Annotated in this window: 50 protein-coding genes, 2 pseudogenes and 1 riboswitch (1 of these 53 only partly in view); of the genes and pseudogenes, 38 read left to right on the forward strand and 14 right to left on the reverse strand. The window is 72.6% G+C overall.

Features of this window, described 5'->3' with window-relative positions; all coding sequences use genetic code 11:
- From carB to IE94_RS0117680, 9 genes are all read left to right on the forward strand, one after another.
- Positions 1-3235, forward strand: partial view of a carbamoyl-phosphate synthase large subunit gene (gene carB, locus IE94_RS0117640; protein WP_030185083.1) — the 3' portion only. It extends 74 nt beyond the left edge of the window; the window shows 3235 of its 3309 coding nt (coding positions 75-3309); the start codon falls outside the window, past its left edge; it ends in the stop codon at positions 3233-3235.
- 61 nt (positions 3236-3296) lie between these two features.
- Positions 3297-4403 carry a quinone-dependent dihydroorotate dehydrogenase gene (locus IE94_RS0117645; RefSeq protein ID WP_030185085.1) on the forward strand — a complete coding sequence of 369 codons (1107 nt, stop codon included), beginning with the start codon at positions 3297-3299 and terminating at the stop codon, positions 4401-4403.
- Complete coding sequence (gene pyrF, locus IE94_RS0117650; RefSeq protein ID WP_030185086.1) at positions 4400-5245, forward strand: orotidine-5'-phosphate decarboxylase; 846 nt, start codon at positions 4400-4402, stop codon at positions 5243-5245. Before IE94_RS0117645 ends, pyrF begins: the two co-directional genes overlap by 4 nt.
- 223 nt (positions 5246-5468) lie before the next feature.
- A complete protein-coding gene (locus IE94_RS0117655; protein WP_003977346.1) occupies positions 5469-5792 on the forward strand; it encodes an integration host factor in 324 nt (107 codons plus the stop codon).
- A gap of 37 nt (positions 5793-5829) precedes the next feature.
- A complete protein-coding gene (gmk, locus tag IE94_RS0117660) occupies positions 5830-6423 on the forward strand; it encodes a guanylate kinase (protein ID WP_030185088.1) in 594 nt (197 codons plus the stop codon).
- A gap of 62 nt (positions 6424-6485) precedes the next feature.
- Complete coding sequence (gene rpoZ, locus IE94_RS0117665; RefSeq protein WP_003977348.1) at positions 6486-6758, forward strand: DNA-directed RNA polymerase subunit omega; 273 nt, start codon at positions 6486-6488, stop codon at positions 6756-6758.
- 136 nt (positions 6759-6894) lie between these two features.
- Positions 6895-8097 carry a bifunctional phosphopantothenoylcysteine decarboxylase/phosphopantothenate--cysteine ligase CoaBC gene (coaBC, locus tag IE94_RS0117670; RefSeq protein WP_030185091.1) on the forward strand — a complete coding sequence of 401 codons (1203 nt, stop codon included), beginning with the start codon at positions 6895-6897 and terminating at the stop codon, positions 8095-8097.
- A 239-nt stretch (positions 8098-8336) separates the two neighbouring features.
- Positions 8337-9545: a methionine adenosyltransferase gene (gene metK, locus IE94_RS0117675; RefSeq protein ID WP_030185095.1), complete on the forward strand. Its 1209-nt coding sequence runs from the start codon at positions 8337-8339 to the stop codon at positions 9543-9545.
- Positions 9546-9669: 124 nt separating this feature from the next.
- On the forward strand, positions 9670-11820 hold the full coding sequence (locus IE94_RS0117680) for a primosomal protein N' (protein WP_030185098.1): 2151 nt from the start codon (positions 9670-9672) through the stop codon (positions 11818-11820).
- A gap of 205 nt (positions 11821-12025) precedes the next feature.
- Here IE94_RS0117680 and IE94_RS0117685 read toward each other — a convergent pair whose 3' ends face one another.
- Positions 12026-12577 carry a hypothetical protein gene (locus tag IE94_RS0117685; RefSeq protein WP_030185101.1) on the reverse strand — a complete coding sequence of 184 codons (552 nt, stop codon included), beginning with the start codon at positions 12575-12577 and terminating at the stop codon, positions 12026-12028.
- A gap of 304 nt (positions 12578-12881) precedes the next feature.
- On the opposite strand from IE94_RS0117685, the gene fmt reads away from it, so the two are divergent.
- The 11 genes from fmt (at position 12882) to IE94_RS39290 (ending at position 25320) form a co-directional block, all read left to right on the forward strand.
- A complete protein-coding gene (fmt, locus tag IE94_RS0117690) occupies positions 12882-13814 on the forward strand; it encodes a methionyl-tRNA formyltransferase (RefSeq protein WP_030185103.1) in 933 nt (310 codons plus the stop codon).
- A 132-nt stretch (positions 13815-13946) separates the two neighbouring features.
- Positions 13947-15374 (forward strand): RsmB/NOP family class I SAM-dependent RNA methyltransferase, encoded by a 1428-nt coding sequence (locus IE94_RS0117695; RefSeq protein ID WP_030185105.1) that lies wholly within the window; start codon positions 13947-13949, stop codon positions 15372-15374.
- Between the two features lie 320 nt (positions 15375-15694).
- Entirely contained in the window at positions 15695-16381 is a 687-nt protein-coding gene (gene rpe, locus IE94_RS0117700) for a ribulose-phosphate 3-epimerase (RefSeq protein WP_030185108.1), read from the forward strand.
- Between the two features lie 77 nt (positions 16382-16458).
- On the forward strand, positions 16459-17502 hold the full coding sequence (locus IE94_RS0117705) for a sugar-binding transcriptional regulator (protein ID WP_030185111.1): 1044 nt from the start codon (positions 16459-16461) through the stop codon (positions 17500-17502).
- Positions 17503-17582: 80 nt separating this feature from the next.
- On the forward strand, positions 17583-17936 hold the full coding sequence (locus tag IE94_RS0117710) for a barstar family protein (protein WP_030185113.1): 354 nt from the start codon (positions 17583-17585) through the stop codon (positions 17934-17936).
- 108 nt (positions 17937-18044) lie between these two features.
- Entirely contained in the window at positions 18045-19487 is a 1443-nt protein-coding gene (locus tag IE94_RS0117715) for a GuaB1 family IMP dehydrogenase-related protein (protein WP_030185114.1), read from the forward strand.
- A 201-nt stretch (positions 19488-19688) separates the two neighbouring features.
- A complete protein-coding gene (locus IE94_RS0117725; protein WP_003977367.1) occupies positions 19689-20141 on the forward strand; it encodes an Lrp/AsnC family transcriptional regulator in 453 nt (150 codons plus the stop codon).
- A gap of 139 nt (positions 20142-20280) precedes the next feature.
- Positions 20281-21534 carry an MFS transporter gene (locus IE94_RS0117730; RefSeq protein ID WP_030185116.1) on the forward strand — a complete coding sequence of 418 codons (1254 nt, stop codon included), beginning with the start codon at positions 20281-20283 and terminating at the stop codon, positions 21532-21534.
- Positions 21535-21789: 255 nt separating this feature from the next.
- Positions 21790-22578, forward strand: coding sequence for a carbon-nitrogen hydrolase family protein (locus IE94_RS0117735; protein WP_030185119.1), 789 nt, complete (start codon positions 21790-21792; stop codon positions 22576-22578).
- Positions 22579-22670: 92 nt separating this feature from the next.
- Positions 22671-24368, forward strand: a complete 1698-nt coding sequence (locus tag IE94_RS0117740; RefSeq protein WP_030185120.1) for a flavin monoamine oxidase family protein — start codon at positions 22671-22673, stop codon at positions 24366-24368.
- 53 nt (positions 24369-24421) lie between these two features.
- A protein-coding gene (locus tag IE94_RS39290) for an IS5 family transposase (RefSeq protein ID WP_425337971.1) occupies positions 24422-25320 on the forward strand; the annotation gives its coding sequence in 2 pieces (ribosomal slippage) (positions 24422-24767 and positions 24767-25320; 900 coding nt in all).
- 56 nt (positions 25321-25376) lie between these two features.
- Here IE94_RS39290 and IE94_RS0117750 read toward each other — a convergent pair.
- Together IE94_RS0117750 and IE94_RS0117755 are read right to left on the reverse strand one after the other, a co-directional pair.
- Positions 25377-26309 (reverse strand): LLM class F420-dependent oxidoreductase, encoded by a 933-nt coding sequence (locus IE94_RS0117750; RefSeq protein ID WP_030185124.1) that lies wholly within the window; start codon positions 26307-26309, stop codon positions 25377-25379.
- A 120-nt stretch (positions 26310-26429) separates the two neighbouring features.
- The gene (locus tag IE94_RS0117755; RefSeq protein WP_030185126.1) at positions 26430-27125 is read right to left on the reverse strand and encodes a DUF5995 family protein; all 696 of its coding nucleotides are present in this window, start codon (positions 27123-27125) and stop codon (positions 26430-26432) included.
- Positions 27126-27344: 219 nt separating this feature from the next.
- Between IE94_RS0117755 and IE94_RS35760 the strand changes: the two are divergent.
- A pseudogene (locus tag IE94_RS35760) lies at positions 27345-28428 on the forward strand (glycoside hydrolase family 6 protein).
- Here the strand turns inward: IE94_RS35760 and IE94_RS0117765 are convergent.
- Positions 28410-29846, reverse strand: a complete 1437-nt coding sequence (locus tag IE94_RS0117765) for a uracil-xanthine permease family protein (protein ID WP_030185129.1) — start codon at positions 29844-29846, stop codon at positions 28410-28412. The pseudogene IE94_RS35760 and the gene IE94_RS0117765 sit on opposite strands and share 19 nt — an antisense overlap.
- Before the next feature lie 175 nt (positions 29847-30021).
- On the opposite strand from IE94_RS0117765, the gene IE94_RS0117770 reads away from it, so the two are divergent.
- Entirely contained in the window at positions 30022-30489 is a 468-nt protein-coding gene (locus tag IE94_RS0117770; protein WP_030185131.1) for an acyl-CoA thioesterase, read from the forward strand.
- On the opposite strand, the gene IE94_RS0117775 is transcribed toward IE94_RS0117770, so the two are convergent.
- Entirely contained in the window at positions 30449-31660 is a 1212-nt protein-coding gene (locus IE94_RS0117775) for an MFS transporter (protein WP_030185134.1), read from the reverse strand. The genes IE94_RS0117770 and IE94_RS0117775 overlap by 41 nt on opposite strands.
- A 131-nt stretch (positions 31661-31791) precedes the next feature.
- Here IE94_RS0117775 and IE94_RS0117780 point away from each other — a divergent pair, with 131 nt between their 5' ends.
- Entirely contained in the window at positions 31792-32991 is a 1200-nt protein-coding gene (locus IE94_RS0117780) for an ROK family transcriptional regulator (RefSeq protein ID WP_030185135.1), read from the forward strand.
- 398 nt (positions 32992-33389) lie between these two features.
- On the opposite strand, the gene IE94_RS35765 is transcribed toward IE94_RS0117780, so the two are convergent.
- From IE94_RS35765 to IE94_RS0117795, 3 genes are all read right to left on the reverse strand, one after another.
- Complete coding sequence (locus IE94_RS35765) at positions 33390-33824, reverse strand: hypothetical protein (RefSeq protein WP_245235272.1); 435 nt, start codon at positions 33822-33824, stop codon at positions 33390-33392.
- Positions 33821-34585 carry an SDR family oxidoreductase gene (locus tag IE94_RS0117790; RefSeq protein WP_030185139.1) on the reverse strand — a complete coding sequence of 255 codons (765 nt, stop codon included), beginning with the start codon at positions 34583-34585 and terminating at the stop codon, positions 33821-33823. Before IE94_RS0117790 ends, IE94_RS35765 begins: the two co-directional genes overlap by 4 nt.
- A 164-nt stretch (positions 34586-34749) precedes the next feature.
- A complete protein-coding gene (locus IE94_RS0117795) occupies positions 34750-37125 on the reverse strand; it encodes a chitinase C-terminal domain-containing protein (RefSeq protein WP_030185142.1) in 2376 nt (791 codons plus the stop codon).
- 215 nt (positions 37126-37340) lie between these two features.
- Positions 37341-37471, forward strand: a riboswitch (FMN riboswitch).
- A 148-nt stretch (positions 37472-37619) separates the two neighbouring features.
- Here IE94_RS0117795 and IE94_RS0117800 point away from each other — a divergent pair.
- The 9 genes from IE94_RS0117800 to IE94_RS0117840 all read left to right on the forward strand — a co-directional run bounded on the left by IE94_RS0117800 (position 37620) and on the right by IE94_RS0117840 (position 44981).
- A complete protein-coding gene (locus IE94_RS0117800; protein ID WP_030185144.1) occupies positions 37620-38222 on the forward strand; it encodes a riboflavin synthase in 603 nt (200 codons plus the stop codon).
- Positions 38219-38863, forward strand: coding sequence for a nicotinamide mononucleotide transporter family protein (locus tag IE94_RS0117805; RefSeq protein WP_030185146.1), 645 nt, complete (start codon positions 38219-38221; stop codon positions 38861-38863). The genes IE94_RS0117800 and IE94_RS0117805 overlap by 4 nt, the downstream gene beginning before the upstream one ends.
- On the forward strand, positions 38860-40149 hold the full coding sequence (locus IE94_RS0117810; RefSeq protein ID WP_030185149.1) for a bifunctional 3,4-dihydroxy-2-butanone-4-phosphate synthase/GTP cyclohydrolase II: 1290 nt from the start codon (positions 38860-38862) through the stop codon (positions 40147-40149). Before IE94_RS0117805 ends, IE94_RS0117810 begins: the two co-directional genes overlap by 4 nt.
- A 21-nt stretch (positions 40150-40170) precedes the next feature.
- Positions 40171-40656, forward strand: coding sequence for a 6,7-dimethyl-8-ribityllumazine synthase (gene ribH / locus IE94_RS0117815; protein ID WP_030185152.1), 486 nt, complete (start codon positions 40171-40173; stop codon positions 40654-40656).
- A gap of 33 nt (positions 40657-40689) precedes the next feature.
- Entirely contained in the window at positions 40690-40962 is a 273-nt protein-coding gene (locus IE94_RS0117820) for a phosphoribosyl-ATP diphosphatase (RefSeq protein WP_030185156.1), read from the forward strand.
- A gap of 45 nt (positions 40963-41007) precedes the next feature.
- Positions 41008-41865, forward strand: a complete 858-nt coding sequence (gene hisG, locus IE94_RS0117825; protein WP_030185158.1) for an ATP phosphoribosyltransferase — start codon at positions 41008-41010, stop codon at positions 41863-41865.
- Between the two features lie 37 nt (positions 41866-41902).
- Entirely contained in the window at positions 41903-42373 is a 471-nt protein-coding gene (locus IE94_RS0117830; protein ID WP_030185161.1) for a PH domain-containing protein, read from the forward strand.
- A gap of 203 nt (positions 42374-42576) precedes the next feature.
- The gene (locus tag IE94_RS0117835) at positions 42577-43908 is read left to right on the forward strand and encodes a hemolysin family protein (RefSeq protein ID WP_030185162.1); all 1332 of its coding nucleotides are present in this window, start codon (positions 42577-42579) and stop codon (positions 43906-43908) included.
- Positions 43905-44981, forward strand: coding sequence for a hemolysin family protein (locus IE94_RS0117840; RefSeq protein WP_030185164.1), 1077 nt, complete (start codon positions 43905-43907; stop codon positions 44979-44981). Before IE94_RS0117835 ends, IE94_RS0117840 begins: the two co-directional genes overlap by 4 nt.
- A gap of 13 nt (positions 44982-44994) precedes the next feature.
- Here IE94_RS0117840 and IE94_RS0117845 read toward each other — a convergent pair whose 3' ends face one another.
- The 3 genes from IE94_RS0117845 to IE94_RS0117855 all read right to left on the reverse strand — a co-directional run bounded on the left by IE94_RS0117845 (position 44995) and on the right by IE94_RS0117855 (position 48542).
- Positions 44995-45654 carry a hypothetical protein gene (locus IE94_RS0117845; protein ID WP_030185166.1) on the reverse strand — a complete coding sequence of 220 codons (660 nt, stop codon included), beginning with the start codon at positions 45652-45654 and terminating at the stop codon, positions 44995-44997.
- A gap of 32 nt (positions 45655-45686) precedes the next feature.
- A complete protein-coding gene (locus IE94_RS0117850) occupies positions 45687-47543 on the reverse strand; it encodes an AAA family ATPase (protein ID WP_030185168.1) in 1857 nt (618 codons plus the stop codon).
- Positions 47544-47972: 429 nt separating this feature from the next.
- Positions 47973-48542, reverse strand: coding sequence for a uridine kinase family protein (locus tag IE94_RS0117855; protein ID WP_245235273.1), 570 nt, complete (start codon positions 48540-48542; stop codon positions 47973-47975).
- Between the two features lie 233 nt (positions 48543-48775).
- On the opposite strand from IE94_RS0117855, the gene IE94_RS0117860 reads away from it, so the two are divergent.
- The 3 genes from IE94_RS0117860 (at position 48776) to IE94_RS0117870 (ending at position 51161) form a co-directional block, all read left to right on the forward strand.
- Complete coding sequence (locus IE94_RS0117860) at positions 48776-50155, forward strand: peptidase C39 family protein (protein ID WP_030185174.1); 1380 nt, start codon at positions 48776-48778, stop codon at positions 50153-50155.
- A gap of 119 nt (positions 50156-50274) precedes the next feature.
- On the forward strand, positions 50275-50415 hold the full coding sequence (locus IE94_RS39295) for an SCO1431 family membrane protein (RefSeq protein ID WP_106977898.1): 141 nt from the start codon (positions 50275-50277) through the stop codon (positions 50413-50415).
- A gap of 83 nt (positions 50416-50498) precedes the next feature.
- Entirely contained in the window at positions 50499-51161 is a 663-nt protein-coding gene (locus tag IE94_RS0117870) for a TetR/AcrR family transcriptional regulator (protein ID WP_030185175.1), read from the forward strand.
- A 62-nt stretch (positions 51162-51223) separates the two neighbouring features.
- Here IE94_RS0117870 and IE94_RS35770 read toward each other — a convergent pair.
- A pseudogene (locus IE94_RS35770) lies at positions 51224-52468 on the reverse strand (glycoside hydrolase family 18 protein).
- Between the two features lie 333 nt (positions 52469-52801).
- Here IE94_RS35770 and IE94_RS0117880 point away from each other — a divergent pair.
- On the forward strand, positions 52802-53977 hold the full coding sequence (locus IE94_RS0117880) for an acyl-CoA dehydrogenase family protein (protein WP_030185176.1): 1176 nt from the start codon (positions 52802-52804) through the stop codon (positions 53975-53977).
- Here IE94_RS0117880 and IE94_RS0117885 read toward each other — a convergent pair.
- Positions 53940-54257 (reverse strand): hypothetical protein, encoded by a 318-nt coding sequence (locus IE94_RS0117885; RefSeq protein WP_030185177.1) that lies wholly within the window; start codon positions 54255-54257, stop codon positions 53940-53942. The genes IE94_RS0117880 and IE94_RS0117885 overlap by 38 nt on opposite strands.
- Positions 54258-54432: 175 nt before the next feature.
- Positions 54433-54870, reverse strand: a complete 438-nt coding sequence (locus tag IE94_RS0117890; RefSeq protein ID WP_030185178.1) for a hypothetical protein — start codon at positions 54868-54870, stop codon at positions 54433-54435.
- Between the two features lie 267 nt (positions 54871-55137).
- On the opposite strand from IE94_RS0117890, the gene IE94_RS0117895 reads away from it, so the two are divergent.
- Together IE94_RS0117895 and IE94_RS0117900 are read left to right on the forward strand one after the other, a co-directional pair.
- Positions 55138-55578 carry an Lrp/AsnC family transcriptional regulator gene (locus IE94_RS0117895; RefSeq protein ID WP_019983923.1) on the forward strand — a complete coding sequence of 147 codons (441 nt, stop codon included), beginning with the start codon at positions 55138-55140 and terminating at the stop codon, positions 55576-55578.
- A gap of 88 nt (positions 55579-55666) precedes the next feature.
- Positions 55667-57271 carry an amidohydrolase gene (locus IE94_RS0117900; protein ID WP_030185182.1) on the forward strand — a complete coding sequence of 535 codons (1605 nt, stop codon included), beginning with the start codon at positions 55667-55669 and terminating at the stop codon, positions 57269-57271.
- The last annotated feature ends 400 nt before the right edge of the window (positions 57272-57671 follow it).

Here is a 57671-nt window from a genome sequence, read left to right on the forward strand (position 1 = left end):
GTTCGACTACTCCGGGACCCAGGCGTGCCGCGTGCTCAAGGCCGAGGGCCTGCGCGTCGTCCTGGTCAACTCCAACCCCGCGACGATCATGACCGACCCGGAGATCGCCGACGCCACCTACGTCGAGCCGATCACCCCGGAGTTCGTCGAGAAGATCATCGCCAAGGAGCGGCCCGACGCGCTCCTGCCCACCCTGGGCGGTCAGACGGCCCTCAACACCGCCATCTCCCTGCACGGCAACGGCGTCCTGGAGAAGTACGGCGTCGAACTGATCGGCGCCAACGTCGAGGCCATCAACAAGGGCGAGGACCGCGACCTGTTCAAGGAGGTCGTCGAGGAGGTCCGCAGGAAGATCGGCCACGGCGAGTCCGCCCGGTCCCACATCTGCCACTCCATGGACGACGTCCTCAAGGGCGTCGACGCGCTCGGCGGCTACCCCGTCGTCGTCCGCCCCTCCTTCACCATGGGCGGCGCCGGCTCCGGCTTCGCCCACGACGAGGAGGAGCTGCGCCGCATCGCCGGCCAGGGCCTCACCCTCTCGCCCACCACCGAGGTGCTCCTGGAGGAGTCCATCCTCGGCTGGAAGGAGTACGAGCTGGAGCTGATGCGCGACAAGAACGACAACGTCGTGGTCGTCTGCTCCATCGAGAACTTCGACCCCATGGGCGTCCACACCGGCGACTCGATCACCGTCGCGCCCGCGATGACGCTGACCGATCGCGAGTACCAGACCCTGCGCGACGTCGGCATCGCGATCATCCGCGAGGTCGGCGTCGACACCGGCGGCTGCAACATCCAGTTCGCGGTGAACCCCGAGGACGGTCGCGTGATCGTCATCGAGATGAACCCGCGCGTGTCCCGCTCCTCGGCCCTCGCCTCCAAGGCGACCGGCTTCCCCATCGCCAAGATCGCCGCGAAGCTCGCCGTCGGCTACACCCTCGACGAGATCCCGAACGACATCACGCAGGAGACCCCGGCCTCCTTCGAGCCGACCCTCGACTACGTGGTCGTCAAGGCCCCGCGCTTCGCCTTCGAGAAGTTCCCGAGCGCCGACTCCACCCTCACCACCACCATGAAGTCGGTCGGCGAGGCCATGGCCATCGGCCGCAACTTCACCGAGGCCTTCCAGAAGGCGCTGCGCTCGCTGGAGAAGAAGGGCAGCCAGTTCACCTTCGTCGGCGAGGCGGGCGACAAGCTGGAGCTGCTGAGGGAGGCCGTGCGGCCCACCGACGGCCGTGTCAACGCCGTCATGCAGGCCATCCGCGCGGGCGCCACGCCCGAGGAGGTCTTCGAGTACACCAAGATCGACCCCTGGTTCGTCGACCAGCTCTTCCTGATCAAGGAGATCGCCGACGAGCTGGCCGCCGCGCCCGAGCTGACCGCCGACCTGCTCGCCGAGGCCAAGCGGCACGGCTTCTCCGACCAGCAGGTGGGCGAGATCCGCGGCCTGCGCGAGGACGTCGTCCGGGAGGTGCGGCACGCGCTGGGCATCCGCCCGGTCTACAAGACGGTCGACACCTGCGCCGCCGAGTTCGCCGCCAAGACGCCGTACTTCTACTCCTCCTACGACGAGGAGAGCGAGGTCGCGCCGCGCGAGAAGCCCGCCGTGATCATCCTGGGCTCCGGCCCGAACCGCATCGGGCAGGGCATCGAGTTCGACTACTCCTGCGTCCACGCCTCCTTCGCGCTGTCCGACGCCGGGTACGAGACCGTGATGGTCAACTGCAACCCCGAGACCGTCTCCACCGACTACGACACCTCCGACCGGCTGTACTTCGAGCCGCTCACCCTGGAGGACGTCCTGGAGATCGTCCACGCGGAGCAGCAGACCGGACCGGTCGCGGGCGTGATCGTCCAGCTCGGCGGCCAGACCCCGCTGGGCCTGGCTCAGGCGCTCAAGGACAACGGCGTGCCGGTCGTCGGCACCTCGCCCGAGGCCATCCACGCCGCCGAGGACCGCGGCGCCTTCGGGCGGGTCCTCGCGCAGGCCGGGCTCCCGGCCCCCAAGCACGGCACCGCCACCACCTTCACCGAGGCCAAGGCCATCGCCGACGAGATCGGCTACCCGGTGCTGGTGCGGCCCTCCTACGTCCTCGGCGGACGCGGCATGGAGATCGTCTACGACGAGACCCGGCTGGAGGCGTACATCGCCGAGTCGACCGAGATCAGCCCGTCCCGGCCGGTCCTGGTCGACCGCTTCCTGGACGACGCGATCGAGATCGACGTCGACGCCCTGTACGACGGCGAGGAGCTGTACCTCGGAGGCGTCATGGAGCACATCGAGGAGGCCGGCATCCACTCCGGCGACTCGGCGTGCGCCCTGCCCCCGATCACGCTCGGCGGCTTCGACATCAAGCGGCTGCGCGCCTCCACCGAGGGCATCGCCAAGGGCGTCGGCGTGCGCGGCCTGATCAACATCCAGTTCGCGCTGGCCGGGGACATCCTCTACGTCCTGGAGGCCAACCCGCGCGCCTCGCGCACCGTCCCCTTCACCTCGAAGGCGACCGCGGTGCCGCTGGCCAAGGCCGCCGCCCGCATCTCTCTGGGCGCCACCATCGCCGAACTGCGCGCCGAGGGCCTGCTGCCGGCCAACGGCGACGGCGGCGAGCTGCCGCTGGACGCGCCGATCTCCGTCAAGGAGGCCGTGATGCCGTGGTCCCGCTTCCGGGACATCCACGGCCGCGGCGTCGACACCGTCCTCGGCCCGGAGATGCGTTCCACCGGCGAGGTCATGGGCATCGACTCCGTCTTCGGCACGGCCTACGCCAAGTCGCAGGCGGGTGCCTACGGGCCGCTGCCGACCAAGGGCCGCGCCTTCATCTCGGTCGCCAACCGCGACAAGCGCTCGATGATCTTCCCGGCCCGCGAACTGGTCGCCCACGGCTTCGAGCTGATGGCCACCTCCGGCACCGCCGAGGTGCTCAGGCGCAACGGCATCAACGCCACCGTGGTGCGCAAGCAGTCCGAGGGCACCGGCCCGAACGGCGAGAAGACCATCGTCCAGCTCATCCACGACGGCGAGGTCGACCTCATCGTCAACACCCCGTACGGCACCGGCGGCCGCCTCGACGGCTACGACATCCGTACGGCGGCCGTGGCCCGCTCCGTGCCCTGCCTGACGACGGTCCAGGCGCTGGCGGCGGCGGTGCAGGGCATCGACGCCCTCAACCACGGCGACGTGGGAGTGCGCTCACTCCAGGAACACGCCGAGTTCCTGACCGCGGCCCGCGACTAGCAGCCCCGAGGGGGACACCGGAAACGGTGTCCCCCTCTTCATGAGGCTTCATGAGGACACCATGTACAAAACCTTCTTCTCGCTCGTCTTCAAGCGCATGGACCCGGAGGGCGCTCACCACCTGGCCTTCCGCTGGATCCGCCTGGCCGTCCGCGTCCCGGTCCTGCGCACCTTCGTCGCGGCCGTGCTGGCGCCCCGCTTCAAGGAGCTGCGCACCGAGGCCCTCGGCCTGCGCATGCACGGCCCCTTCGGGCTCGCCGCGGGCTTCGACAAGAACGCCGTCGCGATCGACGGCATGGCGATGCTCGGCTTCGACCACGTCGAGATCGGCACCGTCACCGGGGAGCCGCAGCCCGGCAACCCCAAGAAGCGGCTGTTCCGCCTGGTGGGCGACCGGGCGCTGATCAACCGCATGGGCTTCAACAACGACGGCTCACTGGCCGTCGCCGCCCGCCTCGCCTCCCGTACGCCTGTCTTTCGCACCGTCGTCGGCGTCAACATCGGCAAGACGAAGACCGTCCCCGAGGCGGAGGCGGTCGGCGACTACGTGAAGTCCGCGGAGCGGCTCGCCCCGCACGCCGACTACCTGGTCGTCAACGTCTCCTCGCCCAACACGCCCGGGCTGCGCAACCTCCAGGCCACCGAGGCGCTGCGCCCGCTGCTGAGCGCGGTCCGCGAGGCCGCCGACCGCGCGGTGACCGCCCGGCGCGTCCCGCTGCTGGTCAAGATCGCGCCGGACCTCGCCGACGAGGACGTGGACGCGGTCGCCGACCTGGCCGTGGAACTGGGCCTGGACGGCATCATCGCCACCAACACCACCATCGCCCGCGAGGGCCTCGGCCTGACCTCCTCGCCGGCCCTCGTCGGGGAGACCGGCGGACTGTCCGGCGCCCCCCTCAAGGCACGCTCCCTGGAGGTGCTGCGCCGCCTCTACGCGCGCGTGGGCGACCGGATCACCCTGGTGGGCGTCGGTGGCGTCGAGACCGCCGAGGACGCCTGGGAGCGCATCCTGGCCGGTGCCACGCTGGTCCAGGGCTACAGCGCGTTCATCTACGAGGGTCCCTTCTGGGGCCGCGCGATCCACAAGGGGCTCGCCGCGCGGCTGCGGCAGAGCCCGTACGCCACCCTCGCCGACGCGGTCGGCGCCGACGTGAGGAAGCACGCATGACGGTGATGGAAGCCTTCGGCGCCCGGCTGCGCCGCGCGATGGACGAGCGCGGTCCCCTGTGCGTCGGCATCGACCCGCACGCCTCCCTGCTCGCCGAGTGGGGGCTGAACGACGACGTGGCCGGTCTGGAGCGCTTCAGCCGCACCGTCGTGGAGGCGGTGGCCGACCGGGTCGCCGTCCTCAAGCCGCAGAGCGCCTTCTTCGAGCGCTTCGGCTCGCGCGGCGTCGCCGTGCTGGAGAAGTCGGTCCAGGAGGCGCGGGCGGCCGGCGCGCTGGTCGTCATGGACGCCAAGCGCGGCGACATCGGCTCCACCATGGCCGCGTACGCCGAGTCGTTCCTGAACAAGGACGCGCCGCTGTTCTCGGACGCGCTGACCGTCTCCCCGTACCTCGGCTACGGCTCCCTGAAGCCGGCCGTCGACCTGGCGCGCGAGAGCGGGGCAGGCCTGTTCGTGCTGGCGCTGACCTCCAACCAGGAGGGCGGCGAGGTCCAGCACGCGGTGCGGGAGGACGGACGCAACGTCGGGGCGACGATGCTGGCCCACCTGGCCGCCGAGAACGCGGGGGAGGAGCCGCTGGGCTCCTTCGGCGCGGTGGTCGGCGCCACCCTCGGCGACCTGTCCTCGTACGACCTGGGCATCAACGGTCCGCTGTTGGCGCCGGGCATCGGGGCCCAGGGGGCGACGCCCGCGGACCTGCCGCGCGTGTTCGGTGCCGCCGTGCGCAACGTGGTGCCGAACGTCAGCCGGGGTGTCCTTCGTCACGGTCCCGACGTGGCCGCTTTGCGGACGGCCGCGGACCGCTTCGCGGCGGAGATCCGGACCGCGCTCTCGGCGTCCTGACCCTGGATACATCCTCAAATCAGAGGGAGTATGTCCTAAATGTCCGTCCTGACGGAGGCTGACCAGGACTTTTCCGCTGTTCTCGCTGACTCTGGCGGACTTGACCGCTAGTCTCCGTCGAGAGTCAACGGGCGAGCGTGTTGCTCGTGGCTCACCAGGTGAGGGGCGACTAGGTTCCTCACCGGTCCGTATCCGACAGTTCGACATCCGAGGTGACGTAGGCGTGGCTCTTCCGCCCCTTACCCCTGAACAGCGCGCAGCCGCGCTCGAAAAGGCCGCCGCGGCTCGCCGGGAGCGGGCCGAGGTCAAGAATCGACTCAAGCACTCCGGCGCCTCCCTCCACGAGGTCATCAAGCAGGGTCAGGAGAACGACGTCATCGGCAAGATGAAGGTCTCCGCCCTCCTCGAGTCCCTGCCGGGCGTGGGCAAAGTCCGCGCCAAGCAGATCATGGAGCGACTGGGCATCTCCGAGAGCCGCCGCGTGCGCGGTCTCGGTTCCAACCAGATCGCGTCCCTGGAGCGCGAGTTCGGCAGCACCGGCAGCTGAGTCCGGACCACTCCGGGATTGCTGGAATAATCGCTGCATGGCTGCAACACCCCGGGGGACGTCCCCCGTACCCCCGGACGCACGTCCGCGGCTGACCGTGCTCTCCGGCCCCTCGGGGGTCGGCAAGAGCACGGTCGTCGCCCATATGCGCAAGGAACACCCCGAGGTATGGCTGTCGGTCTCGGCGACGACCCGCAGGCCCCGCCCCGGCGAGCAGCACGGTGTCCACTACTTCTTCGTCAGCGACGAGGAGATGGACAAGCTGATCGCCAACGGCGAGCTGCTGGAGTGGGCCGAGTTCGCCGGCAACCGGTACGGGACGCCGCGCACGGCCGTGCTGGAGCGCCTGGAGGCCGGTGAGCCGGTCCTCCTGGAGATCGACCTCCAGGGTGCGCGGCAGGTCCGTGACTCCATGCCCGAGGCCCGGCTGGTGTTCCTGGCCCCGCCCTCCTGGGACGAGCTGGTGCGCAGGCTCACCGGCCGGGGCACCGAACCGCCCGAGGTGATCGAGCGCCGCCTCGCCGCGGCCAGGGTCGAGCTGGCGGCCGAGCCGGAGTTCGACCAGACCCTGGTGAACACCTCCGTCGAGGACGTGGCGCGCGAGCTGCTAGCCTTGACGAACGTCGTGTGATCGCCACTGGTCGTCCCGCGGTCGTCCCGACTGAATCTTTCCCATCCATCGGAAGGTAGAGCGTGTCCTCTTCCATCTCCGCGCCCGAGGGCATCATCAACCCGCCGATCGACGAGCTCCTCGAGGCCACGGACTCGAAGTACAGCCTCGTGATCTACGCGGCCAAGCGGGCCCGCCAGATCAACGCGTACTACTCGCAGCTCGGCGAGGGCCTCCTCGAGTACGTCGGTCCGCTCGTCGACACCCACGTCCACGAGAAGCCGCTCTCGATCGCCCTGCGCGAGATCAACGCGGGGCTGCTGACCTCCGAGGCCATCGAAGGCCCGGCGCAGTAGTACCAGCAGCATCGGCGGTAATATCTTCAGCCTTACGCTGACTTATCCACAGGCCCGGCAGCCCGACTGTCGGGCCTGTGGTGTGTGATGGGTCGTACGCGCAGTCCGAGCGCAGGATCTGAGCCGGGGAGAGACGGTGGACAAACCCGAGGTCGTTCTGGGGGTCAGCGGCGGCATCGCCGCGTACAAGGCCTGTGAGCTGCTGCGCAGACTCACCGAGTCGGGACACGGGGTCCGCGTCGTGCCCACCGCCTCCGCCCTGCACTTCGTGGGCGCCGCCACCTGGTCCGCGCTGTCCGGCAACCCCGTGTCGACCGAGGTGTGGGACGACGTCCACCAGGTCCCGCACGTACGCATCGGCCAGCACGCCGACCTGGTCGTCGTCGCCCCCGCCACCGCCGACATGCTCGCCAAGGCGGCCCACGGCCTCGCCGACGACCTGCTCACCAACACCCTGCTCACGGCCCGCTGCCCGGTCGTCTTCGCGCCCGCCATGCACACCGAGATGTGGGAGCACCCGGCCACCCAGGAGAACGTGGCGACGCTGCGCCGCCGGGGCGCCGTCGTGATCGAGCCCGCCGTCGGCCGCCTCACCGGCGTCGACACCGGCAAGGGCCGGCTGCCCGACCCGGGCGAGATCTTCGAGGTCTGCCGCCGGGTGCTCGCCCGCGGTGTGCGCGAGCCCGACCTCGCCGGACGGCACGTCGTGGTCAGCGCCGGCGGCACCCGGGAGCCCCTCGACCCGGTCCGCTTCCTCGGCAACCGCTCCTCCGGCAAGCAGGGCTACGCCCTCGCCCGTACCGCGGCCGCCCGCGGCGCCCGCGTCACGCTGGTCGCGGCGAACACGTCGATGCCGGACCCGGCCGGCGTGGACGTGGTGCCGGTCGGCACGGCGGTGGAGCTGCGCGAGGCGGTGCTGCGCGCCGCGGCGGACGCCGACGCCGTCGTCATGGCCGCGGCGGTGGCCGACTTCCGCCCGGCGGCGTACGCCACCGGGAAGATCAAGAAGAAGGACGACCGGGAACCCGAGCCGATCACCCTGGTGCGTAATCCGGACATCCTCGCGGAGATCTCCACGACGCGTGCCCGGTCCGGACAGGTGATCGTCGGCTTCGCCGCCGAGACCGACGACGTCCTGGCCAACGGCCGGGCCAAGCTGAAGCGCAAGGGCTGCGACTTCCTCGTGGTGAACGAGGTGGGCGAGCACAAGACCTTCGGCTCCGAGGAGAACGAGGCGGTGGTCCTGGGCGCCGACGACAGCGAGACGCCGGTCGCCCACGGCCCGAAGGAGGCCCTGGCCGACACGGTCTGGGACCTCGTCGCCCGACGGCTGGAGTGAATGACCCATTTGCTCGAAGAAGCCTCGAAGACGACGCATTCGAGCGTGGCGCCCCTGGCCAAGGACGCTTCCTTCTGGGCAGAATGCCCGTGCCGCAGGTCACAGCCCTCCCGAGAGCTGAGACAGGTGGGCCCGCGGCAGAGTGCGACCGATAAACTGTTCTCGGACGTCGCCGGGTGCAGCTCCCCGTGCCGTCCACCAATGATCAGCCAGCAGCCGCTGCAACCCCAGGGAGCGTTGTGTCCCGTCGCCTTTTCACCTCGGAGTCCGTGACCGAAGGTCACCCCGACAAGATCGCTGACCAGATCAGCGACACGATTCTCGACGCGCTTCTGCGTGAGGACCCGACCTCTCGGGTCGCCGTCGAAACCCTGATCACCACCGGCCTCGTGCACGTGGCCGGCGAGGTCACGACCAAGGCATACGCGGACATCGCCAACCTGGTCCGGGGCAAGATCCTGGAGATCGGCTACGACTCCTCCAAGAAGGGCTTCGACGGCGCCTCCTGCGGCGTCTCGGTCTCCATCGGCGCCCAGTCCCCGGACATCGCCCAGGGCGTGGACACCGCGTACGAGAACCGCGTCGAGGGTGACGAGGACGAGCTGGACCGGCAGGGCGCCGGCGACCAGGGCCTGATGTTCGGCTACGCGTCCGACGAGACGCCGACGCTGATGCCGCTGCCGGTCTTCCTGGCGCACCGCCTGTCCAAGCGCCTGTCAGAGGTCCGCAAGAACGGCACCATCCCCTACCTGCGCCCGGACGGCAAGACCCAGGTCACCATCGAGTACGACGGCGACAAGGCGGTCCGCCTGGACACGGTCGTCGTCTCGTCCCAGCACGCCAGCGACATCGACCTGGAGTCGCTGCTGGCGCCGGACATCAAGGAGTTCGTCGTCGAGCCGGAGCTGAAGGCGCTCCTGGAGGACGGCATCAAGATCGACACGGAGAACTACCGCCTCCTGGTCAACCCGACCGGCCGTTTCGAGATCGGCGGCCCGATGGGCGACGCCGGTCTGACCGGCCGCAAGATCATCATCGACACCTACGGCGGCATGGCCCGCCACGGCGGTGGCGCCTTCTCCGGCAAGGACCCGTCGAAGGTCGACCGCTCCGCGGCGTACGCGATGCGCTGGGTCGCCAAGAACGTCGTGGCGGCCGGCCTCGCCGCCCGCTGCGAGGTCCAGGTCGCCTACGCCATCGGCAAGGCCGAGCCGGTCGGCCTGTTCGTGGAGACCTTCGGCACCGCCAAGGTCGAGCCCGAGAAGATCGAGAAGGCGATCGACGAGGTCTTCGACCTGCGTCCGGCCGCGATCATCCGCGACCTCGACCTGCTGCGCCCGATCTACGCCCAGACCGCGGCGTACGGCCACTTCGGCCGTGAGCTGCCCGACTTCACCTGGGAGCGCACCGACCGCGTGGACGCGCTGCGCGAGGCCGCGGGCGTGTAAGCACCCGGGCGTACCGCGCCCGACGGGCAGGTGACGAGGCCCGGTGCCCCCGAGGGGGTGCCGGGCCTCGCCGCATGCTCCCGGCCCCGGCCGCGCTGTCAGTGGTCTTTGCGAGAATGCAGGCGTGAGCAGCGAGAACGGACCGGGGCAGGGCGGCGCGCAGGACGCGCCGCCCGAGCAGCTCGCGCTCATCCGGGAGACCGTGCGCCAGGCGAGCACCCCGCGGGCCAAGCCCCGCACCTGGCGCGGGGCCGCGCTCGCCAAGGAGCTGCCGGTCGCCAGGGTGCTGGTCGACAAGGGAGTGCTCCACCTCGACCGGCACTTCGACTACGCCGTGCCCGAGGAGCTGGACGCCGACGCCCAGCCCGGGGTGCGGGTGCGGGTGCGCTTCGGGGCCGGACGGCACCGGGTGCGCGACGGGCGGCGCGAGGGCGGCGGGCTCATCGACGGCTTCCTCGTCGAGCGGCTGTCCGAGTCCGACTACGCGGGGCCCCTGGCGGCGCTCGCCCAGGTCGTCTCGCCCGAGCGGATCCTCGACGAGGAGTTGCTGGGCCTTGTCCGGGCGGTCGCCGACCGGTACGCGGGCAGTGTCGCGGACGTCCTCCAGCTCGCCGTACCCCCGCGCAACGCGCGCGCCGAGAAGCGGGCCTCGCCGCAGCCGCTGCCCGCACCGCCGTCCCCCGAGCCGGGACCGTGGGAGCGGTACGAGCAGGGGGCCGCGTTCGTGGCGGCCCTCGCGTCCGGCGGCGCGCCGCGCGCGGTGTGGAACGCGTTGCCGGGTCCGCGGTGGGCCGAGGAGCTCGCGCGGGCCGTCGCGGCGACGCTGGCCTCCGGCCGGGGCGCCCTCGTGGTCCTGCCGGACGGCCGGGCGGTCGCCCGCGCCGACGCCGCGCTCACCGCGCTCCTCGGCGAGGGACGGCACGCGGTGCTCACCGCCGACGCGGGCCCCGAGAAGCGGTACGCGCAGTGGCTCGCGGTCCGCCGGGGGGCCGTACGGGCCGTGGTCGGGACCCGTGCCGCCATGTTCGCGCCGGTGCGGGACCTCGGTCTGGTCGCCCTGTGGGACGACGGCGACGACAGCCACAGCGAGCCGCACGCCCCGCAGCCGCACGCCCGTGAGGTGCTGCTGCTGCGCGCCGCCCAGGACCGGTGCGCCTTCCTGCTGGGCGGCTGGAGCTGCACGGTGGAGGCGGCACAGCTCGTGGAGACCGGCTGGGCCCGGCCGCTGGTCGCCTCGCGGGAGCAGGTACGGGCCGCCGCGCCCCTGGTGCGGACCGTGGGGGACCAGGACCTGGCCCGGGACGAGGCAGCCCGCGCCGCCCGGCTGCCGACCCTCGCCTGGCAGGCCGTCAGGGACGGACTGCGGCACGGACCGGTGCTCGTGCAGGTGCCCCGGCGGGGTTACGTACCGCGGATGGCCTGCGCGGCGTGCCGGACGCCCGCGCGGTGCCGGCACTGCTCGGGCCCGTTGGAGGGGCAGGAGTCCTCGTCCGCGCTGCGGTGCGGCTGGTGCGGGCGCGAGGAGGGCGCCTGGCACTGTCCGGAGTGCGGGGCCTTCCGGCTGCGCGCGCAGATCGTGGGTGCCCGGCGCACCGCCGAGGAGCTGGGGCGGGCCTTCCCGGCCGTGCCCGTGCGCACCTCCGGGCGGGAGCAGGTGCTGGACACCGTGCCCGGGACCCCGGCGCTGGTCGTGAGCACGCCGGGAGCCGAGCCCGTCGCCGAGGGCGGTTACGCGGCGGCACTGCTGCTCGACGGCTGGGCGATGCTCGGCCGGCCCGACCTGCGCGCGGGCGAGGACGCCTTGCGGCACTGGCTCGACGCAGCCGCCCTGGTGCGGCCGCAGAGCGCCGGGGGCACCGTCGTCGCGGTCGCCGAGCCGACCCTGCGGCCGGTGCAGGCGCTGGTGCGCTGGGACCCCGTCGGCCACGCGCTGCGGGAGCTGTCCGAACGGGCCGAGCTGGGCTTTCCGCCGGTGTCGCGGATGGCGGCCGTGGCGGGACCACCGGAGGCGGTGACCGGCTTCCTCGGCGCGGTCGACCTGCCGAGGGAGGCGGAGGTGCTCGGCCCGGTGCCCCTGCCGGTCACGGCACCGGGACGGCCGCGGCGGGTGGGGGCGCCACCGCCCGGGGAGCACTGGGAGCGCGCGCTGGTCCGGGTGCCGCCGGGGCGCGGGGCGGCGCTGGCCGGTGCGCTGAAGGCCGCTCAGGCGGCGCGGACGGCCCGCGGGGGCGACGCGGCGGTGTGGGTGCGGATCGATCCGCCCGACATCGGGTGAGGGGCGTACACGCCCACGCCACGGCCCTCCGTCTCCCGGAGGGTCGGGAGGTGCGGAGGGCCGGTGTGGGGCCGCGGTTCGGCCGGTGCGGCGGCCGGTGCGGGTCAGTCGGTGCGGGTCGGGCAGCGCTGGTCGGTCGGTGCGGGTCGGGCAGCGCTGGTCGGTCGGTGTGGGTCGGCCGCAGTGGGTCGGTCGTCGGTGCGCGTCAGCCGTTGCGCGGGCCGGGGAACGCGGTCGGGCGGACCTCGTCGCGCAGGGACGGACTGCCCGACGTCGGCTGAGTCGGCATGGAGCGGGCCGCCGGGACCGTGGGCACCGGGGGGAGCCCCGAGCCCACGTTGACCGGGTGGGTGCCCGTCGGCTCCGCGGGGTGCTCGGTGGTCTCCGCGGCGGACGCCGTCTGGGCCGCCGCGCGCCGGGAGCCGTAGCGCCGGTGCACCGCCTGCTTGGTGACGCCGAGCGCCGAGCCCACCGCGTCCCACGAGAAGCCGAGCGAACGGTCGAAGTCCACGGCGGCCGTGACCAGGGTCTCGACACTGTCCCGCAGCTCCTGGGCGAGACGGACCGTCGGGGCGGGGGCGCGTCCGTAGACGACGAAGCCCGCGGAGGGGCCGGAGCGGCGCGGGCGGTAGACGTTGCCCAACTGGGCGGTGAGGGTGCGCAGTGCGTCCACCTGCCGGCGGACCCGCTCGATGTCCCGCACCAGCAAGTGCAGGCTGGCCCGAGCCTGGGCGTCGTGGGTTGCGTGGTCGGCCATGAACAAGCCTCTCGAACCGGCGTTGAAAGGAATCGGGCCGCGCGGGCGGCCCGGTCAACTCTTCCTTGACCAACGTGTGGGTGGGCCGTTGGTCACGGGGCGGGGGCGTGGGGGTTTGTTCGTGCGCCCCCTCGGCCCTGCCGTCCCGGGGCTCCCGCCCGTGCCCCGTCCGTTCGCCGTCGGGCGGGAGGCGGAGTCCTTCCCGGGGGTGCCGCGCGGTCGGCGGCGGCCTTCCGCCGGTTGACGGCTCGTAGACTGGTGCGCTGCCCAGCAAACACCCCCGCCCGAGAGGCCCGTCCCACCCATGAAGCTCGTCTTCGCCGGTACCCCCGAGGTCGCCGTCCCCGCCCTGGACGCCTTGATCGCCTCCGGGCGTCACGAGGTGGCCGCCGTCGTCACGCGGCCCGACGCGCCGGCCGGGCGCGGGCGCCGACTGGTCGCCTCGCCCGTGGCCGAGCGGGCCGAGGAGGCGGGCATCGAGGTGCTCAAGCCCGCGAAGCCGCGCGACCCCGACTTCCTGGAGCGGCTGCGCGAGATCGCGCCCGACTGCTGCCCCGTCGTCGCCTACGGAGCCCTGCTGCCCCGCGTCGCCCTGGACGTGCCCGCCCGGGGCTGGGTCAACCTGCACTTCTCGCTGCTGCCCGCCTGGCGCGGCGCGGCCCCCGTGCAGCACGCGCTGATGGCGGGCGACGAGATCACCGGCGCGTCCACCTTCCTGATCGAGGAGGGTCTGGACTCCGGCCCCGTGTACGGGACGGTCACCGAGACCATCCGCCCCACCGACACCAGCGGCGACCTGCTGACCCGGCTGGCCTTCGCCGGGGCCGGCCTGCTCGCGGCCACCATGGACGGCATCGAGGACGGCAGCCTGGCGGCGGTGCCGCAGCCGGGCGAGGGCGTCACCCTCGCCCCGAAGATCAGCGTGGAGGACGCCCGGGTCGACTGGACCGCCCCGGCGCTGCGCGTGGACCGGGTGGTGCGCGGCTGCACCCCGGCGCCCGGCGCCTGGACCACCTTCCGAGGCGAGCGGCTCAAGCTGGTGCACGTCGTTCCGCTGCCCGACCGGACGGACCTCGCCCCGGGGCAGCTCGCCGCCGGGAAGAACAACGTGTACGTCGGCACCGGGTCGCACGCCGTCGAGCTGCTGTGGGTGCAGGCGCAGGGCAAGAAGCCGATGCGGGCCGCGGACTGGGCACGCGGGGCGCGGATCACCGAGGGCGAGCAGGTCGGCGACTGACGGGCGTCGTCGCGTCCTCGCGTCGTCGCCTCGCCTCGTCGCCTCGTCGCTCTCCGCGCAACCGCTTCACCGTTCACCGGCCCGGCGTACGCTGGTGAGCGCACTTCATCCCACACCCGGAGCACCTTTTTCGTGAGCGAGCAGCCCCGCCGTCCCCGCAAACCCGGCAAGCCGTACCGCAGGCCCCAGAAGGACCCCGTCCGCATCCTCGCCTTCGAGGCGCTCAGGGCCGTCGACGAGCGGGACGCGTACGCCAACCTCGTCCTGCCGCCGCTGCTGCGCAAGGCGCGGGAGAGCGAGGGCCCCGAGAAGTTCGACGCCCGGGACGCCGCCCTGGCGACCGAGCTGGTGTACGGGACGCTGCGCCGGCAGGGGACGTACGACGCGATCATCGCGGACTGCGTGGACCGGCCGCTGCGCGAAGTCGATCCGCCGGTTCTCGACGTGCTCAGCCTGGGCGTTCACCAGCTGCTCGGGACACGTATCCCGAGCCATGCCGCGGTCTCGGCCTCCGTGGAGCTGGCGCGGGTCGTGCTCGGGGACGGACGGGCCAAGTTCGTCAACGCCGTACTGCGCAAGGTCGCGCGGGACGACCTGGACGGCTGGCTGGAGCGCGTCGCCCCGCCCTACGACGAGGACCCCGAGGACCACCTGGCCGTCGTGCACTCGCACCCGCGCTGGGTGGTCTCCGCGCTGTGGGACTCGCTGGGCGGCGGCCGGGCCGGCATCGAGGAACTGCTGGTCGCCGACAACGAACGCCCCGAGGTCACCCTGGTCGCGCGGCCGGGCCGGGCCACCCCCGACGAACTGCTCGGCGAGGAGGCCGCCGTACCGGGGCACTGGTCGCCGTACGCGGTGCGGTTGAGCGAGGGCGGTGAACCGGGGGCCGTCGAGGCGGTGCGGGAGGGCCGGGCCGGGGTGCAGGACGAGGGCAGCCAGCTGGTCGCCCTGGCCCTCGCCAACGCGCCGCTGGACGGGCCGGACCGGCGCTGGCTGGACGGGTGCGCGGGGCCCGGTGGCAAGGCCGCGCTCCTCGCCGCGCTCGCCGCCGAGCGGGGTGCCTTCCTGCTGGCCTCCGAGAAGCAGCCGCACCGTGCCGGGCTCGTGGCCAGGGCGCTGGACGGCAATCCCGGCCCGTACCAGGTGATCGCCGCCGACGGGACCCGCCCGGCGTGGCGGCCCGGGAGCTTCGACCGCGTCCTGGTCGACGTGCCGTGCACGGGGCTCGGTGCCCTGCGGCGCCGGCCCGAGGCGCGCTGGCGGCGCCGTCCCGAGGACCTGGACGGCTTCGCCCCGCTCCAGCGCGGGCTGCTGCGCAGCGCCCTGGAGGCCGTACGGGTCGGGGGCGTCGTCGCCTACGCGACCTGCTCGCCGCACCTCGCGGAGACCCGGGCCGTCGTCGCGGACGTCCTCAAGCAGCACCCCGAGGCCGACCTGGTCGACGCCCGCCCACTGCTGCCGGGCGTCCCCGACCTGGGCGAGGGCCCCGACGTACAGCTCTGGCCCCACATCCACGGCACCGACGCGATGTACCTGGCCCTGATCCGCCGCACCGCGTAACCCGCGAAGGCCCCGGGACCGCCCGCGCCCTCACGCAACCCGCACCCGACGCCGCTCCGCGCCCCCTCCAGGGGCGCGGGGACCTGCGCGGGCAACCCGCCACCGGGCCCGCGGTCGACGACGATCCGCAAGCCCTCCAGGGGCGCGGGGACCTGCGCGGGCAACCCGCCACCGGGCCCGCGGTCGACGACGATCCGCAAGCCCTCCAGGGGCGCGGGGAAGTGCGCGGGCAACCCACCACCGGGCCCGCGGCCGACGGACAGCCCCCGCCACCCCGGACCCCCGCCCGCTCACCCCGGAGGACATGGCAGGCTTGGGGCATGGCCGCGCAGATCAACCCCAGCATCCTGTCCGCCGACTTCGCCCGCCTCGCGGACGAGGCCAAGGCGGTCCAGGGAGCCGACTGGCTCCACGTCGACGTCATGGACAACCACTTCGTCCCGAACCTCACGCTCGGCGTGCCGGTGGTCGAGTCCCTGGCCCGCGCGACCGACACCCCGCTGGACTGCCACCTCATGATCGAGGCCCCCGACCGCTGGGCGCCGCAGTACGTCGAGGCGGGCGCCGGGTCCGTCACCTTCCACGTCGAGGCCGCCGCCGCGCCGGTGCGGCTCGCCCGGGAGATCCGGGCCAAGGGCGCCCGCGCGTCCATGGCGCTGAAGCCCGCGACGCCGATCGAGCCGTACGAGGACCTGCTCCCCGAGCTCGACATGCTGCTGATCATGACGGTTGAACCCGGCTTCGGCGGGCAGGCGTTCCTCGACATCATGCTTCCCAAGATCCGGCGCACCCGTGAGCTGATCAAGAAGCACGGTCTGGAGCTGTGGCTCCAGGTCGACGGCGGGGTCTCGGTGTCGACGATCGAGCGGTGCGCCGACGCCGGCGCCGACGTCTTCGTCGCGGGTTCCGCCGTGTACGGGGCGTCCGACCCGGCCGAGGCGGTACGTGCACTGCGCACACAGGCAGATGCGGCGACCACCAAGGCATCCTGGTCCTGCGACCACTGAGGAACAGAAAGTGAACGGCTCCCATCAGGGCTGATCAACAGCGCCGAATCTGCAAGGATGAACGGCGTATCCAGAGTGTGAACAGCAGTGAGGAGATCGCCGTGTCGGGTATGTCGGCGGGCCGTTCAGCCATGCGGATGGGACCCGCTGAGCTGGTCCAGGCGGCGGCCATGGCCCGCCGCTTCTACCTCGAGGGCAAGTCCAAGATCCAGATCGCGGAGGAGTTCGGCGTCAGCCGCTTCAAGGTGGCCAGGGTTCTCGAGACCGCCCTCGAGCGGGACCTTGTACGCATCGAGATCCGGGTGCCGGCCGAGCTGGACGCGGAGCGCTCGGACGCCCTGCGGGCGCGTTACGGCCTCAGGCACGCCGTCGTGGTGGAGTCCCCGGCCGACGCCGAGGAGACACCCGACCCGGAGAACCTGGGCGAGGTGGCCGCCGACCTGCTCGGCGAGCTGGTCAACGAGGGTGATGTGCTCGGGCTGGCCTGGGGCAGGTCGACCATCCACATGGCGGCGGCGCTCGACCGGCTGCCGCCGTGCACCGTGGTCCAGCTGACGGGCGTGTACGACGCCGGGACCGCCGAGCGCGGCTCGGTGGAGGCCGTCCGCCGCGCCGCCCAGGTCTCCGGCGGCGACGCCCACCCCATCTACGCGCCGATGCTGCTGCCCGACGTGGCCACCGCACAGGCGCTGCGGCACCAGACCGGTATCGCCCGGGCCTTCGAGTACTTCGACAAGGTCACGGTCGCCTGCGTCTCCATCGGCTCCTGGGAGCCCGGCATCTCGACGGTGCACGACATGCTCAGCGACGAGGAGCGGGCGCACTACGCCTCCCTCGGGGTCGCCGCCGAGATGTCCGCGCACCTCTTCGACGCCGAGGGCCGCCGGGTCGGGCGGGACCTGGGGGAGCGGTGCATCACGGTCAAGGCCGACCAGCTCCGCCGCATCCCCGAGGTCGTCGCGATCGCGGGCGGGCAGCGCAAGGCCGCGGCCATCGACGCGGTGCTGCGCTCCGGCCTGGTCACCAGCCTGGTGACGGACACCTCGGCCGCGGACTACCTGATGACGGCGGGTTCGGCACCGAAGTCGACGCTCAACCGGACCGACCCCGACGGGATCTGACGGCCCATCGGCACCGGAGGAAGCCGGTCGGCACCGGACGAAGCCGGTCGGCACCGGCAGGACAGGAAGAAGGACGCGACATGACCGAGGACCCCGCGGGACGGCTCGTGGCCACGCTGGACCTCGACGGGGTCACGGACAAGGCGGGCCTGATGGAGCGCTGCGCCCGTGACCTGTCGCTTCCCGACTGGTTCGGCCGCAACTGGGACGCGCTCGCCGACTCCCTCGCCGACCCCTCCGTCTGGCCGGAGGGCGCGGCCGACCGCGGCCTGGTGCTCGTGGTGCAGGGCTGGCGGGCGTACGCCGAGGCGCGGCCCGAGGAGTGGGCCGTCGCCGAGGAGGTCTTCGCCGAGGCCACCGACCGGGGCCCCGGGCTCTTCGTCACCCTCGGCCCTGGAGGTTCCTCCAAGGAGGCCGTTGACCAGCCTGGATGATCTGCCCGGGGCTGATCGGCCGCCCGTCGTGGGACAATGAAGTACGTGCTCTTTCCCCCTGGCTGACCTGTCCGGGGGCCACCTCTGATCGACTGGGATGTGCAGCACGTGCGTTTCCTCAATGACATCCAGCCCTCGTACGACCTGACGTACGACGACGTGTTCATGGTGCCGAGCCGCTCCGCCGTCGGCTCCCGGCAGGGCGTGGACCTCGGCTCACCGGACGGCACGGGCACCACCATCCCGCTCGTCGTCGCCAACATGACCGCCATCGCGGGCCGGCGGATGGCCGAGACGGTGGCCCGGCGCGGCGGGCTCGTGGTCATCCCGCAGGACATCCCGATCGAGGTCGTCACCGACGTCGTCTCCTGGGTGAAGAGCCGCCACCACGTCCTGGACACCCCGATCGTGCTCGCCCCGCACCAGACCGTCGCCGACGCGCTGGCCCTGCTGCCCAAGCGCGCGCACAACGCGGGCGTCGTCGTGGACGAGGACCACAGGCCGGTCGGCGTGGTCACCGACACCGACCTGTCCGGCGTGGACCGCTTCACCCAGCTCGAGGAGGTCATGTCCAAGGACCTGATCCTCATCGACGCGGACCTGGACCCGCGCGAGGCCTTCAACACCCTCGACGCCGCCAACCGCCGCTACGCGCCCGCCGTGGACAAGGACGGCCGCCTCGCCGGCATCCTCACCCGCAGGGGCGCCCTGCGCGCCACCCTCTACACCCCGGCCGTCGACGCGAACGGCAAGCTGCGCATCGCCGCCGCCGTCGGCATCAACGGCGATGTGGCGGGCAAGGCCAAGCAGCTTCTCGACGCGGGCGTGGACACCCTCGTCATCGACACCGCGCACGGCCACCAGGAGTCGATGATCAGCGCCGTCAGGGTGGTGCGCGACCTCGACCCGCAGGTCCCGATCGTCGCGGGCAACATCGTCTCCGCCGAGGGCGTGCGCGACCTGATCGAGGCGGGCGCCGACATCATCAAGGTCGGCGTGGGCCCCGGTGCCATGTGCACCACCCGCATGATGACCGGAGTGGGCCGCCCCCAGTTCTCCGCCGTCCTGGAGTGCGCGGCCGAGGCGAAGAAGTACGGCAAGCACGTGTGGGCCGACGGCGGGGTGCGCCACCCGCGCGACGTGGCGATGGCCCTCGCGGCCGGCGCGTCCAACGTGATGGTCGGCTCCTGGTTCGCCGGGACCTACGAGTCCCCGGGCGACCTCCAGCACGACGCCAACGGCCGCGCCTACAAGGAGTCCTTCGGCATGGCCTCCGCGCGCGCGGTGCGCAACCGCACCTCGGAGGAGTCGGCCTACGACCGGGCCCGCAAGGCGCTGTTCGAGGAGGGCATCTCCACCTCCCGGATGTTCCTCGACCCGGCCCGCCCCGGCGTCGAGGACCTGATCGACTCGATCATCGCCGGTGTCCGCTCGTCCTGCACCTACGCCGGTGCCGGCTCCCTGGAGGAGTTCGCGGAGAAGGCCATCGTCGGCATCCAGAGCGCCGCCGGTTACGCCGAGGGCAAGCCGCTGCACGCCAGCTGGAGCTGACCCGCCGGCCCCCTGGCTTCGGCTTCCGTGCCCGGGTGACGGTGGACGGGCGGCCCGTCCACCGTCACCCGGGTGGTCTTCGGTGTCCGGAGGGGAGTCGGGCCCGTGTTCTACTTCGTGTACGGCCACCGCCGCTCCCGACTCGCCGCTCCGGACCCGTCCGCGGGCCGGACGCACCAGAAGTGAAGTGAACGACCCGCCGTGCTGAACGATCTCGACGAACGCATCGTGCACGCCCTCGCCGAGGACGCCCGCCGCTCCTACGCGGACATCGGGCAGTCGGTCGGCCTCTCCGCGCCCGCCGTGAAACGGCGCGTGGACCGGCTGCGCGCCACCGGAGCCATCACCGGCTTCACCGTACGGGTCGACCCCGCCGCGCTCGGCTGGGAGACCGAGGGGTTCGTCGAGATCTTCTGCCGCCGCAACACCTCGCCCGAGACCATCCAGCGGGGCCTGGAGCGCTACCAGGAGGTCGTGGCCGCGTCCACCGTCACCGGGGACGCGGACGCGGTCGCCCAGGTCTTCGCCTCCGACATGCGCCACTTCGAGCGGGTCCTGGAGCGGATCGCCGGGGAACCGTTCGTGGAGCGGACCAAGTCCGTGCTGGTGCTCTCACCGCTGCTGCGGCGCTTCTCGTCGGGCTCGCCCACGTAATCCGATGGGCAGGGCGCCGGCCGGCGTCTAGCATCGGTGCCATGACCCGGCGACATTGATCCACCCGTAGCGCCTCCTCCCGAGGGCCGCCCCGGACGCCGTACCTCCGGTGTCCGATCCGCCCCCTCGGGAAGGCCCCATGACCGTCTCACCCTCGCCCTCGCCCGCCCCGGAGCGTGCCGCCACCGCGCCCGCCGGCACCCGCCGCCTCGTGCGCACGCTGTACGCCTCCGCGTTCTGTGACGAGTTCGTCCTGCTCTACCCGGTGTACGCGCTGCTGTTCAGCGACACCGGTCTGTCCGTCTGGCAGACGACCTCGCTGTTCGCCCTGTGGTCGCTCACCGGTGTCCTGCTGGAGGTGCCCTCCGGCGCCTGGGCCGACGCCGTCTCCCGGCGGCTGCTGCTGATCCTCGGCCCGCTGCTCACCGCCGCCGGCTTCGCGCTGTGGGTGCTCGTGCCTTCCTACGGCGCCTTCGCGCTCGGCTTCCTGCTCTGGGGCGCCGGCGGCGCGCTCGGCTCGGGCGCGCTGGAGGCGCTGGTCTACGACGAGCTGGACCGGGCCGGCGCGGCCGACCGGTACGCCCGCGTCATGGGCCGGGCCCGGGCGATCGGCATCGCCGCGACCATGTCCGCCATGGGTCTGGCCGGTCCGGTCTTCGCCTGGGGCGGCTACGACGCGGTGGGCGCGGCGAGCGTGCTCGCCTGTCTGACCGCGGCGGCGGTGGCGACCCGGTTCCCCGAGCACCGCACACGCTCCTCCGGCGGCGAGCGCTGGTCCGCGAGCCTGCGCGCGGGACTCGCCGACGCCCGCGCCGACCGGTCCGTGCGCGGCGCGCTGCTGCTCGTACCGGCCGTGACGGCGGTGTGGGGCGCGCTCGACGAGTACACCCCGCTGCTGGCGCGCGACACCGGTGTGGCGTCCGAGACCGTGCCCTGGCTGCTCCTGCTGATCTGGGCCGGCGCCACGGCCGGCAGCCTGCTGGCGGGGGCGGCGGAGCGACTGACCACCCACGGGTTCGCCGCCCTGCTCACCGGCTCGGCGCTCGCCCTGGCCCTGGGCGGTCTGGCCGGGACACCGGCCGCTCTGGTCCTGGTGGCGCTCGCCTTCGGCGGGTTCCAGCTGGCCACGGTGCTGGCCGACGCCCGCCTCCAGCAGCGTATCGACGACACCGGGCGGGCCACCCTGACCTCGGTCGCGGGCCTCGGTACCGAGCTGGGCAACTTCGCCGTCTACGGCGCCTACGCGGCGGCGGCCACGGCGTGGGGGCACGGCACCGCCTTCGCGCTGTCCGCGGTGCCGTACGTCCTGACGGCGCTGTTGCTGGTCGGTGCCGTCCGGGCCGCCGTCGCGGCTGCCGGGGCACGACGTCGAAGCCGCCGGTCCCGCGCGTGACCACTTCGCACGCCGGCCCGCTTCCCCCTCGCCGCCGCACCCGCACCACGTCGGGCCCAGGGCTGGACCCGTCTCCGCCGCGCGAGGGAGGGCGGGGACCGGGCCTGCTGGAGGGGCGCAACGAATCGCCGTCGAGGGCGGTGCGCACGCAACGATCCGCTCACCGGCGCGCAACAGGTCCGTCTTGTCCGGCCGAGTCCGCCGACCGTACCGTCTATCTGGCCCCCGCCCCCTTTCCCCCGGTGAGGAATACGCATGCGCACCGCCCTGCTCCAGAGCTCCGGCCGCCCCGGTTCCCCCGCCGAGAACCTCAAGGTCCTCGACGAGGCCGCGGGCCGTGCCGCCGCCGCGGGTGCCGCGCTGCTCGTCACCTCCGAGCTGTTCCTGACCGGGTACGCCATCGGCGACGCCGTCGGCGCCCTCGCCGAGCCCGCCGACGGCGACTCGGCCGACGCGGTCGCGGAGATCACCGGGCGCCACGGCCTCGCGATCGCCTACGGCTACCCCGAGCGGGCCGGTGCGAGCGTCTTCAACTCCGTGCAGCTCATCGACGCCGACGGCACCCGTCTGGCCTGCTACCGCAAGACGCACCTCTTCGGCTGCTTCGAGCGCGACCACTTCACCCCGGGCGAGCAGCCCGTCGTCCAGGCACGGCTCGGCGAGCTCACCGTCGGCCTGATGATCTGCTACGACGTGGAGTTCCCGGAGAACGTCCGCGCCCACGCCCTGGCCGGCACCGACCTGCTGCTCGTCCCGACCGCGCAGATGCACCCGTTCCAGTTCGTCGCCGAGTCGGTCGTGCCGGTGCGGGCCTTCGAGAACCAGATGTACGTCGCGTACGTCAACCGGGTCGGCCCCGAGGGCGAGTTCGAGTTCGTCGGCCTGTCCACCCTCGCGGGGCCCGACGGCATCGCCCGCGCCCGCGCCGGGCGGGCCGAGGAGCTGCTCCTCGCGGACGTCGACCCGGCCTTCCTGGCCGCCTCGCGCGAGGCCAACCCGTACCTGGACGACCGCCGCCCCGGCCTCTACGGCGCCCTCGCCTGAGCCCCGCACCCCGCGTTCGGCCCTCCCGCTTCCTCGGTCCCCCCGTTTCCACCCGTGATCCCCGTTCCACCCGTGCAAGGAGTCCGTACCCCATGACGTCCACCGTGCCCAACGCGATCGAGCACGCAGACGAGCAGCAGCCGCCGATCACCATGTTCGGGCCGGACTTCCCGTACGCGTACGACGACTTCCTCGCCCACCCCGCCGGACTCGGCCAGATACCCGCCACCGAGCACGGCACCGAGGTCGCCGTCATCGGCGGCGGCCTGTCCGGCATCGTGGCCGCCTACGAGCTGATGAAGATGGGCCTGAGGCCCGTCGTCTACGAGGCCGACCGGATCGGCGGCCGCCTGCGCACCGTCGGCTTCGACGGCTGCGACCCCTCGCTGACCGCCGAGATGGGCGCGATGCGCTTCCCGCCGTCCTCCACCGCCCTCCAGCACTACATCGACCTGGTGGGCCTTCAGACCCGGGCCTTCCCCAACCCGTTGGCCGAGGCGACCCCCTCGACGGTCGTCGACCTCAAGGGCGAGTCGCACTACGCCGAGACGCTCGACGACCTGCCGCAGGTCTACCGGGACGTCGCCGACGCCTGGGCGAAGTGCCTCGAAGAGGGCGCCGACTTCTCCGACATGAACCGCGCCCTGCGCGAGCGCGACGTCCCCCGCATCCGCGAGATCTGGGCGAAGCTGGTCGAGAAGCTGGACAACCAGACCTTCTACGGCTTCCTGTGCGACTCCGAGGCCTTCAAGTCCTTCCGGCACCGCGAGATCTTCGGCCAGGTCGGCTTCGGCACCGGCGGCTGGGACACCGACTTCCCCAACTCCATCCTGGAGATCCTCCGCGTCGTCTACACCGAGGCCGACGACCACCACCGCGGCATCGTCGGCGGCTCCCAGCAGCTGCCGCTCAGGCTCTGGGAGCGCGAGCCCGAGAAGATCGTCCACTGGCCGCACGGCACCTCGCTGAAGTCCCTGCACCGGGACGGCGAGCCCCGCCCGGCCGTGACCCGGCTGAACCGCACCGCGGGCAACCGCATCACCGTGACCGACGCGGACGGCGACATCCGCACGTACCCGGCGGCGATCTTCACCGCCCAGTCCTGGATGCTGCTCTCGAAGATCGCCTGCGACGACTCGCTCTTCCCGATCGACCACTGGACCGCGATCGAGCGCACCCACTACATGGAGTCCAGCAAGCTCTTCGTCCCGGTCGACCGGCCCTTCTGGCTCGACAAGGACGAGGACACCGGCCGGGACGTCATGTCGATGACGCTCACCGACCGCATGACCCGCGGCACCTACCTGCTCGACGACGGCCCGGACAGGCCCGCCGTCATCTGCCTCTCCTACACGTGGTGCGACGACAGTCTGAAGTGGCTGCCGCTGTCCGCGAACGAGCGGATGGAGGTCATGCTGAAGTCGCTCGGCGAGATCTATCCGAAGGTCGACATCCGCAAGCACGTCATCGGCAACCCGGTGACGGTCTCCTGGGAGAACGAGCCCTACTTCATGGGTGCCTTCAAGGCCAACCTGCCGGGCCACTACCGCTACCAGCGCCGTCTGTTCACCCACTTCATGCAGGACCGGCTGCCCGAGGACAAGCGGGGCATCTTCCTCGCCGGCGACGACATCTCCTGGACGGCCGGCTGGGCCGAGGGCGCCGTGCAGACCGCGCTGAACGCGGTCTGGGGCGTCATGCACCACCTCGGCGGCGAGACCGACCGGACCAACCCCGGCCCGGGCGACCTCTACGAGGAGATCGCGCCGGTGGAGCTTCCCGAGGACTAGGTTCTGTCCGGCGGATCATGTGACCTTCCGACCGGTCGCTCGTTGGTTCGGTCATGGGTCGGGGGGATCTGACGAATCGCGAGTGGTCGTTACTGGAGCCGCATCTGCCGCCTTCGGGTCGGCGGGGCGGCCGGTGGAATGACCACCGCACCGTGGTCAACGGCATCTTGTTTCGTGTCCGGACGGGCGTCCCTTGGCGTGACCTGCCGGAACGCTACGGTTCGTGGAAAACCGTCTACGAACGACATCGCCGCTGGTCGGCGGACGGCACCTGGGACCAGATTCTGCATTCGGTCCAGGCCGACGCCGACCTGGCGGGGCGGATCGACTGGTCGATGGTTGGCGTCGACTCGACGTCCTGCCGGGCCCATCAGCATGCGGCCGGTGCCCGCAAGACCCGGCCGCGGGTCCCGAAAAAAGGACGACGCCCCGGCACCACCGCCCCGACGAGGGACTCGGACGCTCCCGGGGCGGCCTGACCTGCAAAATTCACCTGGCCGGCGAAGGCGGCTGCCGCCCTATGGCCCTCCTGCTCACGCCGGGCCAGTGGGGCGACGCCCCGCAGATGATCGAGGTCCTGGACCGGATCCGGGTCCCCCGACCGCTGGGCGGACGCCCCCGGACACGGCCGGACCACGTCAGTGGCGACAAGGCATACAGCTCACGCCGCAACCGCCGCTACCTGCGAAGACGCGACATCCGGCACACGATTCCGGAACCGAAGGACCAGCGGGCCAACCGCCGCCGCAGAGGCAGCGCGGGCGGCAGGCCCACCAGCTTCGACCGTGACCGATACCGGCGGCGCAACGAGGTCGAGCGGACCATCAACCGGCTCAAGAACTCCCGCGCAGTCGCCACTCGTTACGACAAGCGGGCCTACGTCTTCCACGGCACCGTCACCGCCGCAGCAATACGCCTCTGGCTCCGCAGTGATCCGCCGGACAGAACCTAGGGGACCAGAGAACCAGGGGACTAGAGGACGGGAGGAGGACGGGGCCGCGCCCGGGTCTAGACCCCGGCCGCCCTCGCCTTCTCGTAGACCTGGGCGGCGACGTCCTTGAGCTCCTCGGCGTCGCGCAGGGTGCTCTGCAGGTCGACGAGGATCTCGTCCAGGCCGATCTCGGCGTGCGCGACCAGGTCCTCGACGATCTGGTCGACGCCGCCCTGGAAGGGGCGGCGGTCGGATCCCTCGTAGTTCTTGGCGCTGTAGCGGGTGTTGACCCGCAGCACCGTTCGGATCGGCTCCGTACGGCCCCGCTCGGCGGCCAGCTCCCGCAGCCGCCGCCACTGCTCGGCGACGGTCGCGGCGCCCATGCCGGTCGGCAGCCAGCCGTCGGCGTGGTCGACCAGGCGGCGCCGGGCCCGGCCGCTGTCGCCCGCCGCCAGCAGGACGGGGATCGGCCGGGCGGGTTTGGGGCCGACCTCGGCGGAGGCGATTTTCGTCACCTCGCCGTCGTACACCACCGGGTCGGGACTCCACACCGCCCGGCACACCCCGATCAGCTCGTCGAGGGCGGCGCCGCGCTCGGCGAACGGCCGTACGGACGCCGCCGCGTACTCGTCGTGCGACCAGCCGGTGCCGAAGCCCGCCACCACCCGGCCGCCGCTCGCCGCGTCCAGCGAGGCCAGCGTCTTGGCGAGCTGGAACGGCACGTGCAGCGGGGCGACCAGCACGCTCGTACCCAGCCGGGCCCGCTCGGTGGCCGCGGCGGCGAGGGTGAGGGTGACCAGCGGCTCCGCCACGCCCCGGTACGTGTCCGGCCAGGGCAGGCCCTCGATGCCGTACAGCCCCTGGGTCGCGGGCTGGGGGAACAGGGCGCGCTCGAACACCCACAGGCTCTCGTAGCCCGTCCGTTCCGCCGCGCGCGCCACGTCGGGGACGTCCTTGCCGATGTCGTACTGCCGCATCTGGGGGAGGCCGAGTCCGAGCCGGGTCGTCATGCCGGGTGCTCCTTCGCAGTCGGGGTGCGAGTTGCCCATGGGTCCAACCGGTTTCAACGTACAACGAACGTACGGTTGTTCCGTACGCGCACCGCGGCACCACGGCGGGGACCGGACGGATCAATCCGGCAGCGGGGTGAGCAGCATGCGGCCCGCGAAGCCCACCGCGGCGTCCAGCCGTTCGGTCAACTCCCCGGCGACGTCCGGCAGCCGGCGCAGCGCCCACAGCGCGCGGGCCGCCGCCCAGGTGGCCTCGCGGGCGCGCTCCAGACTCCAGGAGCCGAGCAGATGGGTCAGCGGGTCGGCGATCTGGAGGAGATCGGGACCCGGCATCAGCTCGTCGCGGATGCGCTCCTCCAGCGAGACGAGGAGATCACCCACGCGGTCGAACTCGTCCTCCAGGTCGACGGGTTCGCAGCCGAGCGTACGACAGGTGTCCACCACGGCCAGCGCGAGGTCGTGGCCGATGTGCGCGTTGATGCCCGCCAGCGCGAACTGCAGGGGCCGTACCCCCGGATGGCGGCGGAACTGGAACAGGGGGCGCCAGCACGCGGGCGGACGGCGGTCCTCCTCCGCCGCGTCCACGGCGGCCAGATAGCGCTCGGCGAACCGCACGTCCAGCGCGGTCGCGGCCGGGGCGTCCGCGAACCGGCCGCCGTCGATGTGCCGGTCGACGGCCTCCGTGACGGCCAGGTAGACGCGGTTGAAGACCGCGATCCCGTCCCGGGCCGGCAGCGCCGTGTCGAGGGCCCGCATCCGGGACAGGACGGTGTCCACCGTCAAGGCGGCCGTCGGGACTTGCTCGCAGTGCGCCATGGCGGCAGCGTCGCAGCTTTAGGCTGACGGCTGTGCCGGCGGGCCCGGCGCTTCCCCAGAACGGGGGAATGTGCCCGCCGCGGGGGAGGGGGATCCTACGTGTCAGGCCGTCGTGCCCGACGTCCGGCAGTTCGCGGGACCGAACGGAGGCGGGTCGCCGGCCGCGGTGCGAGGGTCGCCGCGGCGTCCGTCGTCGTCGCGGTGGGGGCCGCCGCCGGCCTGCTCACCGCGCTCGGCGACGCGGGCGGCGGGGAGACGGAGGCCGCCCGCCCGCAGGTGTCCCCTCCGGTGCGGCCGGACGCCCTGCCCGCCTCGCCGCCCTCGTCGCCGCCCCCCTCGCCCTCGCGGTCCGCGTCGCCGTCCCCGACGCCCCGGAAGCCGACTCCGGCCCCTACGCCGAGGCGGACCGCCACGAAGGAGGAACCCGGGACCACGGCCGCCGCCACCCGGCTCTACCGGCACCCCGACTCCCAGGTCGCCGACTGGCTCCGGGCCCACCCCGGCACCCGCGCCGGGACGTCATCGCGAACCGGGTCGCCGGGCACCCGGCCGCCGTCTGGTTCGCCGACCACACACCCGCCACGCTCACCTCCCGGGTCCGCGCCGTCACCTCCGCGGCCGCCGCCCAGGGCCGGGTGCCGGTGCTCGTGCCGTACGCATACCCGACCGCGACTGCGGAGGCCACTCCGAGGGCGGCGCGCCCGACCTCGACGCCTACGACGCCTGGATCGACCGGTTCGCCGCCGGGCTGGGCTCCGGCGAGGTGATCGTCGTGCTGGAGCCCGACTCGGTCGCCCAGTCCGCGTGCCTGTCCGCCGGGGGACGCGCGGACCGCTTCGCCTCCCTGGCCCGCGCCGGGCGGGTCATGAAGGACGCCGACCCGGCCGCCCGGGTGCACTACGACGCGGGTCACTCCGGCTGGCACGCCCCCGCCCAGCAGGCGGGCCGGCTGAAGCAGGCCGGTGCCGCCTCGGCCGACTCCTCCGACGGCGTCTTCAGCAACGTCTCCAACTTCCACACCACCGCCGACGAGGTCGGCTACGACCGCGCGGTCCTCGACGCCCTCGGCGGCCCGGCGGGCCTCGGCGCCGTCATCGACACCAGCCGCAACGGCAACGGCGCCCCGGCCGACGGGGAGTGGTGCGACCCGGGCGGTCGCAGACTCGGCCGCGCACCGACCCTCACCACCGGCATGGGGCGCATCGACGCCTACCTGTGGGTCAAGCTGCCCGGGGAGTCGGACGGCTGCCGCGGCGAGCCGGGGACGTTCACCCCCTCGTACGCCTACGACCTGGCGCGCTGAGCACCGCCCTCACCGTCACCGCCGTTGCCCGCGCCGCCGCCTTCGGACTCCGCGTCGTACGACGACGTGCCCTCGTCGAGGAGCGGCTGCTGGGTCTTGAGGTGGGCCGGGGCGAAGGCGCGCAGCGCGTGGTAGCCGGTGATCACGACCAGGGTGCCGAGCGCGATGCCGCTGAGGGAGAAGGTGTCGGTGAACTCCAGGCTGACGTTGCCGACGCCGATGATGATGCCCGCGGCGGCCGGTACCAGGTTCAACGGGTTGCGCAGGTCCACCTTCGCGTTGATCCAGATCTGCGCGCCGAGCAGGCCGATCATGCCGTAGAGGATGACGGTGATGCCGCCGAGCACGCCGCCCGGGATCGCGGCGACGACCGCGCCGAACTTCGGGCAGAGGCCGAAGAGCAGGGCGAATCCCGCCGCGGCCCAGTAGGCGGCCGTCGAGTAGACCCGGGTCGCGGCCATCACGCCGATGTTCTCGGAGTACGTGGTGTTGGGCGGACCGCCGACGGCGGTGGAGAGCACCGAGCCGATGCCGTCGGCGGAGATCGCCGTGCCGAGCCTGTCGTCCAGGTTGTCGCCGGTCATCTCGCCGACCGCCTTGACGTGCCCGGCGTTCTCCGCGATCAGGGCGATGACGACCGGCAGGGCGACCAGGATCGCCGACCACTCGAAGCTCGGCCCGTGGAAGGTCGGCAGCCCGACCCAGTCGGCCCGGCCCACGGCGGAGAAGTCCAGCCGCCAGTGGTCGGTGAGCTTGCCGCTGCCGTCCACCGAGTGGATCTTCCCGAAGATCCGGTCGAGGGCCCAGGACAGCACGTACCCGAAGACCAGCCCCAGGAAGATCGCGATCCGGGACCAGAAGCCGCGCAGGCACACCACGGCCAGACCGGTGAACAGCATCACCAGCAGCGCCGTCCACTGGTCCTGCGGCCAGTAGGTGGACGCGGTGACCGGGGCCAGGTTGAAGCCGATCAGCATCACCACGGCGCCGGTGACGACCGGCGGCATCGCGGCGTGGATGATCCGCGCCCCGAACCGCTGCACGGCGAGCCCCACCAGGAACAGCGCGACTCCGACGACCAGGACCGCGCCGGTCACCGTGGCGCTGGTGCCGCCCTGTGCCCGGATCACTGCGGCGACGCCGACGAAGGAGAGCGAGCAGCCGAGGTAGCTGGGCACCCGGCCGCGGGTGGCGAGCAGGAAGATGACGGTCGCCACGCCCGACATCATGATCGCGAGGTTGGGGTCCAGGCCCATCAGGACCGGAGCCACGAACGACGCCCCGAACATGGCCACCACGTGCTGGGCGCCCAACCCGGCCGTGCGGGGCCACGAGAGCCGTTCGTCGGGGCGGACCACCGCTCCGGGGGCGGGCACTTTGCCATCCCCGTGCAGCTTCCAACGCACGCCGAGGTCCATGGTGAGGTTTCGCTTTCTCTGTGCCGAGTCTGTCCGGACCATTGTCAGGGGTGCCCGGCCATGCGGTTGACCTGCACCCTTCCCCGAAGAGTGCCCTGAGCGTCCGCTTAGGATGACGGCGGTCCCCCGTACGCCGACACCACGCGTACCACCACGCACCACCCAGGAGCACGCAGTGACCGCCGAAGCGCCCGCCGCCCCCGTCCCGCCCGCCGTGCCGCACGGCCGGCTCGTCCCCGTCACCGTCCACTTCGACGACCTGGACGCGCTCGGGCTGCTGCACAACGCGCGCTACCCGGTGATGGTCGAGCGGGCCTGGACGCGGTTGTGGGCCGGGTACGGCGTCCGGTTCGAGGGCGACTGGGCGGCGGCCGGCGACGCGTGCAACGCCGTCAAGGAACTCACGATCACCTACGAGGCACCGGTCACGCGGCCGGGCGCGTACGCCGTCCACCTCTGGCTGGACCGGCTCGGCACCACCGGGCTGACCTACGGCTTCCGGTTCTGCTCGGCGGACGGCGCCACCACCTACGCCCGCGGCACCCGGGTGCTGGTCCGGCTGGACTCCGGGACGCTGCGCCCGGCGCCGTGGAGCGAGACCTTCAGGACTGCCGGTCGGGCACTTCTGCGACCGGCGCACTGATCTTCGGGCGGTTGCGGTCCCCGGCCCGCAGCACCCTCGCGAACACCACCAGGCAGCAGGCCAGCAGGGTCACCAGACCGAACGACACCACCAGGCTGGTCGCCTGGGCCAGACCGCCGATCGCGCTCGGCGCGACCAGGCCGGAGGTGTACGTGATGGTGGCGACGCCCGCGATGGCCAGGCTCGGGTTGGAGCCCGCCCGGCCGGCCGCGGCGAAGCACAGCGGAACGACCACGGCGATGCCGAGGCCCATCAGCGCGAAGCCGGTCATCGCCACCGCCGGATGGCCGCCGATCACGACGAGCAGACCGCCCAGGGCGGCCAGCACACCGCTCACCCGCACCGTGCGCACCGCGCCGAACCGGTCCACCACCTGGTCGCCGACGAGCCGGGCCACCGCCATCGTCAAGGTGAAGCCCGTCGTACAGGCCGCCGCCAGGCCGGCCGAGGTCTGCAACTCGTCCCGCAGGTAGACCGCGGACCAGTCGAGGCTCGCGCCCTCCGCGAACACCGCGCAGAACCCGACCGCGCCGATCAGCACCGCCGACCTGGGCGGCAGTGCGAAGCGCGGCGGCGGGTCCTCGTCCTCGGCGGGCTGGAGGTCCAGCACCCAGGTGCAGGCGACCAGGCCCGTCACGGTCAGCACCGCGGCGGCCAGGAGGTGGTGGGTGCGGGCGTCCGCGCCCAGGTGGGCGGCGAGCGTGCCGGCCGCCGAACCGATCAGCGCGCCCGCGCTCCACATGCCGTGCAGTCCGGACATGATCGACTTGTCGAGACGGTTCTCGATCTCGACGCCCAGCGCGTTCATCGCCACGTCCGACATGCCCGCCGTGGCGCCGTAGACGAACAGGGCGAGACACAGGGTGAGCAGGTTCGGGGCGAGGGAGGGCAGGACCAGCGCCAGGGTCCACAGGGCCAGCAGACCGCGCAGGGCGGTACGGGCGCCGAAGCGGTGACTCACGCTCCCGGCCAGCGGCATGGCGAGGGACGCGCCGAGCGCCGGGAAGGCGAGCGCCAGCCCCAACTGGCCCGCGCTCACGCCGGCGTGGTCCTGGATCCACGGCACCCGGGTCGCGAACGAGCCGGTGACGGAGCCGTGCACGGCGAACACGGCCGCCACGGCGTACCGGGCATGCTTCACCTCGCGTCGCCCGTAGATCCCTGTGCTCATGGTCCACCCCTTCGTGTCCTCGGTGCGCGGCGGTGCGTGGCAGCGCGCCGGGTAAACTATCAGGGAGCCTGCCTGATAGATAGTGGGTTACCGGCGTGGGCCCCGCGCCGCCGATCTGGAAGGATCCCGGCATGCCCGCATCCCCGAGCACCGCCCGGGCCATCAACGACCGGCACGCCCTTCATCTGCTCCAGCAGGAGGGCCCGTTGACGGCAGGGCAGTTGAAGCAGCTGACCGGCCTGTCCCGGCCCACCGTCGCCGACCTCGTCGAACGGCTCACCGCCTCCGGGCTGATCGAGGTGGCGGGGGAGTCCGGCGAGCAGCGCCGCGGGCCCAACGCCAAGCTCTACGGCATCGTCGCCGAGCGCGCCCACCTCGCCGCCCTGGACGTACGCACCGGGGGCGTCGCCGTCCTCGTCTCCGACCTGCTCGGCCGGGTCCTCGCCGAGGCCTCCGCGCCGATCGACGACCGCTCCGGCACCGGTCCCGCGGTGGAGCAGGCGGTGAGTCTGGTCGAGCGCGCGGTGAAGGAGGCCGGCGCCGACCGGCTGCACACCGTCGGTATCGGCGCGCCCGGTCTGATCGACCCCGTCGGCGGCGAGCTCCGGGACTCCGGCGGGCTGCCCGAGTGGCACCGCCGGCTGATGGCCGCGCTCCAGGAGAAGTTCCCCGAGGCGCGGGTCGGCGTCGAGAACGAGACCAACCTCGCCGCCCTGGCCGAACAGCGCGACGGCGCCGCCCGGGGCCGCGAGACCTTCGTCCTGCTCTGGCTCGGCCTCGGCATCGGCGCCGCCGTCGTCCTGGACGGCACCCTGCGCCGGGGCGTGTCCGGCGGCGCGGGCGAGATCGGCTTCATGCCGGTGCCGGGCACCGCGGGTCTGCCCTCCGCCACCGACTGCGACGGCGGCTTCCACTCCGTGGCGGGGTCGGCGGCGGTGGCCGCGCTGGCGGCGGAGCACGGCGTGACGGCACGGCCCACCGGGCCCGAGCCGCACGCCGCCGCGCTGGTCCGGGAGGCGGTGCGCCGCTCGGCGTCCGGCGACGACCCGGCCGCCGGGAGCTTCCTCGACGCCCTCGCCGACCGCGTCGTCCTCGGCGCCGCCGCCGTCGTCTCGGTCCTCGACCCCGGCTGCCTGGTCCTCGCCGGTGAGATCGGCCAGGCCGGTGCCGACGCCCTCGCCGACCGCGTCCAGCAGCGTCTGGGCCGGATGTCCCCGCTGGCCACCGAGGTGCGGCCCAGCGCCCTGGGCGGCGCCGCGGTACTGCGCGGCGCGCTGCTGACCGCCCGTGACCGGGCCCAGGACGAACTCTTCGCATCGCCGGAGCGGTAGCCCACGGCGCCCGGGGCGGGCGTGCTCCGTCCCGAGGCGAGGACGGCAGGCCGCCGGGCCGCGCGGGTCCGAGGGCCGCCTCCCTGTTCGGCCTCGGCGAGGCGGAGAACCCTCGCGGTCGACCGGCTGCCCGGAGCGGTGGCCCTCGGGGCGTCGGGCGTGGTGGGGCGGTCCCACGGGAGCGGACGGAAGCCGAAGCCCTCGGATCCCGGAGGCGGTGTTCCGGCGGGGGAGGGAGGGCCCTGGCGGGGTGGGACCGCGCGGGATCGCGCGCCGCCGGTTGCGCGGATCGCCCGAGGCTCGGGGGCGGGGGTGCGCGTCCCGGTGCGGCGGTGTGCGGGGGCGCGGCCCCCGGGGCGACCACTGCCGTGGACGGCCGGGGCAGGGCGCCCGTGTCCTCAGCGAGCCGGCCGCCGTCCTGCGGGGTCCGGCTCGTGGAACGCCGAGCGGTCCGCCGCCAGCCACACCAGTACCGCCGGGAGCAGCACCGCCGTCCCCAGCAGGGCCATGAAGCCCGCGGCACTCGCCGCCGACAGGGGTTCCAGATGCCGGGCGTGGAACAGGAGGTGGGCCACGGAGGAGACCAGGTAGGCCACCAGCGCCGTCAGCACCAGGCGGCGTTCCATCGCCGCCACCGCCGCGCACAGCACCACGGCGAGCGCGAGGCTCGCCCCGCCGAAGTCCCGGAGCAGGTGCTCGTTGTAGGGCGGCAGGTGCGACACCCACGGCCACTTCCAGAACAACTCGGGCAGCAGCAGGATCCACAGCCCCAGCACCACCTGGCCGCCCGCGAGCACTCCCAGCCCCGCCCGCAGCCACGCCCGTCTGCTCATCCGCGCCGCCCGCCCTCCCCGTCGCCGAACCGCACCGCCAGATACTCCTCGAACGTGCCCCTGCCGACCGCGTGCCCGGGCGTGAGGTGCCCGCCCGCGCGGAACGCGCGGTAAGTCTTCCCCGCGAGCGGCACGTTCACCACGGCCCGGCGGCGTCCCGTCGCGCCCAGGTAGGCGCGCGCCAGCGACTCGACGGTGCGCACCTCGGGGCCGCCCAGGTCCGGCACCCGTCCGGCGGGCGCGCCCACGGCCAGTGCGGCGAGCCGGTCGGCGACCTCCGCCACCTCCACCGGCTGGTCCGAGGCATGGGCCGGCAGCACCAGGACCGGCGCCTTGGCCAGGAGCCCGAGCACCCGCACCACCAGGTCGTGGAACTGGGTGGTCCGCAGCACCGTCCACCCGAGACCCGACTCCATCACCAGCCTCTCGACGGCGAGCTTCGACCGGTAGTAGCCGAGCGGCACCCGGTCGACCCCGACGATCGAGATGTGGGCCAGGTGCCTCACCCCGGCCCGTCGCGCCGCCGCGATCAGGTTCGCGGCCGACCGTTCGTCCCCGCCGCGCGGCGTGGTCGCGCAGTGCACCACCGTGTCGACACCGGCGAGCGCCGTGTCCAGTCCGCTGCCGCCCTCGCGCAGGTCGACGGCGTACGGCTCGCCGTGCCGGCTGAGTACCCGCACCTCGTGCCCGTCGGCGCGCAGCCGTGCGGTGACGGGCCGGCCGAGTGTGCCGGTGCCGCCGGTCACCAGGATCGTGGTCATGCTGTCGGCTCCCTGCCGGACGTGGCGTGCGGTTCGCCCCTCACACCGTTCCGCAGCCCGAAGGACCGCGCACCCCGCCGGAGCCCGGCAGGGTGCGCGGAGGGAGGGGGACCCGGCGGCGGGCAAGGGCCTTCGTCACCGCCGCCGGGCCCGTTCGGGTGGGGTCAGCAGGCGCCGAGGTCCTGCCAGACACCCCATTCACCGGTGGTCCCGGGCTCCTCGCCCTTCGTCCACCACTTGGACTTCCACGTGTGCCCCCGGTGGGACACGGTGGTCCCCCCGCCGTACGACGCGGCCGCGTCCCAGGCCGGGGCGGCGCACTGCCCGGTGCCGTCCGTCGGACTGGGGCTCGGCCCCGGGGACTGGGTGCCCGTGGGCGTCGGCGTGGGGGTCGGCGACTGCGTCCCCGGGTCCACCACGGTCGTGCCCCGGGCGAGGTCGCCGGCCAGGGCGTACGCCTTGCCGCCGATCGTCACGGTCCAGTTCGACGGGGTCGACACGGGCAGGTAGTAGTTGAACGACAGGTCGACGCTCGCGCCGGGCGCCAGCGACTGCCACGCCGGAAGCTTCAGCGACACCCGGTGGAAGTCCCCCTTCAGACCGCCCGCGTTGCCGCCCGTGTGGTCGCTGCTGATGACCTTGGTGCCGAAACCGGACTGGTCGGAGGCGTTGCCCGGGGCCGAGGTCGCGTAGTCGAACCGGAACTCCGTGCCGCCCGGCAGCGCGGACTTCGTGTGGTTGGTGATCCGCAGCCTGGGTGTGATCGGGTAGTTGGAGTCGCCCAGTTTGAAGTCGGTGAACTCCACGTCCACGTCCACGGCCTCCGCGGGCAGTTCCGCGTTCGACTTCCGCGCTCCGTAGGGCGCGGCCGACTTGAACGTGTCGTACATCAGCGACGTGAGCGTGTCGCCCGGCTCGTACTGGCCCTTGGCGGCGTTCCAGCCGTAGTCGCCGGCCAACTCCCAGATCATCGCGCCGCCGATGCCCCGGTCCACCACGTAGTCGGCCTTGGCCCCGACCGACTGCTCGTCCTCGGTGGACAGGAAGACCTTCTTCTCGGCGTTCCACAGCCAGGGGGCGACCAGCGTCGCGTCGTACTTGCGGGCGTAGGTGCCGGTCAGCTTCGTGTCCGCCGGGAAGCCGTAGTCGGTGACGTAGTCGCCGACGATGCCCTTCTCCAGGTTCTTGGCGTGCCACATCGGGTTGGAGCCCGCCGGGGACTCCTTCCCGCCGGTGTCGAGGTCGTGCCAGAGGTTGTCGATGCCGACGGCGCCGTCACCGCACTTGGTCAGGCCGGAGCCCGCCGGACAGGAGGAGGCGGACGCCCTGCCCCACAGGCCGTCGGTGCCGCCCTGGACGTTCTTGTGGCCGCGGGTGTAGTAGGGCAGGCCGATGTTGATGCGGCCGGCCGGCATCGAGCCGCGGAAGTAGTGGTAGGCCCAGTCGGTGTTGAGGTAGCCGATGCCGCCGTACTGGGCACTGCCGTAGACACCCGCGGCGGCCAGCTCGGCGTCCTTGCCGTCGTCGAAGAGCGAGGCGTTCGGGCCGACGTACTCGTTCCAGGCGCCGTGCAGGTCGTACGACATGATGTTGACGTAGTCCAGGTACTTCTGGACCTGGAAGGTCTCCATGCCGCGCAGCAGGTACCCGGAGGACGGCGCCGCGACGGAGAGGAGGTAGTGCCTGCCGTCGGCGGCGCCCGCGCGGTCGAGCTTCTCGCGCAGCGTCTTCATGAGCGCCGCATAGCCCTTGACCAGCCCGGCCCGCCGGCCGTTCGCGAAGGACCAGTCGAGCGGGTTGCCCGCGTCCTTCATGGTCGTCGGGTACTCGTAGTCGATGTCGACGCCGTTGAAGCCGTACTTCCTGACGAAGTCCACCGCCGAGTCCGCGAAGGTGTCGATGCCGGCCTGGTTGACCGCGCCGTCCGCCTTGGTGGCCATCGAGTAGAAGCCGCCCGAGTCCACGCGCGAGCCGTCGTCCGCGAAGTAGCCGCCCGTCTCGGCCCAGCCGCCCACCGAGATCATCGTCTTGACGTCCGGGTGCTGCTTCTTGAACTTGTTCAGCAGGTTGAAGTGGCCCTTGTAGGGGAGGCCCGGGTCCATCTCGGCGCCCGCGACGCCGGGCCAGGTCATGCCGGTCGCCGGGTTCTTCTCGCCGTCGGTACCGACGGAGAGCCGGTTGCCCCCGTCCACGTGCGCGAAGGCGTAGTTGATGTGGGTGACCTTGTCCCACGGGATGTCCGAGGCGAGGTAGGCCGGCTTGCCGTCCTTGCCCGTGCGCCAGCCGGTGAAGTAGCCGATCACCCGGCGCGGGTGGTCGGCGCCCATCTTCTCCCCGCCCGCCGAGTCGTAGACCGAGCAGTAGGGGACCTCGATGCCGGGAGTCCGGTAGAGGCCGTCGGGGCGGCAGGACTCCTGGCCGGCGGCCTGCGACGCGGTCGCCGGAAGGCCGGCGAGCAGCAGACCGGCGACGGCGGCGCCGGCCGCGAACAGGGCCGGCCCCGCTCTGCGGCGGGATCTGGGGCGTGAGGGGGAAGGCACAGTCGGTTCCTCTCCACGGAAGTTGCGCAGACCCTAGAGAGGACTAGACCAGTGAGTCAATAGGTATGGACCAATCTCAAGGAGGGCGGGTGGCGGGCCCAGTTGGGGCGCTCGCGGTGGGGTCCGGGACCGTGAAGAGCGTTCTGTGAGCCACCCCACACGCTCCGTCCGCATGGACGGGGATCAGTCGTGGCACACTGGCCGTGTACCAGAAGCAGCGCACTCCGGGGTCGGTGAAAGTCCGAACCGGCGGTTACAGTCCGCGACCCGGTCGCCTCCAGCGACCGGTTGACCAGGTGAAATTCCTGGACCGACGGTTAAAGTCCGGATGGGAGGCAGTGCGCGGCGGGCGAGCACAGGTGCGCGCCGCCGATTTCTGGGCGTGCCCGTCAGGGGCGCGTCCCGTCCGGCGTCGCCCCCGGTGTCCTCGTTCGTGAATCTGTCGTTCCGACAGCCCCGGAGTCCGTGCCCGAAGAGGCAGGAGGACCCGGGAAGTGTTCACCGGAATCGTCGAAGAGCTGGGCGAGATCACCGCCGTCGAGACCCTCGACGACGCCTGTCGCTTCCGCCTGCGCGGCCCCGCGGTCACCGAAGGAGCCCGCCACGGCGACTCCATCGCCGTCAACGGCGTCTGCCTCACCGTCGTCGACCACGAAGGCGACGAGTTCACCGCCGACGTGATGGCCGAGACGCTGAACCGCTCCAGCCTCGGCGCCCTCGCCGTCGGCTCCCGGGTCAATCTGGAACGCCCCACCGCCGTCGGCGCCCGGCTCGGCGGCCACATCGTGCAGGGCCACGTCGACGGCACCGGCGAGATCCTGGAGCGCAAGCCCTCCGAGCACTGGGAGATCGTCAGGATCTCGCTCCCCGCCGACCTCGCCCGCTACGTCGTGGAGAAGGGCTCCATCACCGTCGACGGCATCAGCCTCACCGTCGTCGACGCGGGACCCGACTTCTTCACCGTCAGCCTCATCCCCACCACCCTCGCGCTGACGACGCTGGGCATCAAGCAGCCCGGCGACCCGGTCAACCTCGAGGTCGACATCATCGCGAAGTACGTCGAGCGGCTGCTCGGCGCACCGGGGGGCACTCGGTGAACTGGCTCAACTCCGAGGCGTTCACGCTCTTCGACCAGCACATCAAGTGGTCGGACATGATCGGCAACGTGATCGGTCTGCTCGGCCTCGCCCTCGGCTGGCGGCGCTCGATCTGGACCTGGCCCGTGCAGTTCGTCTCCGGGCTCGTCCTCTTCGCGGCCTTCGCCACCGCCCACCTCTCGGGCAGCGCCGGCAAGCAGATCGTCGTCATGGTCGTCGCCGCCTGGGGCTTCTGGCAGTGGAACCGCGGCCGGCGGCAGAACCAGGACGGCTCCGTCGCCGTCCGGTTCGCCACCTGGCGCGAGCGCGGCGCGCTGGTCGCCGCGGCGGCCGTCGGCACCCTCGCGGTGGGCGCCCTGTTCACCGCCTACCCCACCCTGTCCTGGGACCCCTGGCCGGACGCGTACATCTTCGTCGGCACCGTCGTCGCCATGTACGCCCAGGCACGCGGCATGGTCGAGTTCTGGTTCGCCTGGCTGCTGGTCGACCTCGTCGGCGTCCCGCTGAACTTCGCCAACGGCTTCGCCTTCTCCGGCTTCGTCTACGTCCTCTACGGCGCGCTCGTCCTGTGGGGCCTGCGCGACTGGTGGCTGCGCTCGCGCAACGCGGCCCGCCCCCTTCCGGAAGGAGCGCCCGCATGAGCACGGCACCCATCCTCTACAGCCCCGACGGCATCGACGACCTCTCCCTGGACCCGGTCGAGCAGGCCGTCGCGGACATCGCCGCGGGCCGCCCCGTCGTGGTCGTCGACGACGAGAACCGCGAGAACGAGGGCGACCTCGTCATCGCCGCCGAGAAGGCGACCGAGGAGATCGTCGCCTTCATGATGACCGAGTGCCGCGGCCTGATCTGCGCCCCCATGGAGGGCGAGGAACTGGACCGGCTCCGGCTCCCGCAGATGGTCGACGACAACACCGAGTCGATGAAGACCGCCTTCACGGTCACCGTGGACGCCACCGCCGCCCACGGGGTCAGCACCGGCATCTCCGCCTCGGACCGCGCCACCACCCTCCGGCTCCTGGCGAGCGGTACCGCCGAACCCACCGACCTGGTCCGCCCCGGGCACATCTTCCCGCTGCGCGCCCGCCCCGGCGGCGTGCTCGTGCGCAACGGCCACACCGAGGCCGCCGTCGACCTCGCCCGTCTCGCGGGCCTGCGCCCGGCCGGCGCCATCGTGGAGATCGCCGGCGAGGACGGTCGCATGCTGCGGCTGCCCGAGCTGATCCCGTTCGCCCGCAAGCACGGCCTGACGATCATCTCCATCGAGGACCTCATCGCCTACCGGCGCAGCGAGGAACCCACCGTCCGCCGCGAGGCCGAGGTCCGACTGCCCACCAAGCACGGCGCGTTCACGGCGTACGGCTACCGCTCCACGGTCGACGGCGTCGAGCACATCGCGCTCGTCCACGGCGAGATCGGCGACGGCGAGGACGTCCTGGTCCGCGTCCACTCCGAGTGCCTCACCGGCGACGTCTTCGGCTCCCAGCGCTGCGACTGCGGCCCCCAGCTCGACGCCTCGCTGGACCGCATCCACGCCGAGGGCCGGGGAGTCGTCGTCTACCTGCGCGGCCACGAGGGACGCGGCATCGGCCTGATGTCCAAGCTGCGCGCCTACGAACTCCAGGAGCGCGGCCGGGACACCCTCGACGCCAACCTGGAACTGGGGCTGCCCGCCGACGCCCGCGACTACGGCGCCGGCGCCCAGATCCTCGCGGACCTCGGGGTACGCGCCGTCCGCCTGATGACCAACAACCCGGACAAGAGCGCGGCCCTGGAACGGCACGGCATCACGGTCACCGGCCGCGAACCCATGCCCGTCCAGGCCGGCGAGCACAACCTCCGCTACCTGCGCACCAAGCGGGACCGGATGGGACACGACCTGCCCTGGCTGGACACGACCCCCGTGTCCACCTGCGGCAACCAGTAAGCAAGTACGACGAGGAGACACGTGAGCGGCAAGGGTGCACCGGAACTGTCCGTACGCAACGTCGGGGACCTCAGGGTCGCCGTGATCGCGTCGCAGTGGCACGACAAGGTGATGGACGGACTGGTGGACGGCGCCCTGCGCGCCCTGAGCGAGCTGGGGATCGACGAGCCGACGCTGCTCAGGGTCCCCGGCAGCTTCGAGCTGCCGGTGGTCGCCAAGGTCCTCGCGGGCCGCGGCTACGACGCGATCGTCGCCCTCGGCGTCGTCATCCGCGGCGGTACCCCCCACTTCGACTACGTCTGCCAGGGGGTCACCCAGGGACTGGTCCAGGTCTCCGTCGACACCGGCGTCCCCGTCGGCTTCGGCGTCCTCACCTGCGACACCGAGGAGCAGGCCCTGGACCGGGCCGGCATCGAGGGCTCCAGCGAGGACAAGGGACACGAGGCGGTGACCGCGGCCGTCGCCACGGCGGCCACGCTCCGCTCAGTATCCGAACCGTGGCGCTAGGCCGTCCGGCACACGCGTAAAGTGGGGCCCACCATGTCCAAGAAGACTTTCGAGGAGCTCTTCACCGAGCTCCAGCACAAGGCCGCCCATGGCGACCCCGCCACCTCCCGCACCGCCGAGCTTGTGGACAAGGGGGTCCACGCCATCGGCAAGAAGGTCGTCGAGGAGGCCGCCGAGGTCTGGATGGCCGCCGAGTACGAGGGCAAGGACGCCGCAGCCGAGGAGATCTCGCAGCTGCTGTACCACGTCCAGGTGATGATGGTCGCCCGCGGCATCTCCCTGGACGACGTCTACGCCCACCTGTAAGTCACAGCCCCCCTTTTCCACCTCCACGCAAAGGAAGCCGACCTCATGCTGCGCATCGCCGTCCCCAACAAGGGTTCCCTGTCAGGCCCCGCGGGGGAGATGCTGCATGAGGCCGGCTACCAGCAGCGCCGCGAGGCCAAGGAACTGCGGATCGTCGACCCGGTCAACGAGGTCGAGTTCTTCTACCTCCGCCCCCGCGACATCGCGATCTACGTCTCCTCCGGCAAGCTCGACATCGGCATCACCGGCCGCGACCTGCTGATCGACTCCGGCGCCGACGCCGAGGAGATCCTCCCGCTCGGCTTCGCCCGCTCCACCTTCCGCTTCGCCGGCAAGCCGGGCACCGCGAACGGCGTCACCGACCTCAAGGGCCGCACCGTCGCCACCTCCTACGAGGGCATCGTCGCCGCCCACCTGGCCGAGCAGGGCGTCGACGCCTCCGTCGTCCACCTGGACGGCGCCGTCGAGACCGCCATCGAGCTCGGCGTCGCCGAGGTCATCGCGGACGTCGTGGAGACCGGCACCTCCCTGCGCAACGCGGGCCTGGAGGTCTTCGGCGAGCCCATCATGAAGTCCGAGGCCGTCGTCATCCGCCGCTCTGACGCGGAGCCCGACGACACCACCGAGCCCAAGGTCCAGCAGTTCCTGCGCCGCCTCCAGGGCGTCCTGGTGGCCCGGACCTACGTGATGATGGACTACGACTGCCGGGTGGAGCAGCTGGAGAAGGCCGTCGCCCTCACCCCCGGCCTGGAGTCCCCGACCGTGTCCCCGCTGCACAACGAGGGCTGGGTCGCCGTCCGCGCGATGGTCCCGGCCAAGGAGGCCCAGCGGATCATGGACGACCTGTACGAGATCGGCGCCCGGGCCATCCTGACCACGGCCATCCACGCCTGCCGGCTCTGACCCCTCGCCGTCCCGGAGCACGACCCGGAGCCACGCCATGCCCGACACCACACCGGACCACCCGCCGGCCCTGCCCGTCACCTTCCGTCCGGGCCGCACCCGTGCCGTCCTGATCACCCTCGCGGTCATCACCTTCGTGACCGTCACGGCGCTCGGGATGCTGCTCGGCGGCCTCGGCCCCGGCGAGCGCCTCAGCTTCGTGCTGACCGCCCTCGTCCTGGCCGGCGTGCTGCTCCTGCTCGCCCGGCCCCGGGTCGTGGCCGACGAGTCGGGCGTCACCGTGGTCAACCTGACCGCCAGGCGCCGCCTAGCATGGCCCGAGATCCTCCGGGTCAACCTCCGCCAGGGCGACCCCTGGGTCTTTCTCGACCTCAGCGACGGCACCAGCCTGCCCGCGCTCGGCATCCAGCCCGGCATCGCCAAGCAGCAGGCCCTCGCCGACGCACGTGCTCTGCGCGACCTCGTGGAGGCCCGTTCCGGTGCCCTCCCCGAGGCCCCGCGTGACTGACGCGGCGCCGCCGACCCTGCCGCGGGCCCCCTTTTCGTGATTAATCTGGGAACGAGGACGCGGCCGTCGCGTCCCCGCCCCCGTCGCTCCGCCCGGTGCGCGGGGTTCCTGCTACCCGAGGAGTGACTCCCTCCGGCGATGGACGGACCGTCCTGCAGTACCCGCGCCGCCCTCTGCTGTGACACCCCACAGGCGGCGGCATCATGACCACCCCCCTGCTGCTCCTGGCAGCCGCGTTCCTGCTGATCCTCGCCAACGGCTTCTTCGTCGCGGCCGAGTTCGGCCTGGTGACCGTCGAACGTCCCGACGCCGAGCAGGCCGCCGCGGCCGGCGACCGGCGCGCCCACCGGGTCGTCGAGTCCCTGAAGGAGCTGTCCTTCCAGCTCTCCGGCACCCAGCTCGGGATCACCATCACCTCCCTCGTCGTCGGCATGCTCGCCGAACCGGCGCTCGCCCGGCTGCTCGACGGCCCGTTCACCGCGATCGGCGTCCCCGACGGGGCCGTGCCCGGCGTGTCGGTCGTCGTCGGCATGCTGCTGGCCTCCGCGGTCCAGATGGTGATCGGCGAACTGGTGCCCAAGAACTGGGCGGTGTCCAAGCCGCTCCAGGTCGCGCGCTTCGTCGCCGGCCCCCAGCACGCCTTCGCCCGCCTCTTCCACCCGGTGATCGCCGCGCTCAACACGGTGGCCAACCGCCTGGTCCGCGCCCTGGGCATCGAACCCGCCGAGGAACTGGCCTCCGCCCGCACCCCCGGCGAACTGGTCTCCCTGGCCCGGCACTCGGCCCGGGCCGGCGCCCTGGAACAGGACACCGCCGACCTCTTCGTACGGACCCTGTCCCTCGGCGAGCTGACCGCCCAGCACGTCATGACCCCCCGGGTGAAGGTCAGCGCCCTGCACTCCACCGCCACCGCCGAGGACGTGGTCAACCTGACCCGTGCCACCGGGCTGTCCCGCTTCCCCGTCTACCGGGAGAAGATCGACGAGATCGTCGGCATGGTCCACCTCAAGGACGCCCTCGCGGTCCCCGTGCACGACCGGCTGCGCACCCCGGCCGGCCGGATCGCCCGCCCCGCGCTGCTCGTCCCCGAGACCCTGCCCGTACGGCCGCTGCTCACCCGGCTGCGCAGCGAGCAGCCCATCGCGGTGGTGGTCGACGAGTACGGCGGCACGGCCGGCGTCGTCACCCTGGAGGACATCGTCGAGGAGATCGTCGGCGAGGTCCGCGACGAGCACGACGGCCTCGACGTCCCCGAACTCGTCCCCGCCCCGCCCGAGGACGGGCGCCCCGCCTGGGACGTCGACGGCAGCTGCCGCGTCGACGTCCTGCGCCGCGTCGGCCTGGAAGCCCCCGAGGGCCCGTACGAGACGGTGGCCGGACTCGTCGCCGACCTGCTCGGCCGCATCCCGGCCGTCGGCGACCGCGCGGAACTGCCCGGCTGGCGGCTCTCCGTCCGCCAGGTCGGCCACTACCGCGCCGAGCGGATACGACTGGTGCGCACCGCCGCGGTCTCCGCGCTGGAGGCCGTCCGATGAGCGTCCTGCAACTCCTCTTCGCCGCGCTGCTCGTGCTCGCCAACGGCTTCTTCGTCGGCGCCGAGTTCGCCCTGGTCTCCGTGCGCCGCAGCCAGATCGAACCCCTCGGCACCGCCCGCGCCCGGCAGGTGCTGTACGGCCTGGAACGGCTGCCGCAGATGATGGCCGCCGCCCAGTTCGGCATTACCGTCTGCTCGCTGACCCTCGGCGCCGTCGCCGAACCGACCGTCGCCCACCTGCTGGAGCCGGTCTTCGAGTGGGTCCACCTGCCGCACGGCATGATCCACCCGCTCGGCTACGTCATCGCGCTGGCCGCCGTCGTCTTCTGCCACCTCGTCATCGGCGAGATGGTCCCCAAGAACCTCGCGATGGCCGCCCCCGAGAAGGCCGCGCTGTGGCTCAGCCCCGGCCTGGTCGCCTTCGCCCGCCTGTGCCGGCCGGTCACCGTCGCGCTCGGGGCCTGCGCCCAGGGCATCCTGAGGCTCTTCCACGTCGAGCCCAAGGACGAGGTCGAGGCCGTCTTCACCAGCGAGCAGCTCAACCGCCTGGTGGAGGACGCCGGTCAGGCGGGGCTCCTCGACCCGGAGGAACAGGAACGCCTGGAGGACGCCCTGGAGCTGGGCTCCCGCCCGGTGACGGACGTACTCCTCGCACGTGAGTCCCTGGTGACGGTCAGCCCCTCGGTCACGCCCGGCGAGATCGTCGCGCTCACCGCACGCACCGGGTACTCGCGCTTCCCGATCGCGGCGGACCAGGGCCCCTTCATGGGCTACCTGCACGTCAAGGACGTCCTCGACCTGGAGGAGTCCGAGCGGGCCGTCCCCCAGCACCTGTGGCGCCCGATGACCACCCTGCGCCCCGAACTCCCCCTGGACGACGCCCTCACGGTGATGCGCCGTGCGGCGACCCACCTGGCCCAGGTCACGGACGCGTCGGGCAGGGTCCTCGGTCTGGTCGCCCTGGAGGACGTACTGGAACTCCTGGTCGGCGAGGTACGGGACCCGGCCCACCGGGACGACGCCGCGCTCTCGCCGGCCCGGCGGAGCGGTCCGGCCCTGACCCAGGCGTCCTGAGCCGCGTCCGGGCTCAGAGCCGTCCCAGGGCCCGGTACCCCGAGGCCCGGTACCGGGCCAGCGTCGTCGCCCGGGCCTCTGCGGCCCGGGCGACCCGGTCGTAGTGCTCCTCCGCGAGCCCCAGGAACAGGTCGAGGAAGCCGGGGAGGGACCTGTCCCACTCGATCTCCCCCCAGCAGCTCTGGAGCGTCGCGTTCAGCCGGACCTGCCCGGTGCCCAGGTTCTCGATGCGGTACAGCGGCGCGGGCAGCGCGTGAAAGGGGGCCGTCCGCACATACGAGAACGTGGCGGTCCGGCCCGTCAGGGTGTACCCGACTTCGGTGATGAAGAAGGTGGCGCCGCTCTCGTAGAAGCGCAGCAGGTTGCCGACACTGCACACGCCGCCGTCCGAGTACCGGCCGTCCGCGAGGTCCTTGGACTTGAAGTCGACGCCCACCACCTCGCCCGCCGTGCTGAACCCGGCGTCGTAGATCGACCGCCGTCCGGGCCGGGGCAGCGCATCCGCGCCCCATGTCGCGCACAGGTCTTCCCAGCGGTCCGTGACCGCCTTCTCCACGTGCGCGCCGAACGCGCGCGCGTCCGGCTGCTCCTCCAGGCCGTGCGCCTCGATCACGGCGAGGAACGATCGGTCCAACGTGGTGGACCACTGGCGTGCGGCGGTACCGGTCAGCATGGAGCAACCATACGGAGGCGCGCTCCCGCCCGTCAGGGGCCCGGCGGATCCTGCGGCCCGCGCCCGCTCAGGACCTCCCCGTACGCCTGCATCAGATCCGGCAGCCGCAACGTCGCCAGGTCGTCCCGGGTCAGCGCCCCCGGATACACGGACAACCGCAGATCCCGGTACGCGCAGCTCTTCTCGTACAGCGTCCGCAGGAACCGCCCGTTCCCCAACTCGTCGATCCACCCCTGGTCCACCACGTGCCCGGCGATCGACCGCAGCTCGTCCAGCGCCTCCTCGTCCCACCCGTCGCCGTTCTCCGCCGCGAGCACCTCGCCGATCGAGGTCAGCTCCAACGGCCGGTACGACGGGAAGTCGACCCGGGTGGTGAAGCGGGAGGAGAGCCCCGGGTTGGCGCTGAGCAGCCGGTCCATGCCCTCCGGATAGCCGGCCAGGATCACCACCAGGTGGTCCCGGTTGTCCTCGGCCCGTTTCAGCAGCACCTGGAGTGCCTCGTCGCCGTACGCGTCGCCCTTGCCGTACCCGGAGTTGGACAGGGAGTACGCCTCGTCGACGAAGAGGACACCGCCGAGCGCGGAGTCGATCAGCTCGTTCGCCTTCACGGCGGTCTGCCCCAGGTACTCGCCGACCAGATCGGCCCGCTGCGCCTCCACCAGGTGGTCGCCGCCCAGCAGCCCGAGGGCGTAGAAGACCCGGCCCAGGATCCGGGCCACGGTGGTCTTGCCGGTGCCGGAGGGGCCCGAGAAGACGAAGTGACGTTTGGGCGGCTGCACGGGCAGGCCCTGACCGGCCCGCAGCCGCGCCATGTTCAGCTGCGCGGACAGCGCCTTGACCTGCCGCTTCACCGGTTCGAGGCCCACCATCCGCTCCAGCTCGGCGAGCGCCTCCTCCAGCAACGCGGGATCGGTGGGTCCGCTGGGCAGGGACGGGTCGGGTCCGCCCGCCTTCTCGCGCACCGACGGTCCGCCGAGCCGGGGCAGCGGGGCGGCCGGCTGGGGCTCGGGAGCGGAGAGCTTGACGTCGCGCTCCTCGGTGCCGAAGAACGGGTCGAGTCCGTCCAGGCCGTCCGCCCCCACCCCCGCCTGCGCGAGTCCCGTGAGGTCGGCCGAGTCGTCGTACCCGTCCCCCTCGGCGATCGCGGCCAGCCGGGCCGAGGTGTCCATGAACGCGGGGTCGACGCGGTGCACCGCCCGGTACAGCGGGAGCGCGGCGGCGCTGCGCCCGGTCCCCTCGTGGGCCCGGGCCAGCCAGTAGCGCAGTTCCTTGCGCTGCGGCTGCTCGCTGCGGCACCGCATCAGGGCCGCCGACAACAGCGGCTCGGCCTGCCCGTACATCTCCAGGCGGACCCGGGCCATGCCGCTGAACAGGCCGGCCTCGATGCCCAGTAAGGGGTCGCCGAGCAGCGGGTCGGTGTGCCGGACGAGCTGCTCCCAGTCCTTGACGAGATAGGAGCGGCACGCGTGCAGGAAGCGGACCTGGGGGTCGGAGTCCACCGGGGGCAGCCCGGCCAGGGCCCGGTCCAGCTCCGGGACGTGCCGGCCGTCCAGCCAGTGCGAGGCGTGCGCCAGCAGCAGGTCGCGCGGGTTCTCCAGCACCGGCTGCACCCACCAGCCCAGCCAGTACCAGGAGTTGAGCGTCCGGCGGTGGCGGGCCCGCTGCTCGCCGAAGCGGTCGCGGTTGCGGAACATTCGCAGGAGCGCGTTGGTGGTGTCCACGCGCAGGGCGTGCAGTCCCAGCCAGCCGTCGGCCATCGTGGGGTCGATCCGTACCGCCGCCCGGAACTCCTCCTCCGCCTGCGGGTAGGCCCCCATGGTGTAGGCGTCCACGCCGCGCAGCCAGGCGAGTTCGGCCGGGGCCTGTGGGCCCTGCGTGCCGAAGTCCATCACGTCCCCCACCTACCGTGCCCCCGTCGGTATGCCGCCGAGCCGTCGCCCGTCGGCCGCCTTGGTCAACGGCTGTACCGCGGACCGGAGTTGCAGGTGCGTGCGGCAATCTCCCGTAGGTCGCACCGAGGGCATCGTACCCGCGGCGGTCTTTCCTCCGAAGGGTGCGGGAGGGGTCGTTCCACGAGGTGGGAGCGGGTGGGGCGCAGGGCCGAACGGTGACTGAGGGTGAGCGTACGGCGCCGCGGAGCAGCCGGAAAACAGCCTCGGGGCAGAACGAAGCCCCCGATCACGGGGGAACAACCGGGGGCTTCGCGTCTGCCGGCGGCTTCGAGCTGCCGCACATCCAGAACGTAAGACCTGTACGGCCCCCGGGTCAAGCGAAGTTGGGGCACGTCGGCGCGTTGTCCGTGTGCGATCTTCACGAGTTCAGCACATTGCGGAGGGTCCGTCACTCTGGGTGAGGAAGTGGGCTCCGGAGGTGGTTCCCGCGGGCCCCGGCAGCACCTCGTACCCCTGTTCGCGCTGTCGCACCAGAAGGTGCGCGAAGGGGCGAGAGGGGTCTTCGGCGAAGTGCCGGCGCTCGGCCGGGATCCACCCGTCCCAGAACGTCCGCTGTTCCGCTCCGTCGCGCGCCCGTCCGCGTTCCCACGCCCGTTCCCGGGGCAGATCCATCCAGAGCAGCCCGGCCAGGTGCGGCCGCAGCGCCTCGCGGCCGGCGCCGACGCCCTCGACCAGGATCAGGGGAGCGGGCGGCAGCGCACGGGGGGTGCCGAACCGACGGGCCCGCCAGTCGTAGGGGGTGTAGTGGGCGGTGTCACCGCGCCGCAGGGGCTCGATCACCTGGTCGAGCAGTCGTGCGGTCCAGTCGAACAGCTCGTCGTGACTGGCGATGTCGTCGAGGTGCAGCACCGGCACGCCGCCCAGCTCGGCCGACAGACGTCCGGCGAACGTGGACTTCCCGGACCCGGCGTACCCGTCGACACCGATCAGACGCACCGAACCGCAGGAGGGGGGAAGCCGGCGGAGCCGGGCTGCGAGGTCGAGGATGGCGGGTCCCGTGGGCGACGGAGGCGGACACGTTCACCCGCACTCTAACCAGTGGTCGACACCAATATTGGTGGCGCGGCGTGCGTGGAAGTGCTGGCAGGAGCGGGCGGCTGCGGCCATAGTTGGCGCACGACCGTGCAAGACGGATCCGCCCGACCCGGACACCTGGGGGTCTCCCGCCCATGAGCAGAGTCGAACAGCCGTCCCGCAGAGCCCTCCTGGCCGCGGCCGTCGCCGCGGCCGCGGTGGCGGGCGGCGCGATCCCGGCCGTAGCCCAGTCGGCGCCCGGCGCCGGTGGCGGCGCGGACCCCGGCCGGGCGGGCGCCCGGCCGGTGGACTACCACGCCTGGACCACCTACGGCGACTGGCGGGCCGGGGCCGTCCGCGGGGCCCGCCCCGTCGCGGGCGCCCGCCCCGGCGTCGTGATCGGCGCCCCGGCCGGCACCACCGACTACACCGACCCGCACACCGGCACCACCGCCGCCTGGGAGTACGCGACCTGGACCTCTCCCGTCCACCGGCTCACCGTGCCCTCGACGGAGGTCATCGCCTCCTGGAACGCGCACACGCCGGCCGGCACCTGGATCCAGGTCGAGCTCAAGGGCACCTACTCCGACGGCACGGACACGCCCTGGTACGTGATGGGCCGCTGGGCGTCGGGCGACGGCGAGCAGGACATCCGGCGGACCTCCCTCGACGACCAGAGCGACGGCAGGAGCAGCATCTGGACCGACACCTTCTCCGTCGACGACGCCTCCACCGGCCTGCGCCTGGTCTCCTACCGGCTGCGGCTCACCCTCCACCGCCGCCCCGGCACGCGCGTCACGCCCACCGTCTGGCGGCTCGGCGCGATGGGCTCCGACATCCCCGACCGCTTCACCGTGCCGGCCTCCGCCCCGGGCCACGCCGGGGAACTGCGCGTCCCGCGCTACTCGCAGGAGATCCACAAGGGCCAGTACCCCGAGTACGACAACGGCGGCGAGGCCTGGTGCAGCCCCACCTCCTCGCAGATGATCGTCGAGTACTGGGGCGGGCGCCTCACCGAGGAGCAGCTCGCCTGGGTCGACCCCTCGTATACCGACCCGCAGGTCTGCCATGCCGCCCGGTACACGTACGATCACCAGTACGCCGGCTGCGGCAACTGGCCCTTCAACGCCGCCTACGCCGCCACGTTCGAGGGCCTCCAGGGCGTGGTCACCCGCCTCGGCTCCCTCGCCGACCTGGAGACGCTGATCGCGGCCGGCATCCCGGCCATAACGTCCCAGTCGTTCCTGGAGGAGGAGCTGACCGGCGCGGGCTACGGCACCTCGGGCCACCTGATGACCGTGATCGGCTTCACCGCCGACGGCGACGTGATCGCCAACGACCCGGCCTCGGACGACAACGACGCGGTGCGCCGCGTCTACCGGCGGCGCGAGTGGGAGAACATCTGGCTCAGGACGAAGCGGTACAACGCCAGTGGCAAGGTCGTCTCCGGCACCGGCGGCGTCTGCTACCTGTACTTCCCGGCCCGTCCTGGCCCACTCCAGCGCAAGGCTCTCGCGGCGGTGGGGGTGCGCTGAGCGGCCGGGCCGCACGGCTGTGACCAAGCTCTCGGACGCAAAAGCCGCTCACAGTGGCAAGGTGGACACCGTGAGCGGGGGGACTCCGCCGAAGCCCGACCCGAGAGCAGCGAGAAGCCATGACCGCACACAGCGCAGCCGCCACCCGTGTCCGCACCGGCGGCCCCAAGGACGACGGCCCGAAGATCCTGGAACACGTCATGGGCTGGACCCTCGTCGTGGTGGTCGCGATGCTCGTGGTGCAGCTGGGCCTCCTGTGACGTGACCGGGGTGTGACCTGCCCCACGATCCGACCTGCCATACTGCGAAGCGTCCCGCCGCCCGTAGGAGACCAGGGTCGAAATTGAATATCAGTCAACAAGGTGCCGACGTCCGTCCCCGGGCGCGCGGCACCGAGCGCTCCGTGGCGCGCCGCGCCGAACTCATCGCCATCGGGCGGAGGTTGTTCGCCGACACGTCCTACGACGCGCTCTCGATGGACGACATCGCCCGCCAGGCGCATGTGGCCAAGGGGCTGATCTACTACTACTTCGAGTCCAAGCGGGGCTACTACCTGGCGATCATCCAGGACTCCGTCGCCGGCCTCGTCACCACCGCGGCGCGTGGCACCGAACTGCCCCAGGTGGACCGCGTCCACCGCACCATCGACGGCTACCTGCGCTACGCCGAGCACAACCACGCCGCCTACCGCACCATCGTCAGCGGCGGGGTCGGCTTCGACGCCGAGGTGCACGCCATCCGGGACGGGGTGCGCGAGGCGATCGTCGCCACCATCGCCGAAGGGGCCTACGGGCGCTCGGACATCGGGCCGCTGGCGCGTATGGGGCTGCTCGCCTGGGTGTGCGGCGTCGAGGGCGCCACCCTGGACTGGATCGCCCGCCCGGGACTGCCCCGCGAGATCATGTGCGAGCTGCTGGTGAAGTCGCTCGGCGGCACGCTGCGCGCCATCGAGGAGCTGGACCCCGCCTACCCGGCCCCCGCCCCGGCCCGCCGGGACGACGCCTGACGAGGGGGCAAAGACCCGAGCCGGTCTCTGCCCCCTCGCCCCCCCCGTGGGCGCCGGGTGGTTCAGTCGATCGCCTTGATCAGCTCACCGTTCGCGGTGTCGCCGCTCAGCTCCCAGAAGAAGGTGCCGCCGAGGCCCTGCTCGTTCTTGTACGACATCTTGGTGGCGATGGTCTGCGGAGTGTCGTAACTCCACCAGTCGTCGCCTCACTTGGCGTACGCGGTGCCGCCCACCGTGCCGGTCGCCGGGCAACGGGTCTTCAGCACCTTGTAGTCCTCGATGCCGTCGTCGTACGTGCCCTTCGCCGGACCGGTGGCGGTGCCGCCCGGTCCCGACTGGGTGACGCCGGTCCAGCCGCGGCCGTAGAAGCCGAGCCCGAGCAGGAGCTTGGAGGAGGGAATGCCGAGCCCCTTGAGCTTCGCGATCGTGGCCGAGGTGTGGAAGCCCTCCTTCGGGATGCCGGAGTACGAGGTCAGCGGCGAGTGCGGGGCGGTCGGCCCGGTGGCGTCCCAGGCGCCGAAGAAGTCGTACGTCATCGGGTTGTACCAGTCGACGTACGGGGCGGCGCCCGCGTAGTCGGCCGCGTCGATCTTGCCGCCGGCCGTGGCGTCGGCCGTGATCGCGGCGGTGACCAGGTAGTCCTGGCCGAACTTGGCGCGCAGGGCGCTCATCAGCTTCGGGAAGGCGTCGCGGCCGCTGGTGTCGCAGCTCAGGCCGCAGGCGTTCGGGTACTCCCAGTCGATGTCGATGCCGTCGAAGACGTCGGCCCACTTGGAGTTCTCGACCAGGTCGTAGCAGGACTGGGCGAACGCCTGCGGGTTCTGCGCGGCCTGCGCGAAGCCGCCGGACCAGGTCCAGCCGCCGAACGACCAGAGGATCTTCAGGTCGGGGTGCTTCTTCTTCAGCTTGAGCAACTGGTTGAAGTTGCCCCGCAGCGGCTGGTCCCAGGTGTCGGCGACACCGTCCACGGAGTCGGCGGCGGTGTAGGCCCGGTCGGTCGCCGCGTAGGCGTCGCCCATGGCGCACTTTCCGCCGGTGACGTTGCCGAACGAGTAGTTGATGTGGGTGAGTTCGTCGGCGGAGCCCGAGGACTCGATGTTCTTGACGTGGTAGTTGCGGTCGTAGACGCCCCATTCGGTGAAGTAGCCGACGACCTTGGACCCGGCCGCGGCCTGCGCGGCGGGGGCCTCGGAGGTGGCCGTGGCCGGGCCGGCGCCGGCCAGCAGACCGGCGCCGAGGGCGAGGGTGCACAGGGCGGAGAACAGCGTCCGGATGGGGCGGACGCGGGGGAGGTGCGGGACGTGCATCGGGTGTCTCCTCGTGGGGGGAAGAGGGAAACGCGCGCCGATTGGCATGAACGCGGTAAGGCGTTCGATCCGTCACCGTAGGAGGACTAGACCAGCATGGTCAATGGTTCGGACCATTCTTGGCTTCCGGCCATTCTCGGAATTCTCCGAGTAAGCGGTCGTTAACTGGTGACTCCATGCCTCCGATCGGGCATACTCACAGCGCACAGCCGCTGGTCAGCCGCTTCCGCGACCCGGGAGTGCGAGCATCGGCCAGGCCCGAACGACCGGCGGAGCCGCCTCCACCCAAGGCGCACGTCCGCCGATGTGCCCGACAGGGAGGAGAGCGTCGCCATGCCCGACCGCGCCCCGCAGCCGGTGGACCGGCAACTGCCGACGGACGAGGCACGGGACCTGATCTCGCTCGTCCGCGACATCGCGCAGCGTGAGATCGCCCCGAGCGCGGCCGAGGAGGAGGACGCCGGACGCTTCCCGCGCGAGGTCTTCACCCTCCTGTCCGACTCCGGCCTCCTCGGACTGCCCTACGACGCCGAGTTCGGCGGCGGCGAGCAGCCGTACGAGGTCTACCTCCAGGTCCTGGAGGAGCTGGCCGCGGCCCGGCTCACCGTCGGCCTCGGCGTCAGCGTGCACACGCTCGCCTCGTACGCGCTGGCCGCCCACGGCACCAAGGAGCAGCAGGCCGAGCACCTGCCCGCGATGCTCGGCGGCGGGCTGCTCGGCGCCTACTGCCTCTCCGAACCCGCCTCCGGCTCCGACGCCGCCTCGCTGCGGACCAAGGCCGTGCGCGAGAGCGGCGGAGACTGGGTGATCACCGGCACCAAGGCGTGGATCACGCACGGCGGCATCGCCGACTTCTACACCGTCATGGCCCGCACCGGAGAGGACGGCCCGCGCGGCATCACGGCCTTCCTGGTGCCCGGTGACGCCGAGGGGCTGAGCGCCGCGGTGCCGGAGAAGAAGATGGGGCTGAAGGGCTCGCCCACCGCGCAGATCCACCTGGACGGCGTGCGGATCCCCGACGCCCGCCGCCTCGGCGACGAGGGACAGGGCTTCGCGATCGCCCTGTCCGCGCTCGACTCGGGCCGGCTCGGCATCGCCGCCTGCGCGATCGGCGTGGCCCAGGCGGCCCTGGACGAGGCGGTGTCCTACGCGGCCGAGCGGCGGCAGTTCGGCAAGCCGATCGCCGACTTCCAGGGGCTGCGCTTCATGCTCGCCGACATGGCGACGCAGATCGAGGCAGGCCGGGCCCTGTACCTGACGGCGGCACGGCTGCGCGACGCCGGACGGCCCTTCGCCAAGCAGGCCGCCATGGCCAAGCTGCACTGCACCGACACGGCGATGCGGGTCACCACCGACGCCGTGCAGGTCCTCGGCGGATACGGCTACACCGCCGACTTCCCGGCCGAGCGGTACATGCGCGAGGCCAAGGTGCTGCAGATCGTCGAGGGCACCAACCAGATCCAGCGGATGGTCATCGCCCGTCACCTCGCGGGTCCCGAGGAGCGCTGAAGTCGGCGGCGACGGTGAGGTCGCCGCCGGCCCGGAAGTCGCCGGTGGTGAAGAAGTCACCCGTGGCGAAGAAGTCGCCGAGTCCGCGCGGGGGTTCCGCGAGCCTGACCCACTCCGGGTCGTGGCGCCCCGGCAGGGTGCGGCCGCCGTCGGCCCAGGTCCGCATCAGCTCACGGTAGATCGGCGGGTCGGGGATCTGCGGGGCCGGGGGAACCGGTCCCGCGGACGCCGGTACGAACACGCGGCGCCGACTCCCGGACGACGAGTACGTGGGGGTCATACCCGGGCAACGCGGTGAGACGCGGACAGGTCACCGGCGGAGGCAATCGAGAGTGAGTTCGTGCGCGTCCACCGCACCGGAGCATGCCGCACCGCGCCACGGCCTCCTGCGAGCCGTGGCGCGACCGGGACGAGGAATGACAGGGCGAGCGCCGCGAACCGGGTGCTCGGGCGCCTCAGGCCGCTTCGCGCCGCATCGTCGGCACCCGCATCGGGCGCGAGCCCGGGCCGCCGACGTGGGAGAAGGGCTGGGTCCGCCAGTCGAGGCCGCGGGGGAGCGTCAACAACAGGGCGGTGTCCTGCTCGTGGGGCTCGAACGACTCGTCGGCGGGGCGCGCCTCGGTGGCCCGGCGGCCGGTGCCGGCGCAGACCGTGAGCCCGAACGGGTTCCACGGCGAGGCGCACAGCGCGTGCTCCGGCAGCGTCTCCTCGTCGGCCAGCAGGGCGATGGGCTGGGCGCAGTCCGGGCAGAACACCCGGTACATCTCGAAGGTGTCGTAGGTGTCGACTTCCTCGTCGTCGAAGGCGTCGGGTTCGACGCCCTCCGGTACGGGCTCGACGACCGGCTGCTGCCGCTTGGGCGCGGTACGACCAGGGCGCTTAAGACTCTGCATGGGATTCTCCCCCTCGGGCTGGGCCGGGACGGCACTGCGGCCTCGACCACAGCAAGCACTTCCCGTCCCCCCTCCGGGGTAATCACGAGAACATCACGGAGAACGTTCAACCAGTGTGGTGTTCGTCACATGCCCCTCGCAGATGCCCCGTGCGGCGGGTTTGTCCCCGCCCGGCCCTCGTCCGACGCCCCGTCACATCACGAACGGGACATGACCCGGACTGCTCAGGTGTCCGAGGAGATCAACCGCACTGTAGGTTCTTGCGCCATGGAGGAGCTGGACCGACAGATCGTGCAGCTGCTCGTCAAGGACGGGCGGATGAGCTACACTGACCTGGGCAAGGCCACGGGCCTGTCCACGTCGGCCGTGCACCAGCGGGTGCGGCGGCTGGAACAGCGTGGCGTCATCCGCGGGTACGCGGCGGTCGTCGACCCGGAGGCCGTCGGGCTGCCGATGACCGCGTTCATCTCGGTGAAACCGTTCGACCCCAGCGCTCCCGACGACATCGCGGACCGCCTCGCCGGGGTCCCCGAGATCGAGGCCTGCCACAGCGTCGCGGGCGACGAGAACTACATCCTCAAGGTCCGGGTGGCCACCCCGCACGAGCTGGAGGAACTGCTCGCGCGGGTCCGCTCGCTGGCCGGTGTGTCGACCCGCACCACCGTGGTCCTGTCGACCCCCTACGAGTCCCGTCCCCCGCGGATCTGAGGGCGCGGGCGCGGCAGCGGGAGCCGAGGGCGGCGGCCGGGCCGCCCCGGCTGCCGGACGGCGCCCGTGAGGGGCGAGACTGGTGTCCATGAGTGAGTCCACCACCCCGTCCTCGACCGTCCTGCTGCGCCGCGGCGAGGTCCACAGTCCCGCCGACCCCTTCGCGACGGCCATGGTCGTCGAACGCGGCCAGGTCGCCTGGGTCGGCTCGGAGGGCGCCGCGGACGCCTTCGCGGACGGGGTCGACGAGGTGATCGACCTCGACGGCGCGCTCGTCACCCCGGCGTTCACCGACGCACACGTGCACACCACCGCCACGGGGCTCGCCCTCACCGGGCTCGACCTCTCCGGCGCCCCGACCCGCGAGGCGGCCCTCGCCCTCGTACGGGACTTCGCCGCCGCCCGCCCGGACGACCGCGTGCTCCTGGGCCACGGCTGGGACGCCGCCCGCTGGCCGGACGGACAGCCCCCGACGCGCGCCGAACTGGACGCGGCGACCGGCGGTCGTCCCCTCTATCTCAGCCGGATCGACGTCCACTCGGCCGTCGTCACCACCGCCCTGCTCGACCTGGCGCCCGGTGGTCTCGCACCCGGGGACGGCCCGCTCACCGGCGACGCCCACCACACCGTCCGCGCCGCCGCGCTCGGGGCCGTCACCCCCGCCCAGCGCGCCGGGGCCCAGCGCGCCGCGCTCGCGCACGCCGCCTCCCTCGGCATCGGAACCGTTCACGAATGCGCAGGCCCGGAGATCTCCTCCGAGGACGACCTCACCGGCCTGCTGCGCCTGTCCGCCGAGGAGTCCGGACCGCGGGTGATCGGCTACTGGGCCGAACAGGACGTCGACAAGGCGCGCGAGCTGGGCGCCGTGGGAGCCGCCGGCGACCTCTTCGTCGACGGCTCCCTCGGCTCGCACACCGCCTGCCTGCACCAGCCCTACGCCGACGCCGGCCACACCGGCACCGCCCACCTGGACGCCGTCGCCGTCGCCGCGCACGTCGTCGCCTGCACCGAGGCCGGCCTCCAGGCGGGCTTCCACGCCATCGGCGACGCCGCGGTGAGCGCCGTCGTGGAGGGAGTGCGCGCCGCCGCCGACAAGATGGGCCGCGCCCGTGTGCGCGCCGCCCGCCACCGGATCGAGCACGCCGAGATGCTCACCCCCGAGACCGTCGCGGCCTTCGCCGAGCTGGGGCTGACCGCCTCCGTCCAGCCCGCCTTCGACGCGCTCTGGGGCGGCGAGGACGGCATGTACGCCCGGCGGCTGGGCGCCGAGCGGGCGCGCACCCTCAACCCCTTCGCGGCCCTGCTGCGCGCCGGTGTGCCGCTCGCCTTCGGCTCCGACAGCCCGGTCACGCCCCTCGACCCGTGGGGCACCGTCCGGGCCGCCGCCTTCCACCGCACGCCGGAGCACCGCGTCTCCGTCCGGGCGGCGTTCACGGCGCACACACGTGGCGGCTGGCGGGCGATCGGCCGCGACGACGCGGGCGTCCTGGTGCCGGGCGCGCCCGCGGACTACGCCGTGTGGCGCACGGGCGACCTCGTGGTGCAGGCCCCGGACGACAGGGTGGCGCGCTGGTCGACCGACCCGCGCTCGGGCACGCCCGGCCTGCCCGACCTCGCCCCCGGCCGGGACCTGCCCGTCTGCCTGCGTACCGTGGTGGGCGGCCGGACCGTCTTCGTACGGCCGGGCGAGTGATCTCCACGGCCGACGGGGCGATGATCTTCGCGGGGCCACGACCTGCGTCTCCTCCGCGCTGACCTGCGCATTGGCGTCAAAGGTGCAGGTGGAACGACTGTTGACAGGCGACGGCGGGGGGCCGGTAGGTTCGGCGGAGTCCACCACCGGACGCCCGACCGGGGAACCTTCCGCATACGCGTCGCGGCGCCGCTGAGTCAGGGACGGTGTGCCGCACCGGGGCACCGCCACTGGGAGCCAGGCTCAGTGCCCGCACCGCGACGAGGGAACGTTCCGGCCGGCCGGGAGGTGTGACCCGGGTGGGGCCCGGGCGCTCAGTAGACAACGGCCTAGGTCGACCCGCAGCCGGCGGGTCCCGGGCCGGCCCGAAGGGCGCCGGGCCCCCATCCGTCGCACAAAC

Source organism: Streptomyces violaceorubidus (assembly GCF_000717995.1).
Taxonomy (GTDB): domain Bacteria; phylum Actinomycetota; class Actinomycetes; order Streptomycetales; family Streptomycetaceae; genus Streptomyces; species Streptomyces violaceorubidus.

What these genes read in the sequence shown, in the direction of transcription:
- IE94_RS0117780 (WP_030185135.1), top strand. Translation starts at nt 31,792, where the DNA reads ATGCCCGCATCCCCGAGCACCGCCCGGGCCATCAACGACCGGCACGCC.
- IE94_RS0117710 (WP_030185113.1), top strand. Translation starts at nt 17,583, where the DNA reads ATGACCGAGGACCCCGCGGGACGGCTCGTGGCCACGCTGGACCTCGAC.
- IE94_RS0117645 (WP_030185085.1), top strand. Translation starts at nt 3,297, where the DNA reads ATGTACAAAACCTTCTTCTCGCTCGTCTTCAAGCGCATGGACCCGGAG.
- IE94_RS0117850 (WP_030185168.1), bottom strand. Translation starts at nt 47,543, where the DNA reads ATGGACTTCGGCACGCAGGGCCCACAGGCCCCGGCCGAACTCGCCTGG.
- IE94_RS0117790 (WP_030185139.1), bottom strand. Translation starts at nt 34,585, where the DNA reads ATGACCACGATCCTGGTGACCGGCGGCACCGGCACACTCGGCCGGCCC.
- IE94_RS39295 (WP_106977898.1), top strand. Translation starts at nt 50,275, where the DNA reads ATGACCGCACACAGCGCAGCCGCCACCCGTGTCCGCACCGGCGGCCCC.
- IE94_RS0117750 (WP_030185124.1), bottom strand. Translation starts at nt 26,309, where the DNA reads ATGACGACCCGGCTCGGACTCGGCCTCCCCCAGATGCGGCAGTACGAC.
- IE94_RS0117730 (WP_030185116.1), top strand. Translation starts at nt 20,281, where the DNA reads ATGACCGTCTCACCCTCGCCCTCGCCCGCCCCGGAGCGTGCCGCCACC.
- IE94_RS0117885 (WP_030185177.1), bottom strand. Translation starts at nt 54,257, where the DNA reads ATGACCCCCACGTACTCGTCGTCCGGGAGTCGGCGCCGCGTGTTCGTA.
- IE94_RS0117810 (WP_030185149.1), top strand. Translation starts at nt 38,860, where the DNA reads ATGAGCACGGCACCCATCCTCTACAGCCCCGACGGCATCGACGACCTC.
- gmk (WP_030185088.1), top strand. Translation starts at nt 5,830, where the DNA reads ATGGCTGCAACACCCCGGGGGACGTCCCCCGTACCCCCGGACGCACGT.
- IE94_RS0117765 (WP_030185129.1), bottom strand. Translation starts at nt 29,846, where the DNA reads ATGGACCTCGGCGTGCGTTGGAAGCTGCACGGGGATGGCAAAGTGCCC.
- pyrF (WP_030185086.1), top strand. Translation starts at nt 4,400, where the DNA reads ATGACGGTGATGGAAGCCTTCGGCGCCCGGCTGCGCCGCGCGATGGAC.
- IE94_RS0117740 (WP_030185120.1), top strand. Translation starts at nt 22,671, where the DNA reads ATGACGTCCACCGTGCCCAACGCGATCGAGCACGCAGACGAGCAGCAG.
- IE94_RS0117685 (WP_030185101.1), bottom strand. Translation starts at nt 12,577, where the DNA reads ATGGCCGACCACGCAACCCACGACGCCCAGGCTCGGGCCAGCCTGCAC.
- IE94_RS0117775 (WP_030185134.1), bottom strand. Translation starts at nt 31,660, where the DNA reads ATGAGCACAGGGATCTACGGGCGACGCGAGGTGAAGCATGCCCGGTAC.
- IE94_RS0117820 (WP_030185156.1), top strand. Translation starts at nt 40,690, where the DNA reads ATGTCCAAGAAGACTTTCGAGGAGCTCTTCACCGAGCTCCAGCACAAG.
- IE94_RS0117900 (WP_030185182.1), top strand. Translation starts at nt 55,667, where the DNA reads ATGAGTGAGTCCACCACCCCGTCCTCGACCGTCCTGCTGCGCCGCGGC.
- IE94_RS0117755 (WP_030185126.1), bottom strand. Translation starts at nt 27,125, where the DNA reads ATGGCGCACTGCGAGCAAGTCCCGACGGCCGCCTTGACGGTGGACACC.
- rpe (WP_030185108.1), top strand. Translation starts at nt 15,695, where the DNA reads ATGGCCGCGCAGATCAACCCCAGCATCCTGTCCGCCGACTTCGCCCGC.
- IE94_RS0117895 (WP_019983923.1), top strand. Translation starts at nt 55,138, where the DNA reads ATGGAGGAGCTGGACCGACAGATCGTGCAGCTGCTCGTCAAGGACGGG.
- IE94_RS0117880 (WP_030185176.1), top strand. Translation starts at nt 52,802, where the DNA reads ATGCCCGACCGCGCCCCGCAGCCGGTGGACCGGCAACTGCCGACGGAC.
- IE94_RS0117860 (WP_030185174.1), top strand. Translation starts at nt 48,776, where the DNA reads ATGAGCAGAGTCGAACAGCCGTCCCGCAGAGCCCTCCTGGCCGCGGCC.
- IE94_RS35765 (WP_245235272.1), bottom strand. Translation starts at nt 33,824, where the DNA reads ATGAGCAGACGGGCGTGGCTGCGGGCGGGGCTGGGAGTGCTCGCGGGC.
- IE94_RS0117835 (WP_030185162.1), top strand. Translation starts at nt 42,577, where the DNA reads ATGACCACCCCCCTGCTGCTCCTGGCAGCCGCGTTCCTGCTGATCCTC.
- IE94_RS0117845 (WP_030185166.1), bottom strand. Translation starts at nt 45,654, where the DNA reads ATGCTGACCGGTACCGCCGCACGCCAGTGGTCCACCACGTTGGACCGA.
- hisG (WP_030185158.1), top strand. Translation starts at nt 41,008, where the DNA reads ATGCTGCGCATCGCCGTCCCCAACAAGGGTTCCCTGTCAGGCCCCGCG.
- IE94_RS0117890 (WP_030185178.1), bottom strand. Translation starts at nt 54,870, where the DNA reads ATGCAGAGTCTTAAGCGCCCTGGTCGTACCGCGCCCAAGCGGCAGCAG.
- fmt (WP_030185103.1), top strand. Translation starts at nt 12,882, where the DNA reads ATGAAGCTCGTCTTCGCCGGTACCCCCGAGGTCGCCGTCCCCGCCCTG.
- IE94_RS0117840 (WP_030185164.1), top strand. Translation starts at nt 43,905, where the DNA reads ATGAGCGTCCTGCAACTCCTCTTCGCCGCGCTGCTCGTGCTCGCCAAC.
- IE94_RS0117830 (WP_030185161.1), top strand. Translation starts at nt 41,903, where the DNA reads ATGCCCGACACCACACCGGACCACCCGCCGGCCCTGCCCGTCACCTTC.
- IE94_RS0117735 (WP_030185119.1), top strand. Translation starts at nt 21,790, where the DNA reads ATGCGCACCGCCCTGCTCCAGAGCTCCGGCCGCCCCGGTTCCCCCGCC.